Below are 56,437 nucleotides of genomic sequence, written 5' to 3' on the forward strand. Positions count from 1 at the left end.
CACACGCAGGTCGCGGACGGAGGCGATGGGTTCGTCGACGATGCTCATGCGGCACCTCCCGCACGGCGACGGCGGCGCAGCCGCGGGTCGCTCAGGTCGTTGAGACTCTCGCCGACGAGCGTGATGCCCAGGACGACGAGCACGATCGCGAGCCCGGGCGGGATCGCCGTCCACCAGATGCCGCTGGATGCATCGGCGATGGCGCGGTTGAGGTCGTAGCCCCACTCGGCTGCGGAGGTCGCCTCGATGCCGAACCCGAGGAAGCCGAGGCCCGCGAGGGTCAGGAGCGCCTCGGAGGCGTTCAGCGTCACGATGACGGGGATCGAGCGCGTCGAGTTGCGTAGGACGTGGCGCACCAGGATGCGGTGTGTCGGCACGCCGATGACCCGCGCCGACTCGACGAACGGCTCGGCCTTGACGCGCACGACCTCGGCGCGAATGACGCGGAAGTACTGCGGCACGAACACGACCGTGATCGCGAGCGCCGTCGACAGGATGCCGCTGCCGAGGGTCGAGCGCCCGCCCGAGATCGCGATCGACAGGACGATCGCGAGGAGGAGCGACGGCAGGGAGTAGATCGCGTCGGCGACCACGACGAGCAACCGGTCGAGCCAGCCGCCGAAGTAGCCGCTCACCAGCCCGAGGAAGATGCCGAGGAAGATCGAGAAGCCGATGGCGGCAAGGATCGCGAGCAGGGCGGTCTGGGCGCCCCAGATGACGCGCGAGTACACGTCGAAGCCGCTGACCGTCGTGCCCCAGATGTTGAGCGGGTTCGGCGGCTGCTGAGTTCCGAAGTCGACGCCGTCGACGCTCTGCTGCGCCCATCCGTACGGCGCGATCCAGGGCGCGAACACGGCCACGACGATGAAGACGATCGTGAGAGCGAGACCGAGGATGAGCATCACGCGCTGCAACCCGACGCTGCGACGCAGCTGGGAGATGACGGGGATCCGGTCGGCGAGGGGCTTCCTGCGCGTCGTCAGCACCGTGGGTGCGGATGCGGCATCCGTCGCCTGAGTCGTGGGCTCGGTCGACATTTCAGTACCTCACCCTCGGGTCGATGAGCGCCGCGATGATGTCGACGATGAAGTTCGTCAGGGCGACGACGATCGCGATCATGATGACGATGCCCTGCACAGCCACGAAGTCGCGGGCCTTGATGTACTCGGCGAGCTGGAAGCCGATGCCCTTCCATTCGAAGGACGTCTCGGTGAGGACGGCACCTGACAGGAGGACCGCGATCTGCAGGCCGATGACCGTCACGATCGGGATGAGCGCGGGACGATAGGCGTGCTTCGTGAGGAGCCGGTACTCGCCGACTCCGCGCGAGCGCGCGGAGGTGACGTATTGCGCGCCGTGCGTGCCGATGACGTTGGTGCGGACGAGTCGGAAGAAGATGCCGGCGGTCAGGAGGCCGAGCGCGAGGCCCGGGAGGATGGCGTGCCACAGGACGTCTCCCACGGCAGCGGGGCTGCCCAGCCGGATCGCGTCGATGAGATAGATGCCGGTCGCCGGCTCCACGGTCTGCAGCAGCAGCTCGGTGCGCGTCGACGCGCGACCGGCGACGGGGAGCCAGTCGAGCCACACGGCGAAGACGAGCTTGAGGAGGATCGCGACGAAGAAGATCGGCGTCGCGTAGGCGAGGATCGCCGCGATGCGCAGCACGGCATCGGAGGCGCGGTCGCGACGCGCCGCGGCGAGGATTCCGAATGGGATGCCGATCGCGAAGGCCACGAGGAGCGCATAGAACGCGAGCTCAAGGGTCGCCGAGCCGTACGTCAGAAGCACTTCGAGCACGGGCCGATTGTCGGAGATCGTCATGCCGAAGTCGCCGCGCACGACGTTGCCGACGTATTCGAGGTACTGCACGATGAGCGGCCGGTTGTAGCCCGCCTCCTCGATGCGCTCCTGGAGCTGGTCGGGAGGGAGCCGGTCGCCGAGGGCGGCCGTGATGGGGTCGCCCGTGATCCGGGTGAGGAGGAAGACGACCGTCACGACGATGAAGACCGTCGGGATGACGAGGAAGAACCTGATGAGGATGTAGCGCCACATCCCGCCGCCCTTGGGGGTGACGAGAGGTGTCGCGGCCATCGCTTCGTCGGCCACTGTGACCATGCGGGAACCTAACGAGGAAGCGGCGCGGGCCGCGAGACGGCGGCAGGTGACCCTGCCGCCGTCTCTGAGCCCGGCCGCGCCGGTGTGCTACTTGCTCAGCGGCGCGTAGCGGAACTTGAACGAGCCGTCGAGGACGGCGCCCTGGACGTCGGCGCCCACGACAGCGATCTGCGTGCCCTGGAGCAGCGGCAGGGTCGAGATGTCCGCGGCGACGAGGTTCTGGATCTGGCCGATCTGCTCCTCGCGGGCGGCCGGATCGGTCTCGGAGATCTGCGACGTGATGAGGTCCTGGACCTCGGCGTTGTCGTAGTGGTTGACGAGGAAGTTCTCCTTGGCGAAGAACGGCGTCAGGTAGTTGTCGGCGTCCGAGTAGTCCGGGAACCAGCCGAGCTGGTAGGCGGGGTAGACGTCGGCCGTGCGGTCCTTCGAGTACTGCACCCACTCGGTCTGCTGCAGGTTGACGGTGAACAGGCCGCCCTCCTCCAGCTGGGACTTCACGGCGGCGTACTCGTCACCCGACGAGGGGCCGTAGTGGTCGCCGTTGTACTGCAGGTTCAGTTCGACGGGCGTCGTGACTCCGGCGTCCTCGAGGGTCGCCGTGGCCTTCTCGAGGTCCGGTCCGCCGCTTCCGTCGCCGTACAGCTCCTTGAACGGCTCGAGCGCGCCGGTGAGACCCTGGGGGACGTACGAGTACAGGGGCGAGTAAGTGCCCTTGTAGACGTCCTCCGAGAGGGCCGCGCGGTCGACGAGGTCGGCCGCGGCCTGGCGGACGGCGAGCGCCTTGGCGGCGTCGGCGTCGTCGGTCGTCGCGCCGAAGGGCATCGTGTCGAAGTTGAAGACGATGTAGCGGATCTCGCCACCGGGGCCCTCGACGATCTTGACCGCGTCGTTGCCCGAGAGGTCCTCGATGTCGGTCGCCGAGAGACTGCGGAACGCCACGTCGATGTCGCCGTTGCCCACGTCGAGCTTGAGGTTCGAGGCATCCGCGTAGTACTTGACCGTGATGCCGTCGTTCTCGGCGGCAGGCAGCGACCCGGCGTAGTCGGCGTACGGCGAGTACGAGATGAGCTCGTTGACCTTGTACGAGTCGATGACGTACTGACCGGCGAACGCCTCGCCGGCGACGATGTCGTCGTCGGAGGTCACGCTGTCGGCCGAGAAGACCTCTTCGTCGACGATCGGCGCGGCCGGGCTCGACAGGATCTGCTCCCACGTCTGGTCGTTGCCGTTCTTCAGCGTGAACACGACGGTCGTGTCGTCGACGGCCTCGGTGCTCTCGAGGTTGCCGAGCAGGTACGAGGGGCCGTTCTCGTCGGCGATCGCGAGCTGACGGTCGAAGGTGAACTTCACGTCGGACGCGGTCAGGTCGTGGCCGTTGGCGAACTTCAGGCCCTCCTTGAGCGTGACCGTGTACTCGGTGTCGGAGGTGAATTCGCCGGACTCGGCGATGTCGGGCGTGACGTCGGCCGTGCCGTACTGGCTGTTGAAGAGGAACGGGTAGATCTGGTTCATGACCGCGAACGAGCCGTTGTCGTACGAGCCGGCCGGGTCGATCGAGGTGATCTTGTCGGTCGTGCCGACGATGAGCGGCTCGCCCGTGGCGTCGCCGCCGTCGTCGGTGTTGCCCCCGCCGCTGGCGCAGCCGGCGAGAAGGATTGCCGAAGCCCCGAAGGCCCCGATGGCGAGACCGAGTCGGCCGCGCGCGCTGTGGTGCAGTGACATAGTGCTACCTCTGCTGTGAACGGATTGGCCACGCCAGGCGACGCAGCCACTCGGGATATCCTCACCCCGCACCGTTCAAAGGGCAATCCGGTGAACGATTCGTAACGAGACCGAAATCCTGCGAAAGTGGCACCGCGTGCCGCATCCGCCGGGCGAGTTGCCCTGTCTCGACGCCGATCAGCGCAGCGGATTGCGCAGCGCGCCGTCCACAGCGGCCGTGAGCGATACGAAGCGCTCGTTCCCCGCGAGGTCCTCGATGAGCACGCACTTCCCATCGGGGCCGGCCAGCGGCACCTGCCAGTTCGGGTACTCCCGATGCGTGCCCGGCTGGTTCTGGACGCGCCGCTCCCCGACGGCGTCGACGAGCCCCACGCCGAGCAAGAGGGATGGGGATGCTGTCAGCAGCACGTGCAGCGCGGCGACGATGTCCTCCTCCGTGGCGTCGGCGCCGATGAGCCCGCGATCGCGGAGGATCGACAGCATCCCGTCCCGCTCGTGGGCCGCCTCGGCGCGGACCTCCTCGACGGGCTGGGTCAGCAGGCCCAGCCGTGCGCGCAGGTCGACGTGCTCGCCGGCGAGGTAGCCGGCCGTGGGCGGGAGGTCGTGCGTGTTGACGGTCGCGAGCACGGACTCGCGGTAATGCTCGGGCGGGCGGAGGCCGTCCCCCTCGTACTCGAACCACAGCACCGACGTACCCAGCACGCCGCGCGAGGACAGGTAGTCGCGCACCCACGGCTCGACGTTGCCGAGGTCCTCTCCGATGAGCACGGCGCCGGCCCGCTGCGCTTCGAGCACGAGGACGCCGATCATGGCCTCGTGGTCGTACCGGACGTAGGTCCCGGCCGTCGGGCCGAGCTCCTCGGGGATCCACCAGAGCCGGAACAGCCCGATGACGTGGTCGATGCGCAGCGCGCCGGCGTGCCGCAGGAGGTTGCGGATCATGTCGCGGACGGGCGCGTACCCCGCCGCAGCGAGCGCTGACGGCAGCCACGGCGGCTGGCTCCAGTCCTGCCCCTGCTGGTTGTACATGTCCGGCGGGGCGCCCACGCTGATGCCCTGCGCGTACAGCTCGCGGAGCGACCAGGCGTCCGATCCGTCCGGGTCCACCCCGACGGCGAGGTCGTGCATGACGCCGATGCTCATGCCCGCCGCGCGGGCCGCATCCTGCGCCGCCTGCGCCTGCTCGTCGGCGATCCACTGGAGCCAGATATGGAACCTCACGCGATCGGCGAGCTGCTCGCGCAGCTGTTCGACGAGGAGCGAGCGGATGTCCTCCGCCCCCTCGGGCCGATCCTCGCCCTCGGCCAGGTGCGCGTAGTGCTCCTCGAGCGCGCACCAGAGCCCGAAGTCCTGCAGCGCGGTCCCGCCCGCCTCCACGAAGGCTTCGAAGGCGGCCTGCCGCGCGGCACTCCGGGGAGCGCGGTGGACGACCTCGAGCGCCGCGATCTTCGCGGTCCAGGCGAGGTCGCGGTCGACGCGCTCGGCGTCGGTGTCGGTCGCGGCGGCGGGAACCTTCGCCGCGGCGATGAGCGCCCGCGCGTCGGGGTCTAGGTAAGCCGTCTCGCGGATGTCCTCGGGCCGCACGTAGAGGGGGGCGATGAATCGCCGCGTCGCGGGCAGGTAGGGCGAGGGCTCGATGGGTGTCGTGACCTCGGCGGCGTGGATGGGGTTGACGAGCAGGAAGTCGGCTCCGCGCTGCGCCGCGACCGTCGCGAGGTCGCCGAGGTCGGCGAAGTCGCCGACCCCCCAAGACTCGCGGGAGCGTGCGGAGTACAGCTGCGCCATGAGCCCCCAAGCCCGACTGCCGGCACCCGGTCGCGTGGCAGGCGGGGCGAGGCGATCCGGCGTCACGACGAGCACTGCGTCGCTCGAGCGCTCGGCAGTGCCGTGACGGTGCTCTCGCACGTGCAGGGTGTGCCAGCCGAGCGGGAGGTCGTCGGGCAGCGGCACGTGCACGCGCCACACGGGCACCCCGTCGATCCGGCGCGACTCGGGCTGCTGGCCCGGGATCGGGATGCCGCGCCACGATCCGTCCTCGAGGGTCGTGCCGATCTCGACGTCGCAGCCGTCGGCTACGTGCACGTGCAGCTCGCCGCCGCCGCGTCGCACGACGACCGTCGGCGGGACGAGAGCGCGCCACGGCGCCTCCTCGGCGGCCGTGAGGGCCGCGGCGGCCGCCGCCTCGTCGCTCGCGTCGACGCCCATCGCGTCGAGGATGAGCCGGAGCGTCGCGGCGGGGACCTCGACGCGCTCGCCGAAGAACGACCAGTACCCGGTCGCGACGCCGTGCGCCTCGGCGAGCGCCGCGAGGGTCGGTGTCGGGCTCTCCTGCGTCGTCATGCGCGACCCCTCTCGTCAGGACGATCCTGGCAGGGGGACGGATGCCGCGGCTAGGAGTGCGCGGGCAGTTGCGGTGCCGTCCTCGCGAGTTGCCGGAAGATGCGGCGTCTCGACGTCGAGACGCCAGAAGTTCTGGCAGCTCGACGGGTCAGCGCTTCGCGGCGCCGAGGCCGAAGTGGCCGAGCTCGGCGTCGGTGAGCATGCGGCTGCGGATGATGAAGCGATTGCCCGTCGGACCCTCGACGCTGAAGCCGGCACCGCGCCCCGGCACGACGTCGATCGTGAGGTGCGTGTACTTCCAGTACTCGAACTGCGCTTCGGAGATGAAGACCTGGATGCTGTCATCCAGCCCCACTTCGAGCGCGCCGAGATGCACGTCGCTGGGGCCCGTCAGGAACATGCCGACGGGGTAGCACATCGGCGCGCTGCCATCGCAGCATCCGCCCGACTGGTGGATCATGAGCGGCCCGTGCCGCGCCGTGAGCTGCCGCAGGAGTGCGGCTGCGGCATCCGTCACCGCGACCCGGCTGTAGGTCATTCGTCGTCCTTTCGGGGGGCGTTTCGTCTCGCTTCGCTCGCTCAACGACCGGGGTGCGAGTGCCCGGTCGTTGAGCGAGGAGCGAAGCGACGAGGCGAAACGCCCGAGCCTGCGGGAAGCCTGGGGCACCCGCATCCGCGGATCAGAAGAAGCCCATGGCCCCTTCGGCATACGACACCAGGAGGTTCTTCGTCTGCTGGTAATGGTCGAGCATCTTGAGGTGGTTCTCGCGGCCGATGCCGGACTGCTTGTAGCCGCCGAACGCCGCGTGCGCGGGGTACTGGTGGTACGTGTTCGTCCACACGCGGCCGGCCTCGATCGCGCGGCCCGCGCGGTAGGCGGTGTCGCCGGAGCGGCTCCACACGCCGGCGCCGAGGCCGTAGAGCGTGTCGTTGGCGATGGAGACAGCATCCTCGAAGTCGTCGAACGAGGTGACCGAGACGACCGGCCCGAAGATCTCCTCCTGGAAGATGCGCATGTCGTTCGTGCCCTCGAACACGGTCGGGGCGACGTAGTAGCCGTCCGACAAATCGCCGCCGAGGTCGACCCGCTCGCCGCCGGCGAGGAGCTTCGCGCCGCCCTGCCTGCCGATGTCGATGTAGCTCAGGATCTTCTCGAGCTGGTCGTTGGACGCCTGGGCGCCGATCATCGTGGCCGGGTCGAGCGGGTTGCCCTGCACGATCTTCGACACGCGGTCCAGGCCGTCGGAGAGGAACCCGTCGTAGATCGAGCGCTGGATGAGCGCGCGCGAGGGGCACGTGCACACCTCGCCCTGGTTGAGCGCGAAGAACGTGAAGCCCTCGAGCGCCTTGTCGTAGTAGTCGTCGCGCGATCGGGCGACGTCCTCGAAGAAGACGTTGGCACTCTTCCCGCCGAGCTCGAGCGTCACGGGGATGAGGTTCTGCGACGCGTACTGCATGATGAGCCGGCCCGTCGTCGTCTCACCCGTGAACGCGACCTTGCGGATGCGCTTGTGCTGCGCGAGCGGCGCGCCCGCTTCGATGCCGAAGCCGTTGACGATGTTGACGACGCCCGCGGGCAGCAGGTCGCCGATGATCTCGAAGAGGAACAGGATGCTGGCGGGCGTCTGCTCCGCGGGCTTCAGCACGACGCAGTTGCCGGCGGCGAGCGCGGGCGCGAGCTTCCACGTCGCCATGAGGATCGGGAAGTTCCAGGGGATGATCTGCCCGACGACGCCCAGCGGCTCGTGGAAGTGATACGCGACGGTGTCCTCGTCGATCTGGCTGAGCGACCCCTCCTGGGCGCGGAGCACACCGGCGAAGTAGCGGAAGTGGTCGATCGCGAGCGGGATGTCGGCGGCCAGGGTCTCGCGGACCGGCTTGCCGTTCTCCCACGTCTCGGCGACCGCGATCGCCTCGAGGTTCTGCTCGATGCGGTCGGCGATCTTGTTGAGGATGACGGCGCGCTCGGCGGGGGTCGTGCGCTTCCACGACTCGAACGCCTTCCACGCGACGTCGACCGCACGGTCGACGTCCTCGACCGTTCCGCGGCCGACCTCCGTGAAGGGCTTGCCGTTGACGGGCGAGATGTTCTCGAAGTACTGACCCTTCACGGGCTCGACGAACTCCCCGCCGATGTAGTGGCCGTAGCGGGGGCGGTAGTCGGCGACCGAGCCGCGCTGCCCGGGGGCCGCGTAGACGCTCGAGACGCCCTCTTCCACGATGGTCATGTGTGTCTCCTTCGACGCTCACGGCGGCTGCGGTGCCGCGTTGCGACGAACCTAGGCGGGGCCACGTTGCATCACGTTGCACGGGATGCTGTCACCGCCGGGCGACCTCGGCTACTCGGCCTGGAGCCGCTCGATCCGGGCGACGAGCCCGGCGCGCTTGGGCGAGCGGGCGGGGAGCATCGAGAGGCACAGCCGCAGCACCTCTTCGTCGTCGGCGCCGGTCGCCGTGTCGGCGTACGCGAGGAGGACGTCGACGGATGCCTCGGCCAGCAGCGCCTCGCGCAGCGCCGTGCGGACGCTCGAGCGGAACTCGTCGACGCCGGGTGCGGACGAGTCGGGAAGCACATCCCCGCGGTAGGCGGCGAGTGCGACGCGATGCGCACCGCGGTCGAGGAGCGACAGGACCTGGTGCGCGTCCGTCTCGACCGGCGCACCGAGGCGGTACGGCCGCGATTCGAGTGTGACCTGCGGCGCCGCCTTCTCGAGCGCCTTGCGCAGGCGGACGATCTCGGCGCGGAGCGTGACGGTGGCGTCGGGGTCGCCGTAGACGAGCTCGCCGAGCCGTTCGGCCGAGACGCCCTGCCGGTGCACCGCGAGCATGAGGAGCAGCTCGGCGTGACGTGCGCCGAGCTCGGACACGGTCTCGACCCCGTCCCCCGCGACCTCGATCAGCGCGCGGTCGCGGCCGAGGACCCGCAGCGTCGTGCGGCCCGCCTCGACACGTCGCGCGGGCCGGCGCGGCGCGGAGCTCTCGCGGGCGCGGAGCCGGGCGAGCAGCAGCTCGCCCTCGACCGCCCTGGCCGTGGCATCCACGAGCAGCTGTGCCTGCGGCGTCACGACCTGGTCCCCGCCCGTCACGTCGATGACTCCCAGGATGCGGCGCGTCTCCGGGTCGTGGACGGGCGCGGCCGTGCACGACCACGGCTGGACGAGCCGGTTGAAGTGCTCGGCGCCGCGGATCTGCACCGATCGGTCCAGCGCGATCGAGGTTCCGGGCGCGGCGGTGCCGACAGCATCCTCCGACCAGTTCGCGCCGGGGACGAATCCCATGTCGCCGGTCAGCGCCTGGATCCGGCGATCGCCTTCGACCCACAGCAGGCGCCCGGCAGCATCGCCCACGGCGATGACGACGCCCGAGTCGTCGAGGTCGCCTGGCACGAGGAGCCCGCGGATCATGTCGATGACCCCCGCGAGCGGGTGCGCCCGGCGGTACTCTTCGAGCTGAGCCGACGGCAGGTCGAGCGGCGGGAGCGCCTCGGCGCCGACGAGGCTCGCGAGCGAGCGGCGCCAGGACTCCCGCACGAGCGGCCGCACGTCGTCGAGGCGGACGTCCGCGACGTTGCCCGCCACGAGCTCTTCGTGGGCGCGCTCGATGATGAGCCGCGAGTTCTCAGGTGTCGTCTCGCGCCTGGTCGACCACGGTGAACTCAACGCGGGCTCCGTTCGCCGTCGGGGAGCGTGGGTCCAGTGTAGGCGGGTGCGACGCGCCGGATGTGCAGACCGCGCACTACTGTGCACTCCGTGGTACCGTGCCTCTCACAACAGTCGGACGAGGAGCGCTCATGGATACCACCCAGCTGCTGAAGGGGGTGCTGGATGCCGCGGTGCTCGCCGTCGTCCAGCACGACGACGGGTACGGCTACGACATCGTCCGCCGCCTCCGCGACGCGGGACTGGGCGAAGTCGGGGACGCGTCGGTCTACGGCACCCTCCGCCGGCTGTACAGCGCGGGCGTCCTCTCGAGCTACGTCGTCCCGTCCGACGGCGGCCCGCACCGCAAGTACTACGCGATCAACCCGCAGGGCCGCGAGATGCTCGCGGCGCAGCGCGCCGACTGGTCGGCCTTCGCGTCGGCCATGAGCGGCCTCCTGGACGACACCAGCCCCAAGCCGAAGACTCTTCGCACGATCGGAGACCCGCGATGACCCTCGCCACGACCGACGGACGCATCGCGGCGTTCGCGGCATCCGTCCGCTCCCACCTCGCCGACCTGCCGGCGGACGATGTCGAGGACCTCATCGAGGGACTCGAGGCCGACCTCGCGGAGCAGGCGGCCGACAGCGGGGAAGCCTTCGAGATCCCGGATGCCGCGGCCTACGCCGATGAGCTGCGCAGCGCCGCCGGGCTCCCTGAGCGCAGCGCCGTCGTCCGGAAGGCCACGCTCGGCGAGCGCTTCGCGGTGCGGCGGGCGGCGGCATCCCGCTCCATCCGGGCGAATCCGCTCGGCGCGTGGCTCCTCGACCTGGCTCTCGTGCTGCGGCCGGTCTGGTGGATCCTCCGCGGCTGGATGGTCTACTTCTTCTTCACGTTCTGGGCCGGCGCGGGGATTGTGCCGCCGACGATCCTGCACTGGGCGCTGCTGCTGGGGCTCGTGCTCGTGAGCATCCAGTGGGGTCGCGACCGCTGGATGCCGCTCTCGTGGCTCGGCGTCGTCCGCACGGTCGTCAGCGTCGGCGCCGTCATCCTCCTGCCGATCTCGCTCATCGCCCTCTCGAATCTGTACGGCCAGACCCAGCCGATGGTCGAGTACGTCGACACGAGCCAGCCCGGACTCTCGAACGACGGCCAGCGCGTGCGGAACATCTTCGCCTACGACGCCGATGGGCGGCCCATCAACGGAGTCCAGCTCTTCGACCAGGACGGCCGCCCGCTCACGACGGTCGGCGATGAGGGGATCAGCCAGCGCTGGGAGTTCGACTACTACTTCTTCGGCGGCGGGGGGCCCGTGCCGGTGCCGCTGTCCGAAGCCGGGCGCGCCCCCGTGTGGAATGTGTACCCGCTCTCCGAGCTGTCGTCCGACTCGCCCGAGGCCTTCGACCCCGCCGACGCGGTCGTGCCGCAGCATCCGTTCGTGCAGGTGCCGTCGGTCGCCGATGAGCCGGCCGATGAGGAGACGGATGCTGTAACCGGCGAGACTCCGTCGCCTTCAGCGTCGACCGAGCCGCTGGTCGACGAGGAGGCGACGCCGTGACGGACGCCCCGCGCATCGTGAGCGTCGACCTCACGCACCTCGTACGCGCCGCCCTGGCCGCCGAAGCCGCCGAGGGTCCCTCGGCCGTCGATCGATCGAAGCGAGACGACACGTCCCCAGCCGAAGTGGAACTCTGAGTCGGCTCAGCGGGCGCGGACGGCCAGGTTGTCGGAGGCCCAGCGGCCGAGATCGTCGAGGATCGGCAGCAGCCGGCTCCCGGCATCCGTCAGGGAGTAGGACACGGCGACGGGCGGTCCGGGGTCGACGTCGCGCACGACGAGCCCTGCGTCGCAGAGTTCGGCGAGGCGATCCGAGAGCACCGCGTCGCTGATTCCCGTGACGGCGCGGCGCAGACCGACGAAGCTCGTCGCACCCCCGCCGAGCGACGACACGATCATGCCGTTCCACCGCTTGCCGAGCACGGTGAACGCGAGCGTCACTGCGGCATCGCAGCTGCTGTGGTCCATCTCGCTCCCGGGCACTCCCTCATGGTACCCGTGCTACAGTCCTGCTAGCCGCTATGTTTTTCTTAGTAGCTATCATTCGATGATCGGAGTTGCATGTCTCTGTTCCGGCTGGATGCCAGCATCCTTCCCTCCTCGTCCGCCAGCCGCTCGCTCGCCGACCTCGTCGAGGCCGAGTGGGTCGCGGCTCACCCCGACTCGAGCGTCGTCCGGCGCGACCTCGCCGTCGAGCCCGTCCCCGCGACGGCATGGGCGGACGTCGTGACGTCGGGCTTCGTCGACGCCGAGCAGCGCACCGAGTCGCAGTTGCAGGCTCGCGCCCTCGCGAAGACCATCGCGGACGAGCTGATCGACGCCGAGGCGCTCCTGTTCGCCGTGCCCCTGTACAACTACGGGGTCTCGCAGCACTTCAAGACGTGGTTCGACCTCGCCTACACCGACCCCCGCATCGACCCGCAGGGCACGGCCCTGCGCGGCAAGCCCGCGACGCTCGTCACGGTGCTCGGCGGCAACTACGCCCCCGGCACGCCGAAGGAGGGCTGGGACCACTCGACCGCGTGGCTCCGCCGCGTGCTCGAGGACGTGTGGGGTCTCGACCTGCGCGTCGTGCAGCGCCCCTTCACGCTCGTCGGCGTCAACCCCGCGCTCGACGCCTTCGCCGACACCGCGGCCGCGCTGAAGGAAGAGGCCGAGACCGCCGCGACGACCTACGGTCAGGAGCTCGCCGCCCGCCGCGGCAAGGTCGCCTGACCTCGCCTCCGCTCAGACCCCGGTCGTTGAGCGAGCGAAGCGAGACGAAACGGGCCCACCCGACGAGTGGCCGCCCGTTGGCGAGGCGCGTTTCGTCTCGTCGCTTCGCTCCTCGCTCAACGACCGAGATCTGACTGGCCGCCCGTGGGAGTCGGACCCCGGCGGGTCAGGCCCGGGCGGCCCACCACTCGGTCAGGCGGCGCTCGGCCTCAGCCGGGCCGATCAGCCCTTCGTCGAGCCGGATGTCGAGCAGGAACCGGTACGCCTCGCCGACCTCACGGCCGGGGCCGATGCCCAGGAGCTCCTGGATGCGGTTGCCGTCGAGCTCGGGACGCATCGCGTCGAGCTCCTCCTGCGCCGCAAGCTCGCCGATGCGGCGCTCGATGTCGTCGTAGGCGCCTGCGAGACGCGCGGCCTTGCGCTTGTTGCGGGTCGTGACGTCGGCGCGGGTCAGGATGTGCAGGCGCTCGAGCTCGGCTCCGGCATCCCGTACATAGCGGCGGACGGCCGAGTCGGTCCACGCGCCCTCCGCGTACCCGAAGAACCGGAGGTGCAGCTCGATGAGCCGCGACACGACCCCGATCGTGTCGGAGTCGAAGCGCAGGGCTTGCAGGCGCTTCTTCGCCATGCGCGCGCCGCGGATGTCGTGGTGATGGAACGTCACGCCGCCACCCGGCTCGAGCTTGCGCGTCGACGGCTTCCCGATGTCGTGCAGGAGCGCCGCGAGCCGCAGCGGCACGTCGGGCGCAGCATCCGGATACCGCGCCTCTTCCAGCTCGATCGCCTGCCGGAGCACCGTGAGGGAATGCTCGTAGACGTCCTTGTGGTGGTGGTGCTCATCGACTTCGAGGCGGAGGGCGGGGATCTCGGGAAGGAAGACGTCCATGATCCCGGTCTCGACGAGCAGACTGATGCCTCGCACGGGGTCATCGGACTTCAGCAGCCGGCTCAGCTCGCCCTGGATGCGTTCGGGGCTCACGATCGACAGCGTCTCGCGCAGCTCCCCGATCGCCTCGGTCGTCGCGGGATCGACCTCGAACCCGAGCTGCGCGGAGAACCGCGCCGCTCGGAGCATGCGCAGCGGGTCGTCGCCGAAGCTCACCCGCGGGTCGGTCGGAGTGCGCAGGCGGTGCGCGAGGAGGTCCTCGACGCCGCCGGTCGGATCGACGAGCGTACGTCCGGGCACGCGGAGCGCCATCGCGTTGACGGTGAAGTCGCGCCTCACGAGGTCACCCTCGAGCGTGTCGCCGAACTCGACGGTCGGCTTGCGCGTCACGCCGTCGTAGCTGTCGGCGCGGTACGTCGTGATCTCGACCTGCTCGCCCGCGATGCGCGCGCCGATCGTGCCGAAGTCCCGTCCGACGTCCCACTGGGCCGAGCTGATGGGCGTGACGATCTCGAGGATGTCGTCGGGGCGAGCATCCGTCGTGAAGTCGAGGTCGTTGGTCGTGCGGCCGAGCAGCGCATCGCGCACGGGTCCGCCGACGATCGCGAGCTCGCGCCCCGCGTCGGCGAAGGCGCGGCCGAGTGTCGCGACGACGGGCGACTCGGCGAGCGCACCCAGGCGCTGCACGCCGTCGGCCATGTTGAGCATGCCCTCGAGCCTAGCGAGCGGCGCTGCATGAACCCGGTCCGGGCAGGGCCGCACCGCTGCGGCTTCGGAGCCGGCACGGCCCGTCGGCGATCGTCGGGACGTCGAAGCCGGGGTGGCAGCGATCAGACCGCCGGGTGCGAGATCGACGAGGGCACGATGAATCCCGCATAGGCGGGCGAGGGAACGCGCGATCGCCACCACCCCGGGGAGTGTCACGAGAGCAGCGACGTCTTGGCGAGCCGGTCGGCGCACCGACCTGATCCCCACGACCATCCCCGGCCCCCGCCGGATCCCCAGATGAACGAAATGCTGGCCCCAGGCGGCACGCCGTGTCAACAGCGGAGCGGCTACCCGGTGATGGAGAGGAACCCCGTGAAGACCAGTTCGCGCACGCCGGGCAGGACATCGGCGCGCAGTGCCGCCGCGTCGACCTCGAGCAGCTCCGCGATCGCGTCGATGAGAGCACCGACACTGAGGTCGCCGTCGGACGCGCCGACGAGTGCCGCGAGCGCGGGATCCGCCGTGATCGTCCGTCCGAGCCCGCCGCCCTGACGAAGCTCGATGACGCTCGGCGCGTCCTCTCCGGGAAGGTGGTGCCGAGCCTCCGTCACGTCGGGCGAGACCTGGAGGACGGATGCTGCCAGCCCGTCGTCGTCCAGGGCGGCCAGCGCGTCGTGCGCGGCGAGCGCGTCCGCGAGATGCCGTCCGAGCCCGGCGCCGGTGCGGGCCTCGCCGACCCGCTCGTAGCGCGCCAGTGCGGGCGCCCCCGCGAGGGGGCGCCGCAGCAGGATGTACCCGAATCCGACGGCCTCGACCTTCCGGTCCGCGAAGTCGTCCAGCCACGCCTGCGCGAGCCGCGCGAACTCGGGGTCGCCCGGCACCGTGCCCCCGTCGCGGATCCACAGCTCGGCATAGGCGAGCGGGTCCAGGAGCTCGCGCTGGATGACCCACGCGTCCAGCGGCACCGCCGACGCCTCGACCCAGCCCCGGACGCGATCGAGTCCGTCCACTCCGTCGCGCGTCTCCCAATTGCCCAGCAGCTGTGCGACGCCGCCGGGCTCGAGGTGGGCGCCGACCCCGCGCACGAACGCGGCGACGAGGTCGTCGCCCAGCATCCCGCCGTCCCGGTACTCGTATGCGGGGACTCCCGCGACACGCGGGGTGATGACGAACGGAGGGTTCGAAGCGATGCGGTCGAACAGCTCGCCCGCGACCGGCTCGAAGAGGCTGCCCGCGCGCAGCTCGATCCCGTCGACGCCGTTGAGCAGGGCGTTGAGCTCGGCGAAGCGCAGAGCGCGCACCGAGATGTCCGTCGCGACGACGTCGTCGATGTTCTGTCGCGCGCGCAGCGCCTGGATCCCGCATCCCGTCCCGACGTCGAGTCCGCGCCGTGCGGGCGTCGGCAGCTGGAGCGCCGCGAGAGTGAGCGAGGCTCCCCCGACGCCGAGGACGTGGTCCTCCGGAAGGGGTCCGCCGAGCGCGGCTTCGTCGAGGTCGCTCGCGACCCACCATTCGCCGTCGCCCGTCTCATCGGCGAACGCCTGCGGCCGGATGAGCGCGAGGGGACGGATGCTGTCGCCCTCCGCCTGCGCAAGCCCGACCTCGACGATTCCTGCGCCGCCCGTGCGGGGAAGCGCTGCCGCGACGAGGTCGGCGGGCTGCGGCATCCCGAGGGTGAAGAGCCGTGCGAGGACGGCGAGGGCGTCCGTCCGCCCCCCGAGCGCGCGTTCGGCGGGGAAGCGGAGTCCGCGCGCGATCGCGTCGTCGGCGATCTCGCCCCACGCGGCGCGGACCGTCGCCGAGCGGTAGCGGGCGTCGCGCAGGTCGTCGGCGAGGCCTCGGCAGATCCGCGGATCGGGAGCGGGGAGCGGAAGGGGAGTCACCGGTCCATTCAACCCCGGGGCCGCGACCCGCGCCTGCGGCTCGGGGCACACAGAGGCCGCCACCGTAGAATCGCAGTCGATCGTGCGGTCCTTCAATCGCACAGGAGCGAACGCCAGCATGATTGAGTCCCCCACGCGCCCCCTGCCGTCCGCGCGACGTCTCCGCGCGCGACTCGGGGTCGCTGTCGGGATCGCCGCGCTGCTCGTCGGCGTGGGCGTGGCACCCGCATCCGGCGAGACGACGCCGTCGCCGATCCCGACGCCGACGGCCGAGCCCGGCGAGGCGGTCTTCACGCTCTCGCCCATCTCGGGCGGCGTCATGCAGCCGGGCGAAGGGCTCACCGTCTCGGTCACGATGACGAACGACCGCTTCACGCCGACCTCGGCGGGCACGGTCTCGCTCGCCTTCGGCGGGACCGCTCTCGGCGACCGCTCGAAGCTCACGGCATGGCTCGCCGGCGACCTCACCGCGATCGTCTCCGACGTCGCCGCGGACGCGTTCCCGTCCGTCGAGGCGGGTGAGGACGAGACCCGCGGACTGCACGTCGATGCCGCCGAGGCGCCGCTGGCAGGTCTCGCACCCGGCGTGTATCCCGTCGTCGCAACACTCACCACTGCGGACGAGACGTTCACGTCGACGAGCGCCGTCGTCGTCCCCGATGAGACCCGCGACGAGGCCGGTGTCGGCGTCGTCGTTCCGGTGACTGCCCGAGCGACAGCGCAGGGCCTCCTCACGGCGGATGAGCTCGTCGAGCTCACAGGGCCGGAGGGCTCGCTCACGAACGTCCTCGACGCCGTCGACGGCACCGATGCGATCCTCGCCGTCGACCCCGCGATCGTCGCAGCGATCCGCGTGCTCGGCACGTCGGCGCCCGAGACGGCGGCGCAGTGGCTCGCCCGGCTCGACGCGCTGCCGAACACGCGCTTCGCACTGCAGTTCGGGGATGCGGATGTCGCGACCGAGGTGCAGGCCGGAATCGTGCCCCCCATGCGCGCGACCTCGCTCCAGGCGTACATGACGGCGGACGACTTCACGCCCGGCGAGGTCCAGACGCCCGCGCCGTCGGCGAGCCCGACGGTCGATCCGACCGCTCCCGTCTACCCCGGCACGGACGAGCTCCTCGATGTCAGCGCCGACCGTCCGGGTGTGTTCTGGCCCGCGACGGGGTCGGCCGGCTCCGACGTCGTGGCGGTCCTCGGCGGCCTGACCGTCGATGAGGAGCCGGGCCTCACGGTCATTCCCTCGTCGACGACCGTCGCGGGCGCGGGCGGTGCGACCGTCGCCGCCGCGGGCACCGCCGGCGATGCCGCCGTGCTCGTGTACGACTCGGCGATCTCGCAGGAGCTCGAGGAGGCATCCGTCCTGGATGCCGCACCCCTCCGCGGCGCGCATCTGGCCGCCGCCTCGGCCTACCTCGCGTTCGCGCTCGGCGAGACCGGCGGCGGCCCGCTCCTGGTGACGGTGGACCGCGCGGACGACCGCTCCCGCGTGGCCCTGCGCACCGCCATCACGACGGCGCTCGACACTCCCTCCGCCGACCCCGTCACGCTCGACGACCTCACCGACGCGGCGACGCGGAGCCTCGATGTCGTCGACATCGCGCCCGACGCAGAACGCGTCGCCGCGGCATCCGCCTTCGTCGACGGCGAGGACGAGATCACCCAGTTCGCGTCGATCCTGGACGACCCGGGACTGCTCACGCAGCCGGAGCGCGCCGAGATCCTCCAGCTGCTCGGCAACGCCTGGCGCCCGCAGCCCGTCGAGTGGAACGCCGCCGTCGTGCAGCATCGCGCCGAGACCGCCACGACGCTCGACTCGGTCGGGATCCTCCGCGCGAGCCCCATCCAGCTCATCACGTCCGGCGCCGTCATCCCCGTGTGGGTCCGCAACGACCTCCCGTACCCCGCCAACGTGACGCTCTTCGCGACGCCGGACGACCTCCGCCTGCGCGTCCAGCCGGCCACGAGCGTGGTCGCGCAGCCTCAGAGCAACACGCGGGTCGAGGTGCCGCTTCAGGCGCAGCTCGGCAGCGGCGACGTCCTCATCTCATTCGAGCTGCGCAGCCCCACCGGCGTCCCGATCGGCGACCCCCAGACGCGCGAGGTCCACGTCCGTGCCGAATGGGAGGCCATCGGCCTCGTCGTCATCGGCGTGTTCGGCGTCGGCTTCCTCCTCCTGGGCGTCGTGCGCACGGTGCTGCGCCGCCGGCGACGGGCAGCGGATGCCGAGGCGGTCGCGAAGGCGGAGCCTGGGGCGGATGCCGGGCCGGAGCTTCCGGATGCGGCCGCGACGGAGACTCCGGATGCTGGAGCCTCGGCCTCCGCGGGTCCCGACGCCCCGACCGCCGCCGACCGCGACGCGGTGCCCCCGTCCCGCGAGGACGACGAGCCCCGGGAGCCCGCCCGATGAGCGGCATCGCCCGCGCGAGCGCGCTGATCGGTGCGGGCACCCTCGTCTCGCGCCTCACTGGCCTGCTGCGCACGATCGTGCTCGTCGCCGCGATCGGATCGGTGCAGAGCCGGGCCGGCGACGCGTTCGCCGTCGCCAACCAGCTCCCGAACAACATCTACGCGATCATCTCGACGGGCCTGCTGACGGCCGTCATCGTGCCGCAGATCGTCAAGGCCGCCGGGCACGCCGACGGCGGTCGGGCCTTCATCTCGAAGCTCCTCACCCTCGGCACGGTCGTGCTTCTGGCGACGACCGCGGTCGCGATGGCCGTCGCCCCGTGGCTCGTCCACCTCTACGCGCGGGATTTCGCGGCCGATCAGCTCGCCCTCGCGACGGCGTTCGCCTACTGGTGCCTCCCGCAGATCTTCTTCTACGGCCTGTTCGCCCTCCTCGGCGAGATCCTCAACGCGCGGCGCGTGTTCGGGCCGTACACGTGGGCGCCGATCGTCAACAACCTCGTGTCGATCGCCGGCTTCGCGATCTTCATCCTGCTTTTCGGCCCCGAGCAGACGGTCGTGTCGGAGTGGACGGACGGAATGGTCGCGGTCCTGGCCGGCACGGCGACAGCCGGCATCGTCCTGCAGACGGTGCTGCTGCTCCTGTTCTGGCGGCGCGCAGGCCTGCACCTGCGCCCCGACTTCCGCTGGCGCGGCGTCGGACTCAACCACCTCGGCAGGCTCGCGGGCTGGACGTTCCTCATGGTCGTCGCCGGCCAGCTCGCGGGCATCGTCCAGTCGAACGTCCTGGCGAGCGCCTCCGGTGAGGGCGCGTCCGTCTTCGCGACGCAGAACGCGTGGCTCATCTTCATGCTCCCGTACTCGATCATCGTGCTGTCGATCGGGACCCCGTACTTCACCCAGCTGAGCGAGCACGCGCACGCGGGACGCGACGACGACGTCCGCGCCGACATCGGGACCAGCATCCGCACCCTCGGCCTGTTCACGGTTCTCGCGACCGCGGCGCTCGCGGTCGCGTCGGTGCCGGCATCCCGCATCTTCACGAACTCGCCGTCGCAGGCGCAGCAGGCAGCCCTCGTGCTCGTGTGCTTCCTCGTGTCGCTCGTGCCCCTGGCCGTCCTCTTCGTCGTGCAGCGCACGTTCTACGCCTACGACGACACGCGCACGCCCTTCTTCTTCACTCTCCTGCAGACGGCCCTCGTCGTCGCGACGGCACTCATCGCCCAGGCGACGGTGCCGGTCGAGTACCTCGCCGCAGGCGTCGCGCTCGGCCAGTCGATCTCGAGCACCATCCAGGTGGTCGTCGCGACGTGGCTCCTGCACCGCCGGCTCGGCGGAATCGGCGTCGGGCGATGGATGCTGTCACTCACCCGCTTCGCGATCGCCGCGGTCCCCGCCGGCGCGGCCGGCTGGGGCACATTCCTCCTCCTCGGCGGCGTCGAAGGCTGGACCGTCTCCGACCGTCTGCTCGGCGCCGTCGGCACCGCCATCATCGGCGCTGTCGCCGCCGTCGTGTACCTCGCCGTCCTCGCGCTGCTGCGTGCGCCCGAGCTCGAGGTCGTCAAACCGCTCCTGCAGCGGCTCCGCCGGCGCTGAATGGACTGCTGACCAGCGGGTCAGTGTGAGTCGCGGGCGAATCGCCGGGGCAGGTTCTGTGAACCGCGTCATACCGCCGGGCAGCGGAATACCCCGCGCTTACCATTGGTTGAGTCATCCGGAACTCACACAAGGGGGCTGACGTGCGTCACGTCATCATCATCGGATCTGGTCCTGCGGGCTACACGGCGGCCATCTACGCCGCGCGCGCCAACCTCGAGCCGCTCGTGATCGCGAGCTCGGTCGAGGCGGGCGGCGAGCTCATGAACACGACCGATGTCGAGAACTTCCCCGGATTCCCCGATGGCATCCAGGGTCCGGACCTCATGACGAAGATGCAGGAGCAGGCGGAGCGCTTCGGCGCCGAGGTCGTCTACGACGACGTCGTGGACCTCGACATCTCGGGACCGGTCAAGCGCGTGACGCTCGGCAGCGGCGCCGTCCACGAGGCGACGTCGCTCATCTATGCGACGGGCTCGGCGCACCGCAAGATCGGCATCGAGGGCGAAGAGCGCCTCTCCGGACGCGGCGTCTCGTACTGCGCGACGTGCGACGGCTTCTTCTTCCGCGAGCGCACGATCGCCGTCGTCGGCGGCGGCGACTCGGCGATGGAGGAGGCGACGTTCCTCACGAAGTTCGCCTCCAAGGTCTACGTCATCCACCGCCGCGACGAGCTGCGCGCCTCGAAGATCATGCAGGCGCGCGCTTTCGCGAACCCCAAGATCGAGTTCATCTGGAACAGCGAGGTCGTCGACATCCTCGGCGGCGAGACCGTCGAGGGCGTAGTGCTCGAGTCCACGGTCGACGGCTCGCGCAGCGACCTCGCACTCGACGGCGTGTTCGTCGCGATCGGAAACGACCCGCGCACGCACCTCGTGCACGACAAGCTCGAGCTCACGTCCGCCGGCACCATCTGGGTCGAGGGCCGCTCGTCGCGCACGTCGCAGGCCGGCGTCTTCGCAGCCGGTGACGTCATCGACCCCACGTACCGCCAGGCCGTGACCGCGGCCGGCACCGGCACCGTCGCCGCCCTCGACGTCGAGCACTTCCTCGCTTCGCTCGGCGAAGCGGGGGCACCGGACGTCGTCGGCGACCAGATCGAAGGCCTCGCCGAGGTCGACGCGGCCTGATCCAGCCGGGGAACATCCGAGCCCGCCCGGACGTTCGCCCTATATAGACGTGCCCATCGAAGGAGAAAACCCTATGACCGCCAAGGCCACCAGCTCTCACACGTGGAACGAGGACGTCCTCCAGGCCGACGGCCCCGTGCTCGTCGACTTCTGGGCGGAGTGGTGCGGCCCGTGCCGCATGGTCTCGCCCATCCTGGACCAGATCCAGGCCGAGAACCCCGACAAGCTCACGATCCTCAAGCTCAACGTGGACGAGAACCCCGACCTCGCGATGAAGTACCAGATCACGTCGATCCCGGCGATGAAGGTGTTCAACAAGGGCCAGATCGAGACGACGATCATCGGCGCCAAGCCGAAGTTCGCCCTCGAGCAGGACCTCGCGCCGTACCTCGCGTAATCGGCCGGCCGGCTTCGAAAGCCCCGGTGCCCAGCGGATTCCCCGCCGAGCACCGGGGCTTCTTCGTTGCTCCTCGGATTCATGCCTCTCGCGGCATCCTTGTCTTTCCGGAGAAACTTCACGGAGGATGTCGATATCGGCGTCTCCCGTTCGACGCACCTGGTGAGCGGCCGAATCGAGCCGCCTCCGGGCCGCAAGCGCCCGATGATGACAAGGAGCGAGAAATGCGCTGGATGCTGATCATGCAGGTCGACCCCCAGACCGCCCCGCCGATGGAGAGCCTCGATCTGTCCGAGGTCGTCGCCGTCATGGGCGCGTACAACGAAGAGCTTCAGAAGGCCGGTGTCTTCCTCACGGCGGAGGGCCTCTCCGACGCGAGCGACGGCTTCCGGCTCGACTTCTCGTCGCAGCCGCCCGTCGTCACGGACGGCCCGTACGCCGAGGCACGCGAGGTGTTCACGGGCTTCTGGATCCTCGAGGTCGCCAGCCGAGAGGAGGCCGAGCACTGGGCGCGCAAGTGCCCGCTCGGGCCGGGCATGGCCCTCGAGGTGCGGCGGGTCAACGAGTTCTCGGACTTCGAGCTCGACGATCCCACCGTCAACGAATGGGCCACGAAGGCGCAGGAGTGGCGGGCTGCGAACGCCTGAACCGGATGCTGCGACTACGACGCGTCGGCACGCACCACCGCATCCCAGCGGCGGTGCGTGTTGGCGTCTCCGAGAAGACGCCAGACGGCGCGCGTGAGAGGCGGATAGTCCAGCGCGATCTGGCGCAGCACGCGGTAGTGGCGCGCGGCATTGGGTCGCGATCCGCCGTCGGCCGTGATGTTCTCGGCCCGCAGCGTGAAGACCACGAGCTCGTCGACCGTCGGCAGGTCTTCCATGAACTCCCACGGATCCTCGCCCGCGCGAAGCCGCTCGTGCACAAGCACCGAGAGCTCGTCGGCGGCTTCGGCGCGCAGCAGTTCGAGGCTCGCCCTGCGGCGGGGGTTCTCGTCGTGCGTCGCCATTCCTCCAGCCTAAGGGCCTGTCCCGACTCCCCGTCCCGCAGCCGGCGGTGTGCGTGACGGTGGACGACCTGCACATCCGACGCGCCATCGAGGCAGTCTGGCGGTCCGAATCGGCGCGGATCGTCGCCGCGCTCACACGTCGTACCGGCGACTTCGCGTGGGCGGAGGACCTCGCACAGGACGCGCTGCTGGAAGCCCTCGCATCGTGGCCGGATGCCGGCATCCCCGACAATCCCGGCGCCTGGCTCCTGACGGTGGCCAAGCGACGCGCGATCGACGGCTGGCGGCGGCGGGAGCGGCTCGAGGAGCGGATCGGGATGATGGGCCACGGCGCTCTCCTCTCCGAAACCCCCGACGCCGTCGACGTGGCCGCGGACCCGGACCGCATCGACGACGACGTGCTGCGGCTCGTCTTCGTCGCGTGCCACCCCGTGCTCGCGCCCGCCGCGCGGCTCGCGCTCACTCTCCGCACGGTCGCAGGGCTCACGACGGAGCAGATCGCGCGCGTCATGCTCCTGCCGGTGTCGACCGTGCAGCAGCGTATCGTCCGGGCCAAGCGCGCCCTCGCGGACGCGGAGGTGCCGTTCGAGATCCCCGATCGCACGCAGCGGCCCGCGCGGCTCGCGAGCGTACTCCAGGTCGTGTACCTGCTCTTCACGGAGGGCTACGCGCCGGCGGTCGGCTCGCAGCCCTTCCGTCCTGACGTCGCACGCGAGGCCGTGCGGCTCGCGCGCCAGCTCGCCGCGCTCGCTCCGGACGAGCCCGAGGTCTATTCGCTGACGGCGCTCATGGAGTTCCAGTCCTCGCGCTTCGCCGCCCGGACGGATGCCGAGGGCCTGCCTCTCACGATCGCCCAGCAGGACCGGTCCCGCTGGGACCGCTCGGCCATCGCACGTGGACGAGCCGCGCTCGCGCGAGCCGAGTCCTTCGATCGCGGGCTGGGCTACTACGGTCTGCAGGCCGCGGTCGCGGAGCGCCACGCGATCGCGTCCTCGACGGACGAGACCGACTGGTCCCTCATCGTCGCGCTGTACGACGGTCTCCTCGAGCTCGCCCCGTCGCCCGTCGTGCGGCTCAATCGGGCCGTGGCCGTCTCGATGGTCGACGGTGCGGACGCCGCCCTCGCCGAGGTCGACCGCCTCGCGCCCGAGCTCGAATCGTTCCGGCCGTTCCACGGCGTCCGCGCCGAGCTCCTCGAGCGTACTGGGCGGACGGACGCTGCCGTCGCGGCCTTCCTCAGGGCCGCCGCGCTGCCCGGCAACGCGGCCGAGACCGAGGTGCTTCGCCGCCGGGCTGCGGCTCGGGCCGGCGACGGCTAGTTGCTGCCGTAGCCCGTCTCACCGAGCTCCTCGAGGATCCGGTTGAGATCCTGGATGCTGGCGAAATCGATGTTGATCTGGCCTTTTCGCGCCGTGAGCGAGATGCGGACCCGCGTGTTGAGCCGGTCGCCGAGGCGCTCCGCGACCTCGTCGAGGTGAGCTCGGCGGGAGCCTGCGGTCGGCTTGGGGACGCGCGTGCGCCCAGCATCCGGTGCCTTCGCCGCAGCCTCCGCCGCGCGGACCGAAAGGTCCTCGTTCACGATCTTGTCGGCGAGGCGCTGCATGGCGTCGTTGTCGTCGAGCGAGAGGATCGCGCGCGCGTGGCCTGCCGTCAGGACCCCGGCGGCGACGCGCTGCTGCACGGGCACGGGGAGTTTGAGCAGGCGGATCGTGTTGCTGATCTGCGGTCGCGAGCGCCCGATGCGGGAGGCCAGCTCCTCCTGCGTGATGCCGAAGTCCTCGAGCAGCTGCTGGTACGCCGACGCCTCTTCGAGCGGGTTCAGCTCGCTGCGGTGCAGGTTCTCGAGCAGGGCATCGCGGAGCAGGTGCTCGTCCGCCGTGTCGCGGATGACGGCGGGGATCGAGTCGAGGCCGGCCTCGCGCGCGGCGCGCGTGCGCCGCTCCCCCATGATGAGCTCGTACGTGCCCTCGCCTGTGTCGCGGACCACGACGGGCTGCAGGACGCCGAACTCGCGCACGCTGTGGACGAGCTCGGCGAGGTCCTCCGCGTCGAAATGGGTTCTCGGCTGGCGCGGGTTGGGGACGATCGAGTTCGGATCGATGTGGACGAGACGTGCGCCGGGGACGTCGACCAGGTCCGGCGCATCCTCGTCCTCGTCCGCCTCGACGACCGCTGTGGCAGTGGCAACCGTCGTGCCCCGCGGGAAGAGCACGTCGACGGGACGTGTGTCCGTCGCTTCGCTCGTCGGGATCAGGGCGCCGATACCTCGGCCCAGGCCGGTTCGCTTGGCCATCAGGAAACCTCTCCGTGCGGTTGTGCGCTGTCGCGCTTGATGAGCTCGACAGCAGCCTCGCGGTACGCGATCGCGCCGGCGGAGTGCCCGTCGTATGCGATCACGGTCTGGCCGAAGCTCGGCGCCTCCGAGACGCGGACAGACCGAGGGATGACTGTCCCGAGCACTTCCTTCGCGAAGTGCGTGCGCACCTCCTCGGCGACCTGCTGCGCGAGGCGGGTGCGCGAGTCGTACATGGTCAGGATGATCGTCGAGAGGAACAGCCCGGGATTCAGGTGCTTCTGGATCATCCGCACCGTGCCGAGCAGCTGGCTGAGTCCCTCCAGCGCGTAGTACTCGCACTGGATCGGGATGAGCAGCTCCTGCGCGGCGGTGAAGGCGTTGATGGTCAGAAGCCCGAGCGAGGGCGGGCAGTCGATGATGATGAAGTCGAGCTGCTCGTCCAGGCCTGCGATGTAGTCGTCGAGCGCCGTGCGGAGCCGGTGCTCGCGCGCGACCTGCGAGACGAGCTCGATCTCGGCCCCCGCGAGGTGGATCGTGCTCGGCGCGCACAGCAGGTTCGGCGACTCCGGGCTCGTCTGGATGATGTCGGCGAGCGGGAACTCGTCGATCAGGACGTCGTAGACGGACGGGATGTCAGCGGTGTGCGGCACGCCGAGGGCGGTCGAGGCATTGCCTTGGGGGTCCAAGTCGATCACCAGGACGCGCGCGCCCACGGACGCCAGCGCCGCAGCGAGGTTGACGGTCGTCGTGGTCTTTCCGACGCCGCCCTTCTGGTTCGAGACGGTCAGGACGCGCGTGCGCCCCGACAGCGTGACCGCCGCATCCTCGAGAGCGCGTCGCCGAGCTGTGAGGTCTGCGAGTTCTCGCGCGAGAGGGGTGTCGTCGAACGAGAAGGATGCCGCGGCCTCCGCGTTCTCGGGTTGTTTCACGTGAAACACTCGGCCTTTCTATCGCGTGCAGAGCTCCCTTCCACTCTAGCCGCGCCCACCCCCGCCCCCTTCCTCGCCCCTCCCCTTCCCGGTGGTTGAGTAGCCGACGAAGGAGGCGTATCGAAACCACCGACATCCTGATCTCGATACGCGCTGGGATCTCCGTCAGACGCCGACCTTCCGGTGGTTGAGTAGCCGACGAAGGAGGCGTATCGAAACCACTGACGTCGTGATCTCGATACGCTCGCTTCGTTCGCTACTCGATCACCGGCGCGCCGCCTGATGTTTCACGTGAAACACCGGGGTCAGCGTCCAGCCCCGGTGGTTGAGTAGCCGGCGAAGGAGGCGTATCGAAACCACCGACGTCGTGATCTCGATGCGGGACCTCGCCCACTACTCGAACACCGCGGCGTGAAGCCCGATGTTTCACGTGAAACACATGGCGATTCGCCCCAAGAGGCGCATCGAAACCACTCACTCGCGCTTCCGGCGTCGTGATCTCGATACGCTCGCTTCGCTCGCTACTCGATCACCGCCACGCGGTGATCTCCTCTCCGACGCCCACCCCCGGTGGTTGAGTAGCCGACGAAGGAGGCGTATCGAAACCCCCGACGTGGTGATCTCGATACCCTCGCTTACCGCCGCGATGGGATCTCCGTCAGACGCCGACCTTCCGGTGGTTGAGTAGCCGACGAAGGAGGCGTATCGAAACCACCGATCCCGAGCGGCCACCGCAGCGATCCCTGCCCGCAGGCTCCGCCCGCTACTCGATCATCCGTCTTCCCAGGGCGATTCACCCGAAACATCGCCCGTGCTGTCGCGTTTGGGCTTGCGACTAAGCGGTGGCAGCTTCTCGGTACGCCCTTTGACCAGAGCCAGTCGCTTGACGCGGCCCCACCCTTGAACCTGCTTCTCGCGTCGGAAGGCCTCATCGATTCGGTCGAACTGCTCGCAGTAGAGGAGTCGCACCGGAAGGCGGGACCGCGTGTAGACCGAACCGAGCCCTTCGCTGTGCTCCCAGAGGCGTCGCTCCAGGTCCTTCGTGCTGCCCACGTAGAGAGTTCGGTCTTGGCACTCGAGGATGTACATGAAAGGCATGGCGCCCAGCCTGGTGGCTGATCGAGCTTTCGATGTCGCCTACCGGTGGCCTGGTGCACGCGGCCCATGTGGTCGAGTCTGTGCAGGAGCCGATCCTCAAGGATGTTTCACGTGAAACGCCAGTTCCGACGCAGTGATCTCGATACGCGGGCTCCGCTCGCTACTCGATCACCGGGAAGAAGGCACTCCCGCCCGGTGGTTGAGTAGCCGACGAAGGAGGCGTATCGAAACCACCGAACCTCGAACCACCACACCGTGATCTTGACACGCGGGCTGCGCTCGCTACTCGATCACCGGGAAGAAGGCACTCCCGCCCCGGTGGTTGAGTAGCCGACGAAGGAGGCGTATCGAAACCACCGAACCTCGAACCCTCACACCGTGATCTCGATACACGGGCTCCGCTCGCCACTCGATCACCGCAGCTGGGTCAGCGGCGGCACCGGCGATGAACTCGGTCCTGACCGCCTCCGCCCGCGGTCGTGATCTCGATACGCGGGCTCCGCTCGCTACTCGATCACCGGGAAGAAGGCACTCCCGCCCCGGTGGTTGAGTAGCCGACGAAGGAGGCGTATCGAAACCACCGAACCTAGAACCCTCACACCGTGATCTCGATACGCGGGCTCCGCTCGTTACTCGATCACCGACGCTGCTTAGCCCTGGTCCCACGCCCGGTTGTTGAGTAGCCGACGAAGGAGGCGTATCGAAACCACTGAACCTCGAACCCTCACACCGTGATCTCGATACACGGGCTGCGCTCGCTACTCGATCACCAGCAAAGAGGCGGGTTCAGCGGCGGACGGTGCCTCGCACGACGCGGGTCGGCTCGGGAAGGAGGTCGGCGCCGACCACCTCGACCCGGGCATCCGCGATGCCGAAGCGGCGGAGGGGCTTGACCGCAGCATCGATCTCACCTGCGGCACTGGCGCCCTTCAGGAGGATGAGCTCTCCGCCATCGCGCACGAGCGGCGCTGTGATCGGCACGAGGGTGCGCAGCGCGCTGACGGCGCGTGCGGTGACAGCATCCAGAATCGGCCCGCGCTTCCAGTCCTCCGCGCGAGCGCGGAGCACCTCGACGTTCGACAGGCCCAACTCCGCCACCTGCTCGGTGAGCCATGCAACGCGGCGCTCCATCGGCTCGATCAGGATCCACTCGACGTCAGGTCGCGCGATCGCGAGCACGAGCCCGGGCAGGCCGGCTCCGGAACCGATGTCCGCGACGCGCCCGGAGAAGAGGGGAGCCACGACTGCGCTGTTCAGGATGTGCCGGGACCACAGGCGGGGCGGCTCGAGCGGCCCGATCAGGCCGCGTTCCTCTCCTTGCTCGCCCAGCGCGCGTGTGAAGCGGCGGGCCAGCTCGATGCGGTCACCGAAGACCTGCGCGGCGACCGCCGGCTCGGTCTCGATCTCGATCTCGCTCATCGACGTTTCACGTGAAACGTCAACTGCGGCGGATCACGGTGTGGCGGTCCGCGCCCTCGCCGTACGACTCCGAGATGTATCCGCGGTCGGCGACCATGTCGTGCACGAGCTTGCGCTCGTAGCTCGACATCGCCGGCAGCGATGCCTGAGACGCGCCGTCATCCAGACGTGCGATCGCCCGGTCCACGAGGGTCGAGAGCTGCCGCTCCCGGGTGTCACGGGATCCGCCGATATCGAGGATCAGGCGTGAGAAGCGACCGGTCCGACTCTGCACCGCGATGCGGGTGAGCTCCTGGAGCGCCTGCACGGTGTCGGGCGCCGAGAGCAGCGTGAGCGACTCCTCGTCCTCCGCCTCGATCGACACGTACGCGCGGCCCGCGCGCACGTCGAGCGCGAGGTCACCGTCGATGTCGGCGATGTCGAGGAGCTCCTCGATGTAGTCGGCGGCGATGTCGCCCTCCTGCTCGAGCTGCTCCACCGTGGCGGGTGCGCGCTCGGCGGAGGCGGAGTCGACGGGATCAGTCGTGGTCATGATGGCGTCCTCGGTCATCGATTCGGGATGTCAGGCGGTGGGGAGAGCGGCGCAGCCCGTCAGCGCCCGGCAGAGTCGGGCTTCGCTGAGCCGGAGTCCCCGGACTGAGCCGACCCCGGCTGGGCCGATCCAGGCTTGGTCGATCCCGGGTTGGGGGATCCGCCCTTCTGTGTCTGCTTCTTCGCCCGCTGCTTGCTCACAGGCTGCTGTCGCTTGGGAGCCGCAGCGCGGGCGCGCTCCGCCTCCTCGAGGAGGCGCTGCTGCTCGGCCTGGTACTTCTCCATCGACACGACCTTGCCGGACGAATCGATCGCTTTGCCCTTGCGAGCCAGTCGCTCCTCGCGCTCCTTCGCCGCCTCCGAGCCGGGAGTCGGCATCTCGCGGATGACGAGGAACTGCTGTGCCATCGTCCACAGGTTCGAGATGAACCAGTAGATGACGACACCGAGCGGGAAGAACACGCCCGAGAAGACGAAGCCGAGAGGCAGGATCCAGAGCATGATGCGCTGCATCTGGTACGCCTGGCCGGTCTTGGCCTCGGGCGACAGGTTCTTCGAGATGATCTGCAGCTGCGTGAAGAACTGCGAGGCGATCATGAGCGCCACGAGCGTGACGAGGATGACGATCGCCGTCGTGTTGTTCGAGTTGATGGCGTCGATGAGGGTCTCGTGCAGCGACGCGACGCCGAAGAGCTTGGCGTTGTAGAACTCGAGCGTCAGCTCCGGCGTGAGCGGCCCGACACCGCCGTGACCGCTCTCGGCGTTCACCTTGATCGAGCTCAGCACGGAGTAGAGCGAGAAGAAGACGGGCATCTGCACGAGGATCGGCAGACAGCTCGACACGGGTGTCGTGCCGTGCTTCTTGTAGAGCGCCATCGTCTCGCGGCTCATCGCCTCACGAGAGAGCTGGTCCTTCTTGCCCTTGTACTTCTCCTGAACTTTTCGCAGTTCAGGAGCGATTTCCATCATCTTGCGCTGGCTCTTGATCTGCCGCACGAAGAGCGGAATGAGGGCCGCGCGCACGACGATGACGAGGCCGACGATCGCGAGCACCCACGTGATGCCGGCGGCTGCAGGCAGGCCGATGAACGTGAAGAGAGCGTGCCAGCCGACGAGCACGAGCTCGACCAGCCACTTCAGGGGCCACAGGATGATCCCCAGCAGGTCGAAGCCTCCGGAGCCCGCGGCCGGCGCGGGCGTACTCGTGGCGAGGTACAGCAGATCCGTCACGGATCAGTCCTTTCTCAGGGGCACGACATAACCGTGTGCAGTCAGGTCGTAGCGGAACCGCCGATGCGGCGGGACGTCATCGATGCCGCCCTGCGCCCAGGGATGGCAACGCGCGAGGCGAGCGGCCGTCAGGCCCACCCCCTTCACGACACCGTGCTGCTGCACAGCGCCGACGGCGTACGCCGAGCACGAGGGGTAGTACTTGCACACGTCGCCATAGGTGTGCGAAATGGTCGCACGGTATCCGTGGAGCAGCGCGAGTGCGAGATTGCGGGGGATCAGCGGAACGGCGCGGAGCGAATCGGATGCCTCGAGCCGGCCATCCCCGATCGCGTACGCGGGAAGCACACTCACGCGGCGGCCCTCCGGGCCAGGCAGCGCTCGACTTCCTCGCGGAGATCCGAGAAGTCCGCCGTCGCTGCGGAGGGGAGCGCACGGATGACGATGTCCGACCCGCGGCTCACGCCGTCGAGGCTGCCGGAGCATACGGCTTTGAGCCGTCGGCGCACGGTGTTGCGCACGACGGCTGAGCCGACCTGCTTGCTGACGATGAAGCCGAAGCGGGCGGGACGCTCGTCATCCGAGGTCACGACATACGTGATGGTGTGGGCGGCCGCACAGCGACGGCCCCGACGGACGACGGCCTTGTACTCCGCTCCGCGGGTGAGTCGGTTCGGCCTCGCCAGCACCGCTCGATATCAGGCCGACAGCTCGGTGCGGCCCTTGCCGCGACGAGCCGAGAGGATGGCACGACCGGCGCGAGTGCGCATGCGCGCGCGGAAGCCGTGCTTCTTGGCGCGACGGCGGTTGTTGGGCTGGAAGGTGCGCTTGCTCATTGAGATCACTTCCGGATCAGGTGTCACCGGGACGCTCTGACCGGGGACGCTTGCTTACAGGGAACTGCCACGAGGGCATAAGTCAACCGATTAAGGCTACGTCGAGACGCCCCAGAACTCAAACCGAGCGCATGCCGGCGGCATTATGCACAACATGGGCGCTCGACCCTGGAACCGACACGCGCCCGGATCTACAGTGGAGTTTGCTCGTGAGACGAGCGCTGACTAGCGTGGCTCAGGCAGTTATCCACAGGCACGGGGTGTCATCTCCCCCGGCTCTGAGGCGCAGTTTCCACCCGGGGGGCCCATGTCGCAGCACGAAATTCCAGATGTTCCTGTCTGGACGGCGGTGCTCGACGAACTCACGGTCGACGACCGTGTGACGCCGCAGCTCCACGGCTTCCTCAATCTCGCGGTACCGCAGGGCGTCATGAGCGGCACTCTGTACCTCGACGTCCCCAACGATCTCACAGCGGCGCAGATCAACAAGCGGATGCGCTCGCCCATCATGGAGGCGCTCGCACGCGTCCGTCAGGACGAGCCGGTCGCGACGACGTTCCGCGTCGTCGTGAATCCGGATCTCGCTGACCAGCGACTCACCGCGCCGATCACCGTGCAGTCGGCCGCGCCGTCCGTCGCACCTGAGCCGGTCGCGGCGGCCATGCCCGCGCCGATGCGCGCGCGCCTCGACGACCCGACCGATACGGCATCCTCCCGCTCCGATTCGCGACTGAATCCGAAGTACACCTTCGACAACTTCGTCATCGGCCAGTCCAACCGGTTCGCGCACGCGGCGGCCGTCGCGGTCGCGGAGGCGCCGGCAAAGGCCTACAACCCGCTCTTCATCTACGGCGACTCGGGACTGGGCAAGACGCACCTCCTCCACGCGATCGGCGACTACGCGATCAGCCTGTACGCCGGCATACGCGTCCGCTACGTCTCGAGCGAAGAGTTCACGAACGACTTCATCAACTCGATCGCGAACAACCGCGGATCCGCATTCCAGGCGCGGTACCGGGATGTCGACATCCTGCTGATCGACGACATCCAGTTCCTTCAGGGCCGGGCTGAGACGCAGGAGGCGTTCTTCCACACCTTCAACACGCTGCATGACCACGACAAGCAGGTCGTGATCACCAGCGACGTCCCGCCGAAGCACCTCACGGGCTTCGAGGACCGCATGCGCAGCCGGTTCGAGTGGGGCCTGATCACCGACGTGCAGGCGCCCGACCTCGAGACGCGCATCGCGATCCTCCGCAAGAAGGCGCAATCCGAGCGGCTGCACATCCCCGACGAGGTCCTCGAGTACATCGCGACCGTCGTCTCGTCCAACATCCGCGAGCTCGAGGGCGCTCTCATCCGCGTCTCCGCGTTCGCGAGCCTCAACCGCTCGACGCTGGACATGTCGCTCGCGCAGACCGTGCTGCGCGACATCATCGACCAGGACGACGCGAACGTCATCTCGCCGACCGACATCATCACGGCGACAGCCGCCTACTTCAAACTCACGGTCGACGACCTGTACGGCTCGAGCCGCTCGCAAGCCGTCGCGACCGCACGCCAGATCGCGATGTATCTGTGCCGCGAACGCACGAGCCTGTCCCTCCCCAAGATCGGCCAGCTCTTCGGCAACCGCGATCACACGACCGTCATGTACGCGTACAAGAAGATCAGCGACCTCATGAAGGAGCGCCGCTCGATCTACAACCAGGTCTCGGAGATCACCGCCCAGCTCGGCCGCGGCGGCCGCTGACCGCTCTTTCCGCGAAGGGCCCGTCCAGCCGGACGGGCCCTTCGCAACCTCTCCCGGCCTCCCTGACGAGTCCGACACCGCCCGCATTCCCTTCGGGGGATCGGATGCTGCTCCCCCCGTCCCCGACGAACCCGCCACGGCACGTCATATGCCGTCGAAAGTGCTTGACACTCCCGAGGGCCAGGGCCAAAATGACCGTTTCCCACAGTGTGGAAAACCTGTGGATAACTCGAATCCGCTGCGGAGAAGTGTGAGCGGACGACGAGAACCTGTGGACGACGGGTCTCAGCGACACCTGCGCTGCGGCGGACAGCATCCCGCTCATCCGCAGGCACTCCACAACTCACAGACGTGTAGTTCCCATGTCACGAGAGCGATCGGCCGAGTTATCCACACTTTCCACAGCTGTTAACAAGATGACAGAAAACTCTCTCTTGAAACCCCGTCCGATCACCTTGGGGCTGACGACCGACCTCTTGGGGTCGAGGTCGAACTGGGCACTAGCATGGGTAACCCAAGCCCGAAGGACGACAAGGGAGCGCCAGTGAGGTTCCACGTCAATCGCGATGTCTTCAGCGAGGCGGTCTCGTTCGTCGTGAAACTGCTGCCGCAGCGCAACCCGCAGCCGATCCTCGCCGGCGTGCTCATCGAGGCGAGCGACGAGGGGCTCTCACTCGCGGCGTTCGACTACGAGGCATCCGCCCGCACCACGATCGAGGCGACGGTCGATGAGCCCGGCACGATCCTGGTCCACGGCCGGCTGCTCTCCGATATCGCGAGCCGCCTGCCCAACGCGCCGATCCAGATCGAGGTCGACGACGACGGCGGAATCCTGCTCACCTGCGGCTCGGCGCGGTTCACCCTCGCCTCGATGCCCGTGCAGGAGTATCCCGCGATCCCCGAGGTCACGGGCGAATCGGGCCTCGTGCCCGCGGAGGACTTCGCGACGGCCATCGCCCAGGTGGCGTTCGCCGCATCCCGCGACGATGTGACCCCCGTCCTCACCGGCGTGCAGCTCGAGGTGTCGGGCACCCAACTGAGCCTCGTCGCAACCGACCGCTACCGCGTCGCGCTGCGCGAGATCCCGTGGGACGGCGGCTCGGCCGCGTCCGACGAGCCGACGACCGCACTGGTCCCGGCTCGCACACTGACAGAGGTCGGCAAGACCTTCTCGCACGGCGGAGAGATCTCGATCGCCTTCTCCGGCTCGGGCGACCGCGAGATCATCGCGTTCACGGCCGGCAACAAGACCGTGACGTCGCTGCTCATCAAGGGCAACTTCCCGCCCGTCCGCCGACTCTTCCCCGAGCAGACCGAGCACCACGCCGTCGTGAACACGGCCGATCTGCAGGAGGCGGTCCGCCGCGTCTCGCTCGTGCTCGACCGCTCGGCGCCGCTGCGCTTCACCTTCACTCCCGAGGGCGTGTCGATGGATGCCTCGGGCACCGAACAGGCGCGCGCATCCGAGTCGGTCGACGCGACGCTGTCCGGCGAGGACGTCACCCTGGGCCTCAATCCCCAGTACCTGCTCGAGGCGCTGGCCGCGGTCCGCAGCGAGTTCGCGCGCATCACATTCACCTCGAGCGAGAACGCCAACAAGCTGAGCCCCGTCCTCATCACCCCGCAGACGTCGGTCGACAAGGGCGGCGAGCAGAGCTTCCGCTACCTGCTCCAGCCGAACCTCCTTCTCCGCTAGACACGTCGGACCAACGGGCGATCCCAAACCCCTTCATCCCCCACCCCCTCCGACGAGCGTCCACCTTCGACCCGTCGACAGGCTCGGGGACCTGCCCAGGTTGTCGCAATGTCCGCGGAGCACGCATCCTGCGGAGCGGTCGCCCCATCCTGGGCGGATGGTCACACCCCCGAACTAGGGTTGATCCCGTGATCGTGGAGCAGCTGAGTCTCGTCGACTTCCGCAATTACGCGGTCGCCGACGTCACGCTCGGCCCCGGTCCCAACGTGTTCATCGGCCGCAACGGCCAGGGCAAGACGAACCTCGCCGAGGCCATGGCGTTCTTCGCGACCCTCGGCTCGCACCGCGTCTCGAGCGACGGTCCCATGGTGCGCGACGGCGCCGACGCCGCGATCGTCCGCGCGCGACTCGCGCACGGAGAGCGACGGGTCCTCCTCGAGGTGCAGCTGAACAGGCAGGGGTCCAACAAGGCCCGGGTCAACGGAGCGCCGGTCAAGACCTCCGAGCTGCCCAGGTACGCGCAGGTCGTGCTCTTCGCTCCGGAGGATCTCCAGATCGTGCGCGGCGACCCCTCGGCGCGCCGGCGCTTCGCGGATCAGCTCCTCGTCCAGCGGGCTCCGCGCATGAGCGCGGTCCTGTCCGACTACGACCGCGTCCTCAAGCAGCGCACGGCTCTGCTCAAGTCCGCTCGCGCGCGCGGGATCCGCGGAGAAGCGCTCTCCACCCTCGATGTGTGGGACGACAAGCTGGTCGCCCTCGGCACGCAGGTCATACAGGCGCGGCTCACGCTCGCCGACGAGCTGTCGACTCCTCTCACGCAGGCGTACACGGCCATCGCCGGCGCAGACCACGAGCCCCGGCTCGAGTGGGCGCTCTCCGTGCGCGGCGGCGATCCCGAAGAAGGCGCCGCCGAGACGGATGCTGTCACCCCCGGCGCCCTCGAGGACCTCTTCCGCTCAGCTCTCGCCACCCGCCGCTCCGCCGAGCTCGACCGCGGGCTCACGCTCGTCGGCCCGCACCGCGACGATCTCCTCCTGCGCGTGCGGGGGCTTCCCGTCAAGGGGTACGCATCTCACGGGGAATCGTGGTCGGTCGCCCTCGGGCTGCGCCTGGCGGCGGCCGAGCTGCTCCGCGCCGATTCCCGCCTCGGCGATCCCGTGCTGATCCTCGACGACGTGTTCGCCGAGCTCGACAGCGACCGTCGAGCGCGCCTGGCCGACCTGGTCGCGGATTACGAGCAGGTCGTCGTGACGGCCGCCGTCGAGCAGGACGTCCCGGCCGGACTGCGCGCCCGCGTCGTGCGCGTGGAGGCAGGGCGCATCCTGGAGGCGGCGGATGCCTGACCCGGCCGACCCGAGGAACGCGGCATCCTCCATCCGCTCGAACTTCACCGGCGACACCGCGGATCTCCCGGAGACGCTTGCGACCTATCTGCGGCTGCGCGGGCTCGAGCCGTCGGCCCGATCTTTCCGGCGCAGGAAACGCCGCGTCGAAGACGACGAGCACGCTCCCTTCACTCCCGGCCGCGACCCGCACGGGCTGGGCGACGTCATCGCCGCACTCACGCACGACTCGGGCTGGAACGCGCAGCTCGCCCGCGAGGACGTCGTGCGCACGTGGAATGAAGTGGCCGGCGCCGACACCGCGCGGCACACCCGTCCGGTCGCCTTCGCAGACGGAACGCTCACGGTGCAGGCGGACTCCACGGCGTGGGCGAAGCAGCTCCAGCTCATGCGTGCGCAGATCCTCACGGAGATCGTCCGGCGCTTCCCCGACGCCGGGGTGGAGGTCATCCGCTTCATCGGCCCGGACGTCCCCTCCTGGAAATGGGGTCCCAGAGCCATTCCAGGGCGCGGTCCGCGCGATACCTACGGCTGATCCACCTCCGGCATCGTTCGAATCCATTTCAACGCGCCACAGGGCCGCAGAGTGGCCGTCGAAGGGTCGCTCCTTGGTAGACTGGAACCGATCCCCGACGGCCGATCTGGAGCGCTCGAGAACCTATGACGTCTGTGAATCCCGAAAACGCTGCCGGGGAACCCGCATCCACCTCGTCCGACAAGCCCCTCAGCGACTACGGAGCAGATGCGATCCAGGTCCTCGAAGGCCTCGAGGCGGTTCGCAAGCGTCCAGGCATGTACATCGGGTCGACGGGCCCGCGCGGGCTGCACCACCTCGTCTACGAGATCGTCGACAACTCCGTCGACGAGGCTCTTGCCGGTTTCTGCGACCGCATCGAGGTCACGATCCTGTCGGACGGAGCCGTGCGCGTCTTCGACAACGGGCGCGGCATCCCCGTCGACATGCACAAGACGGAGGGCAAGTCGACCGTCGAGGTCGTCCTGACCGTGCTGCACGCCGGCGGCAAGTTCGGCGGCGGCGGATATGCCGTGTCGGGTGGTCTCCACGGCGTCGGCTCGTCGGTCGTCAACGCCCTGTCGACGCGGCTCGAGGTCGAGGTCAAGCGCCAGGGCTACGTGTGGCGTCAGTCCTACCGCCACGGCGGCGTCCCGCTCGCGCCGCTCGAGCGCGGTGAGGAGAGCACCGACACCGGCACGATCATCACGTTCTGGCCGGACCCCGAGATCTTCGAAACCGTCGACTTCGATTACGAGACGCTGCGCACGCGGTTCCAGCAGATGGCGTTCCTCAACAAGGGCCTGCGGATCGACCTCGTCGACGAACGGCCGGATGCCGCCGTCGAGAAGGAGGAGGACGGCACGGTCATCCTCGAGCAGCCGAACGACACGTTCCTCTACGAGCGCGGTCTCGTCGACTACGTCGAGCACCTCAACCGGACACGCCACACGGATGTCGTCAACGACCAGATCATCGAGGTCGAGTCGGAGGACACCGAGCGCCACATCGCGCTCGAGCTCGCGATGCAGTGGACGACGAGCTACACCGAGAACGTCTTCACGTACGCCAACACGATCAACACGCACGAGGGCGGCACGCACGAGGAGGGCTTCCGTGCGGCGCTGACGACTCTCGTCAACAAGTACGCCCGCGCGCAGAACCTGCTCAAGGACCGCGACGACAACCTCTCGGGCGAAGACGTGCGCGAGGGTCTCACGGCGGTCATCTCCGTCAAGCTCTCCGAGCCGCAGTTCGAGGGTCAGACCAAGACGAAGCTCGGCAACACCGAGGCGAAGGCGTTCGTGCAGAAGGTCGTGGGCGATCAGCTCGGCGACTGGTTCGAGCGCAATCCGCAGCAGGCCAAGCTCGTCGTGCGCAAGGCGATCGACGCCGCGACCGCCCGACTGGCTGCTCGCAAGGCGCGCGAGACGGCTCGGCGCAAGAGCGTCTTCGAGTCGGCCTCGATGCCCGACAAGCTCAAGGACTGCACGTCGAAGGACCCGTCGATCAGCGAGATCTTCCTTGTCGAGGGAGACTCGGCCGGCGGCTCGGCAGTCCAGGGCCGCGACCCGCACACGCAGGCGATCCTGGCTCTGCGCGGCAAGATCCTCAACGTCGAGCGCGCGCGCCTCGACCGCGCCCTCGGCAACAACGAGATCCAGGCGATGATCGCGGCCTTCGGCACCGGCATCGGCGAGGACTTCGCCGTCGACAAGGCTCGGTACCACAAGATCGTCCTGATGGCGGATGCCGACGTCGACGGTCAGCACATCACGACGCTGCTGCTCACGCTCCTCTTCCGCTACATGCGCGGGCTCATCGAGGCGGGCTACGTCTACCTCGCGATGCCCCCGCTGTACCGGCTCAAGTGGTCGAACTCGCCGCACGAGTACGTCTACAGCGACGTCGAGCGCGACGCCCTGCTGGCCGACGGCCTGGCCAACGGCAAGCGCATCCCCAAGGAGAACGGGATCCAGCGCTACAAGGGTCTCGGCGAGATGAACGACAAGGAGCTGTGGGAGACGACGATGGATCCCACGACCCGGACGCTGCGCCAGGTCACGATCGACGACGCCGTCGCGGCCGACACGATCTTCACGACCCTCATGGGCGAGGACGTCGAGTCCCGCCGCCAGTTCATCCAGAAGAACGCGAAGGATGTCCGGTTCCTCGACATCTAGTGCTCCGTCGCCCCTGCTCGCGGCCGCATCCCGGCTGCTGAGCGGGCGAGCTGTGACGGAACACACCAACGGAAGAGAAGCGCATGGCTGACGACACCACCACGACCGAGGACTCCTCGCACAACCACGGCCACATCGAGCAGGTCGACCTGCAGGGCGAGATGCAGCGGAGCTATCTCGACTACGCGATGGCCGTCATCATCGGCCGGGCCCTGCCCGACGTCCGCGACGGACTCAAGCCAGTGCACCGCCGTGTGATCTACGCGATGTACGACGGCGGCTACCGACCGGACAAGTCGTTCTCGAAGTGCGCGCGCGTCGTCGGCGAGGTCATGGGTCAGTACCACCCGCACGGCGACTCCGCGATCTACGACACCCTCGTGCGCCTCGTGCAGCCGTGGGCGCTGCGCTACCCGCTCGCGCTCGGGCAGGGGAACTTCGGCTCGCCCGGCAACATGGGTGCCGCGGCCCCCCGGTACACCGAGACGAAGATGGCTCCCCTCGCGCTCGAGATGGTGCGCGACATCGAGGAAGAGACCGTCGACTTCCAGGACAACTACGACGGCCAGACACAGGAGCCCGCCGTCATGCCGGCGCGGTTCCCCAACCTCCTGGTCAACGGCTCCGTCGGCATCGCGGTCGGCATGGCGACCAACATCCCGCCGCACAACCTGCGCGAGGTGGCCGAGGGCGCGCTCTGGGCGCTCGAGCACCCCGACGCGACGCGCGAGGAGCTCCTCGACGCGCTCATGCAGCGCATCAAGGGTCCGGACTTCCCGACCGGTGCACAGATCCTGGGCACGCGCGGCATCCACGAGGCCTACCGGACGGGCCGCGGCTCCATCACGATGCGCGCCGTCGTCGAGATCGCCGAGATCCAGGGCCGCACGTGCCTGGTCATCACCGAGCTCCCGTACCAGGTCAACCCCGACAACCTCGCGCTGAAGATCGCCGACCTCGCGCGGGACGGCAAGATCTCGGGGATCGCCGACATCCGCGACGAGACGTCGGGACGCACGGGCCAGCGCCTGGTCATCGTGCTGAAGCGGGATGCTGTCGCCAAGGTCGTGCTCAACAACCTGTACAAGCACACCCAGCTCCAGGAGAACTTCGGCGCGAACATGCTCGCGATCGTCGACGGCGTGCCGCGCACGCTGTCGCTCGACGGCTTCATCACGCACTGGGTCGACCACCAGATCGACGTCATCGTCCGCCGCACCCGCTTCCGCCTGCGCAAGGCGGAGGAGCGCATGCACATCCTGCGCGGCTACCTCAAGGCGCTCGACGCGCTCGACGAGGTCATCGCGCTCATCCGCCGCTCGCCGACGGTCGAGGACGCGCGCGAGGGCCTCAAGTCCCTCCTGGACATCGACGACGTCCAGGCCGACGCGATCCTGTCGATGCAGCTGCGTCGCCTGGCCGCACTCGAGCGCCAGAAGATCATCGACGAGGCGACCGAGCTCGAGGCGCAGATCGCCGACTACCGCGACATCCTCGAGTCGCCGGCGCGCCAGCGCACGATCATCCGCGAAGAGCTCACCGGCATCGTCGACAAGTTCGGCGACGAGCGTCGCACCGACATCGTCTTCGGCTTCGACGGCGACATGACCGACGAGGATCTCATCCCCGAGGAGGAGATGGTCGTCACCGTCACGCGCGAGGGCTACATCAAGCGCACGCGCAGCGACAACTACCGCTCGCAGCACCGCGGCGGCAAGGGCGTCAAGGGTGCGCAGCTGCGCGCCGACGACGTCGTCGAGCACTTCTTCGTCACGACCACGCACCACTGGCTGCTCTTCTTCACGACGAAGGGGCGCGTCTACCGTGAGAAGACGTACCGCGTGCCCGAAGCCGGACGCGACGCCAAGGGGCAGCACGTCGCGAACCTCCTGGCCCTGCAGCCGGGCGAGGAGATCGCCCAGGTCCTCGACATCCGGGATTACCAGGTCGCGACGTACCTCGTCCTCGCGACGCGCAGCGGCCTCGTCAAGAAGACGCGCCTGACCGAGTACGACACGAACCGCCAGGGCGGCGTCATCGCGATCCGCCTCCGCGAGGACGACGAGGTCGTCAGCGCCCTCCTCGTCGACGAGGGAGACGACATCCTCCTCATCAGCCGGCACGGCATGTCGCTCAAGTTCACCGCGACGGATGAGGCGCTGCGGCCTATGGGCCGGTCGACCGAAGGCGTCAAGGGAATGGCGTTCCGCGGTCACGACAGCCTCCTCTCGGCATCCGTCGTGACCGACGACGGATTCGTCTTCGTCGTGACCGAGGGCGGGTACGCCAAGCGCACCGCCGTGGACCAGTACCGGGGCCAGAGCAGAGGGGGCCTGGGCATCAAGGTGGCCAAGCTGAACGAGGATCGCGGCGATCTCGCAGGCGGCCTGATCGCCTCCGAGGACGACGAGGTCTTGGTGGTTCTTGCCAGCGGCAAGGTGGTACGCTCTGCCGTGGCCGAGGTCCCCGCCAAGGGCCGCAACACCATGGGTGTCGTCTTCGCCCGCCCCGATGAGGACGATCGCATCATCGCGATCGCACGCAACGGCGAACGCGGCCTGGCCGAAGAAGAGGCCGCCGCCGACCCTGAGAGCGCGGCCCCCGAGTCCGTCGAAGGACCCGAGGCCTCCCCCGAGACCCCTGAAGAGAGTGTTGACGCATGAGCACGGTAGCCGACAAGCTCGCCAAGAAATCCAGCCACCGCACGACGGCCAAGCAGGTCCGCCTGCGTCTGGTCTACATCGACTTCTGGTCGGCGGTGAAGCTGTCGTTCCTCGCCGCGGTGGCGATCGCGATCGTCACGGTCGTCTCGTTCTTCCTCACCTACATGGTCGTGCAGGCGACGGGACTGATCGGCCGCGTCGACGAGTTCTTCCAGAGCTTCTCTGACGGTGGCGTGACCCTCAGCCAGTTCGTCGGACTGCCCCAGGTGATGGCCGTCGGCGCGATCGTCGCGATCCTGAATCTCGTGGTCGTGACGGTGCTCGGCGCCGTCATCGCCGGGATCTACAACCTCGCGGTGAAGATCACGGGCGGACTGCTCGTGGGGTTCACCAGCAACTGACCGGGAAGGATGCCTCGGCTCAGACGACCGTCGTGCCGAGGAGCGTTCCGATCGCCCAGGTCGCGACGAGCGCGATCGCTCCGCCGATGACGAGCCGCACGGCTGCGCGGCCTTTCGAGGCGCCGCCCAGCTGAGCCGAGACGGAGCCCGTCAGCGCGAGCGCGACCAGCACGGCGATGAACGTGACCGGGACCCGCCACTCGGGCGGCGGAAGCAGGATCGCCAGGAGCGGCAGCAGCGCTCCGAGCGTGAATGAGATCGCCGATGAGACGGCCGCGTGCCACGGGTTGACGAGGTCGTCGGCGTCCAGGTGGAGCTCCACCTCGAGATGAGCCGACAGCGCATCGTGGTCGGTGAGCTCTCGCGCCACCTGACGCGCCGTGTCGTCGGACAGACCTCTCGCACGGTACAGCTCGGTGAGCTCCTCGAACTCGGCCTCGGGCATCTCGGCGAGCTCGCGCCGCTCCTTCGCGATGAGCGCGCGCTCGCTGTCGCGCTGACTGCTCACCGACACGTACTCGCCGAGCGCCATCGAGATGGCGCCGCCGACGAGTCCCGCGACACCGGCGAGCAGCAGCGCGGGAGTGTCGGTCGTCGCTCCCGCGACACCCACGACGAGCGACGCGACCGAGACGATGCCGTCGTTCGCACCGAGCACGCCTGCACGAAGCCAGTTGAGGCGCTGTCCGAGGCTCGCACCGTGAGGCTCTCCTGGATGGGTCGCGTCCGCCATGGGCTCAGTCAATCACCGGACCCACCGCCCGGCTCGGCGCCGATTCGTGAAATCGTCGCGCGTCAGGTAAAGTCTTGGAGGTTGACGGCGCACAGCGCCGAAGACGATCGGGGCTATAGCTCAGGCGGTTAGAGCGCTTCACTGATAATGAAGAGGTCCCAGGTTCAAGTCCTGGTAGCCCCACACATACAGCCCCGGGGCCTTAGCTCAGTTGGTAGAGCGCCTGCTTTGCAAGCAGGATGTCAGGAGTTCGAATCTCCTAGGCTCCACCATGTGGAAGAGGCCGGCCCGAAGGGTCGGCCTCTTCCCGCATCTCCCACCCCGCAGCCCGTCGGTAGGGTGAAGCATGGACTTGCGAGTCGCCGCCTACGCCGTCGTGGTGGACGACGACGGCCGGGTCCTCCTCGCGCACTGGAACGAAGGCCGCCGCGCCGCGTGGACGATGCCCGGGGGCGGGATCGAGGCCGGAGAGGATCCCGCGCACACGGCACGCCGCGAAGTGTTCGAGGAGACGGGCTACCACGTCGAGATCCAGGACCTGCTCGGCATCCATTCCCGCGTGATCCCGGAGGCGCACCGCATCCCCGAACCCGCCGGCGGGCCGCTGCACACCATCCGGATCGTCTACCGCGCGCGCGTCACGGGCGGTCGACTGCGCCACGAGGTCGACGGATCGACCGATCGCGCCGAGTGGTTCCCGCTCGAGGCCGTCGACGGCCTCCGGCACGTCAAGCTCGTCGACATCGCCCTCGCGATGGCGGGCCTGCGGAACCCGGAGACGCCCGGCTAGTCGATCGCCTGCGAGATGTCGGCGACGGTCGCGTCGTAGGCCGTGATGAGGTCATCGGCGTCGACGAAGAGGCTGTAGCCGTGCGCTCCCGCTCCCATCGCGATCCGCTCGCCGACGATCCGCTCGTCCGCATAGACGGGCCACTCGGTCGAGCTGCCGATCGGCACGATCGTTCCGCGCTCGTAGCCCGTCGCGGCGAGCGCGCGCTCGGGGTCCGGAAGCTGGAGCTTGTTCACCCCGACGACGGCGCGCAGCTTCGGCCATGAGATCGCCCGATCCCCCGGAACGAGTGCGAAGAGGTACGTGTCATCGCTGCGCTTGACCACGAGTGTCTTGACGATGCCGGCGGGCGGGATGCCGAGCAGCTCGGCGGCCTCGGGCAGGCTCTTCGCCGCGGGTCGCACGCGGATCTCGATGTCGAGTCCGCGTGCGGCAGCGGCGTCCCTGACCCGATCGGTCGGTTCTGTCACCCTCAGGCGTCGGGAGCGCGCAGCGGGTCGTCGGCGACCCACAGCTCGTCATCGGCGCGGAGCGTCTGCCACGCGGCGTACGCGACGCCGAGGGCGGCGGCGACACCGAAGATGATCGCGATGATGCCGCCGGCTCCGATGCCGCGCTTCGGCGGCACCAGGACGGGCGCCGGCGCGGGGATGCGTCCACCCGAGAGCTTCGCGCGAGTCTCGTTCGCAGCATCCCAGACCGACATGGCCGATCCGACGACGGCACCCGCCGCGGGGACGATCGTGTCGTTCATGACCTGCTTCGAGACGCTGATGCCGCGGTCGACATAGGGAGCCGCGTACTTGCCGTAGGTCGCCTTCGCCTGGGGCACGACCTGCTCACGGCTGTAGTTGCCCAGCTGGCGGCTCGCCTCGCGGGCGACGGTCGCGGCTTCGCCGACGATCACCTGCTGCGATTCCCACAGCCTGGTCGCCTGATCCTGGAGCTTGCGGAGTTCCTTCTTGCGCTTGCGGCTGAGGCTCACGGGGCCCTCCCTGTCGATGGGGGATGTGGTTCTCCCCATCTTGCCAGAGAGGGCCCGGACCGGGAGGGGTTGCACGGAACTCTGCGACAATGTACGCATGCCCACCCCCACTGCGGTCGCGACCCTGCACACCAACCACGGCGACATCGTCGTCAACCTCTTCGGAGACCACGCCCCGCGCACGGTCCAGAACTTCATCGGTCTCTCGGACGGCACCGGCGAGTGGAAGGACCCGTCGACGGGCAAGCCCGGCGAGGGCGCGCTGTACCAGGGCGTCGTGTTCCACCGCATCATCCCCGGCTTCATGATCCAGGGCGGCGACCCGCTCGGCCTCGGCACCGGCGGCCCGGGCTACACGTTCAACGACGAGATCCACCCCGAGCTGACGTTCCAGAAGCCGTACCTCCTCGCGATGGCAAACGCGGGCCTCCGCCGCAACGCCATCACCGGCCAGGCCGAAGGGACGAACGGCTCGCAGTTCTTCATCACGACCGACCCGACGCCGTGGCTTCAGGGCAAGCACACGATCTTCGGCGAGGTCGCCGATGACTCCTCCCGCAAGGTGGTCGACGCGATCAGCGCGGTCCCGACCGCCGCCGGCGATCGTCCGCTCGAGCCCGTCGTCATCGAGTCGATCGACATCGCCGCGGCCTGACCCGCTCCCGGGACGCCGCCCTCGCCGTGACCACCGACGCGTTCCGTCGCAACAGCGACAACTTCTGCTACCGGCATCCCGACCGCGTGAGCTTCGTGCTCTGCCAGCGGTGCCTGCGGACGATCTGCCCCGAGTGCCAGACGCAGGGTGCCGTCGGGGTGATCTGCCCCGAGTGCATGCGCGAGCAGCAGAAGACCGTGTCGGAGTCTCAGCGCAAGGCGGAGCGACGGTGGTCGAGGTCGCGACCGGTGGCGCTGTCGACGGACTCGCGCCCGCTCGTCACGTATTCGCTCATCCTCGTCACGGCCGTCGTCTACGTCCTGCAGCTGATCCCCGGTTTCGGGACGATCGTCGAGAACTGGCTGTCCTTCAACAGCTACTTCGTATGGCCCGGCGGGCCCGTGCCCATGCAGCCGTGGCGGCTCATCACCGTGCTGTTCGTCCACGGCAGCTTCCTGCATGCGGGCCTGAACATGCTCGCGCTGTTCTACATCGGCCGCAGTCTCGAGCCTCTCGTCGGGCACTGGCGATTCCTCGTGCTGTACCTGCTCAGCGGGCTGGGCGGATCGGTGGCGGTCGCGCTGCTCGCCCCAGGAGTCTGGGTCGTCGGGGCCTCGGGCGCGATCTTCGGCCTGTTCGGGGCGCTGCTGATCATCGGCCGCCACATCGGGGCGAACATCCGCGTCATCGCGATCGTCATCGGGATCAACTTCCTCTGGCCGTTCGCCGTCGCGCTCATCTCGAGCATCGGCCGAGGATCCTTCGCCGACGCGCTGGATGCCATCGCGGTCTCGTGGCAGGCACACCTCGGCGGCCTCGTCGTCGGCGGCCTCGTCGGGCTCATCTACGCGCGCACGCGGCAGCGATCGCAGCGCACGCTGCAGATATGGCTCCTCGTCGCCGTCGGCGTCGGCTGCCTCGCCCTCCTCGCCATCCCGCCCCTCCTCTACACCTGACAACGCACGCGAAGCGCGTCGAGGCGGAGCGGACTTATCCACAGGTTCATCCCCAGGTGGGGATGAATCACACCCGTGTAATTCCTGTTGTCCACCTGCATGACATGAAGAAGGCCGAGACGCGCCATGCGCGTCCCGGCCTGAGTCGGATAGAGGGATGCTGTCGGTCAGCGCCACCTCGTTGTCATGAGGAAGCCGATGAACGCGATGCCGAAGCCGATCACGAGGTTCCAGCCCCCGATGCCGGGGATCGGGTACGCCATGCCGCTGAGGTAGAACACGAGAACCCAGACGAGCCCGATCAGCATGAGCCCGATCATGACGGGCTTGAACCAGACGGGGTTGGGGGCCGCTTCGCCCTCACTGCGCTCGACGAGATCCTCGTCTTTGCCAGAACGTGCCATGATGCCCAGTCTACCGTCAGGGTCGCGCACACCCCGCTGACCTAGAATTCCTCTGTGGATGACGCGTCGAGCCCGGCTGGGGCGGATTCGGGCGCGGGCCGCTCGCGAGCCCGCGCTCGGCAGCGCGCCACGCGCGTTCGCCGACCGTCCGTCATCGGCATCCTCGGCGAGATCCTCATCACGCTCGGAGTCGTGACGCTCCTGTTCGTCGCGTGGCAGCTGTGGATCGGTGACGTCATCTACGGCGCCGAGCGCAGCGCACAGGCGGACGAGCAGAGCCAGATCTGGCAGGAGGAGTACGAGCACCAGATCCGGTCGACGCCGCAGGCCACCGAGCCTCCCGAGCCCGCCGACGTCGAGCCCGTCGTGCGACCGGAGCCGGCGGACGCCGAGATCTTCGCGACGATGTACATCCCGCGCTTCGGAGCCGACTACCACGTCAACATGGCGGGCGGTGTGACGCGTGCCAACACGCTCGACCCCATCGGCATCGGGCACTATCCCGGGACGCAGATGCCCGGCGAAGAGGGCAACTTCGCCGTCGCCGCCCACCGCACGACATGGGGAAAGCCGTTCAACCGCATCGCGGAGCTGCACGTCGGCGACGCCATCGTGATCGAGACCCCGGACGGCTGGTACACCTACCGCTTCCGCACCCTGGCGTACGTGCGGCCGGATGCTGTCGAGGTGCTCCTGCCGGTGCCCCAGGCGACCGAGGTCGCGGCGAATGACCGATACCTCACGATGACCAGCTGCAGCCCCATGTACTCGCTGGCCGAGCGCATCGTGGCGTTCAGCGTCTTCGACTCGTTCACACCCCGATCGGCCGGGGCCCCGGTGTCGCTGACGGGCGGTGTCGCCTGATGTACGCCGCGCTGTGGAGGGTGCTGCCGGGTCCCGCGTGGCTGCGGATCCTCATCCTCCTGATCCTCGCGGCCGCAGTGGTCTACGGCCTCTTCTTCTACGTGTTCCCGTGGGTCAGCAGCCTCGTCGTGCCGCAGGAAGTCACCGTCGAGTGACCCGCGGCGGCATCCTCGTCGTCGACAACCACGACAGCTTCGTCCACACCCTCATCGGATATCTCCACGAGTTGGGGGCACGCACGGAGCTCGTCGAGGCCGACGACGTCGCGCCCGACGATCTGCCTGCGCTCCTCGACAGCGGATTCGACGGCGTCCTGGTCTCACCCGGGCCGGGCACGCCCGTGCGCGCGGGCGCATCGATCGCCGTCGTGCACGCGGCGGCAGAGCGCGGCATCCCGCTTCTCGGCGTATGCCTCGGGCATCAGGCGATCGCGACGGCGTTCGGCGCTGCAGTGGACCACGCGCCCGAGCTGATGCACGGCCTGACGTCGCTCGTCCACCACGACGGCGGCGCCCTCTACGCGGGACTGCCCGACCCGTTCGTCGCGACGCGCTACCACTCGCTCGCGGTCGTGCCCGAGACGGTGCCGGCGTCGCTCGTCGTGACGAGCCGCACCGAGGGCGGGGTCATCATGGGGCTGCGGCACCGCGAGCTGCCGATCGAGGGTGTGCAGTTCCACCCCGAGGCGGTGCTCACCGAGGGCGGTCACCGGCTGCTGGGCAACTGGCTGCAGAGGACAGGGCTGACGGATGCTGTCGCCCGAGCGGCCTCGCTGACTCCGCGCCGCTGAGCTCGGGGCGCCGGGGCCGACCAGGTTCGACCCCTCGACGAGCTCGGGGATCGTGCGGAACGTGGGCGGGCGCGCCGTCAGGCGCCCGAGCAGACCGTCAGGGTGATGGTCGAGTGCACAGGCACGTCGCCCGGGGCGAGCGACTGCTGCCGGACGGTCGCGGGATCCGTCGCAGGGCAGGTCGCATCCTCCGCGATCTCGACGACGAGGGCGATCTCGGGCGACTCCAAGGCCGCCCGCGCCGCGTCGACGGTGTAGCCCGTGTAGTCCACGATCGTGACGCGGCCCGACGCCACGACGAGATTGACCACTGTGCCGATCGCCACCTCCGTGCCCGACGCCGGGTCTGACGACATGACCGTTCCGGCGGCGAGATCCGGATCGTTGCGCGGGGTGACGGCGCCGGCCGCCAGGTCGGCGGAATCCAGGGCCGAGCGCGCAGCATCCTCTCCCAGCCCCTCGAGCGTCGGCACGACGACGGTCTCCTGGCCCCGGGAGACGTACACGCGGATCTGCTGACCCGGAGACACCGACGTCCCCGCCTCAGGATCGGTGCGGATGACGTTGCCCTCGACGGTGTCGAGGCTGGCCTCGTCGAGGCGGTACGCGAGGAGGTCCTCCTGCTCGAGCACCTCGTTGGCGCGGTCGTACGACATGTCGGTGACATCCGGGACGATCCGCGAGTTCGCGGGGACCTGCGGGTCGGGACGGATCGTGGTCACCCAGAACAGCACCGAGATGAGGAGCACCGCGAGCACGGCGACACCCGCCCAGATCCAGGCGACGGGCGGCCCCGCCTGCGTGCGCTTCATGGTCGTGTCGGTGCTGAGCTGCCGGAGTGACCGCGCCGTCTCGGCGGCCTGCCGAGGATTGGGGCCGTAGAGCTCGCTCGTGAGCGCACCCACCTGCCGCTTCGACGGGGGCTTTCCGTCCACCGTCGCGTCGAGCGCCTCCCGGAAGGACGCGGCATCCTGATAGCGCTGGAAGGGGTCCTTCGCGAGGGCGCGCAGGGCGATCGCGTCAAGCGAGCGAGGCACGGCCTCGTTGATCTCGGACGGGGCGATCGGCGTCTCGCTCACGTGCTGATACGCGACGGCGACGGGCGACTCGCCGCGGAACGGCTGACGGCCCGAGAGCAGCTCGTAGAGGACGACACCGGCCGAGTAGAGGTCGGCGCGGGCGTCGACGGGCTCGCCCTTGGCCTGCTCGGGCGAGAAGTATGCGGCCGTTCCGAGGATCTGCGTCGTCTCGGCGACCGTGGACGACGAGTCCGACACCGCGCGCGCGATGCCGAAGTCCATGACCTTGACCTGGCCGGTCTCGGTCAGCATGACGTTGCCCGGCTTGATGTCGCGATGGACGACGCCCGCGCGGTGCGAGTATTCGAGAGCCTCCAGGATGCCGTCGACGTAGCGGACGGCATCCTCCACCGGGACCGGACCTCGCGCGATGACGTCCTTCAGCAGGTCGCCCTTGACGAGCTCCATCACGATGAACGGGACGGGACGGACCGAGCCGTCCGGCGCCATCTCGCTGTCCTCGCCCGCGTCGTACACGCGCACGATGGCGGGGTGCGACATCCGCGACGCGGCCTGCGCCTCGAGCCGGAAGCGCGTGCGGAACGCGTTGTCGTCGGCGAGCTCGCGCTGGAGGACCTTGATCGCGACGACGCGGCCCAGCGTGAGGTCGTAGCCGCGGTAGACACTGGCCATGCCCCCGCGCCCGATGGGCTCGTCGACGCGATAGCGCCCCGAAAGAACGCGCGGCTCAGCTGTCACGAACACTCCCTGGGTGGAACAGAGTCAGCCTATCCGACCGACTCAGCCGCCCTATTCCTCGTCGCCGGCTGTCGTCTGCTCGGGGTTCGGCTCCTCCGCGGGCGTGATCTGCGCGTTGGCCTCACCAGAGGCCGGAGAGGTGCGCTGCTCGTTGCCCGTGCACGTCACGGTGTAGGTGACGATGACGGTCTGGCCCTCCGCCCCCGTGATGAGGAGCTCGGCGGAGCGCGCATCCGCGGGGAACGACGCCGTCGACTGCCCGGTCACGGGGAACGTGCCCTGGGTCGCGGTGAAGTTGTAGGCGCTCGGAGAACCGGCGCCGGAGGGGCACGAGTAACCCGTCCACGTGACGGTGACCGTCGAGCCAGGCGTCACAGGAGTCGACAGGCTCGGCGCCGACGGTGACGGCAGCGGCGTCTGGTCGGTGTAGCGCGTCAGCGTCAGCAGCTGCGACGGGGCGATCCGGCCGCTCGGCGACACCTGGTAGACGTTGCCCACCTCGCCCGCCGACGGAGCGGCGTTCCCGTCGACGCAGTCGACAGCATCCACGCCCGCTTCCTTGGCCTTGGCGGCCGCCTCGTCGCAGTTCATCCCCTCGAGCGCGAGCGCATCGATGTCGATGAGCGTCTCGGTCTGGGTCGGCGTCGCCGACTGCGTCGTGCGCGACTGCGTCGGCGTGGAGGAGGTGGGGGGCGGAGTCTCGGGGTCGTCGTTGTTGTTCGCGAGGATCGCCCAGACAGTGCCACCCAGCACGAGCAGCAGCAGGGCGATGAGCGCGATGAGCGGCCACGTCCAGGGGCTGCGCTTCCGCTTCTCGGGCTCGCCCTCGATGACTTCGCCGTCCCCTGCCGGCAGGAGCCGCGTCGCGGCGGATGTGTCGGCCGCGCCCAGCAGCTGGGTCACGTCGTCGACAGCCCCAACGCCCGCCGCGATCGCCGGGACGGCCGCGGCGGCGGCTGCGACGTCCCCCCTGCGCAGGGCGGTCGCTGCGCGTGCGACGGCCGACGCCGTTCCGGGGCGGTCCTCGGGCTTCTTGGCGATCATCGCCATGACGAGGTTCTGCACCGGCGCCGCGACGGTCGGGGGCAGCGGCGGAGGCTGCTCGTTGATCTGGGCCATCGCGATGGCGACCTGCGACTCACCCGTGAACGGACGCTTGCCGGCGAGGCACTCGTACGCGACGATGCCGAGCGAGTAGGTGTCCGTCGCGGGAGAAGCCGGGTGGCCCGACGCCTGCTCGGGCGACAGGTACTGCACAGTGCCCATGACCTGGCCCGTCGCCGTCAGCGGGACCTGGTCGGCGATCCGGGCGATGCCGAAGTCCGTGATCTTGACGCGGCCGTCGGGGGTGATCAGCAGGTTGCCGGGCTTGATGTCACGGTGCACGAGGCCGGCCGAGTGAGCGGCCTGGAGCGCCGCCGACGTCTGGGCGACGACGTCGAGCGTCTTGTCGGTGGAGAGCTCGCCGTCGCGCTCGAGGATCGTGGAGAGCGCCTCACCGGGGACGAGTTCCATCACGAGGAACGCCGAGCCGTTCTCCTCGCCGTAGTCGAAGACGCTCGCGATGCCCTCGTGGTTGACGAGCGCGGCGTGACGGGCCTCGGCGCGGAAGCGCTCGAGGAACCCGGGATCACCCATGTACTCGTCTTTGAGGATCTTGATGGCGACCGTGCGGCCGATGACGTGGTCGGTGGCCTCCCAGACCTCGCCCATGCCGCCGATCGCGATCCGCGAATCGAGCTCGTAGCGCCCGCCGAACGTCGCTCCCTGCGTCGGTCTCATCGTCCCAGCACCGCCTCCATGACCTTCTTCGCGATGGGCGCCGCAATAGTGTTGCCGCTGCCCGACTGCCCTTGCCCGCCGCCGTCTTCGACGACCACCGCGACAGCTACCTGCGGGTCGTCCGCGGGCGCAAAACCCGTGAACCACAAGGTGAAGGGATCATCGTCCCCGTTCTCCGCGGTTCCGGTCTTTCCGGCCACATCGACGCCGTCTATTCTTGCATTCGATGCGGCGCCGTCACTGACATTCGCGACCATCATCGCCACCATCTCGGCAGCCAGATCCTCGTCCAGCGCGCGGCCGAATTCGGAGCTCTCGAACGTCTGCTGCACCGAGAGGTCAGGTGCCAGGACGCTGTCGACCATCCGCGGATTCATGACCATTCCTCCGTTCGCGATCCCGGCCGAGACCATCGCCATCTGCAGGGGCGTGGCGGTGACCTGCCCCTGGCCGAACCCCGTCAGAGCGGTCTGCGGGTCGTCGAGGGCGCGGGGGTAGCTGGACGGCGTCGAGACGAGCGGCAGCTCGAACGCCTGGTTGAACCCGTACTTCTCCGCCTCTTCGCGGATGGCCTGGTCGCCCAGTTCCACCGCGAGCTCGGCGAACGGGATGTTGCAGCTGAGGCGCAGAGCATCGGCGATCGTCACACGCTCACCCGGGCCGCACGTGCCGCCGGTCGAGTTGAAGACCTTGCTGCTGGACTGCGGGAGCGTGTACGACGCGGGGTTGGGCAGCGTCGACTCCGGCGTGTAATCGCCCGAAGCGAGGGCGGCCGATGCCACCACGAGCTTGAAGGTCGAGCCGGGCGGATTGAGGTCGCCGCCGATCGACCGGTTGAAGAGGGGATTCAGCGGGTCTGCTTCCAGCCCGTCGTAGTACTCGTTGACGGCCTTGGGGTCGTGCGCCGCCAGCAGGTTCGTGTCGAACGTCGGGCTCGACACCATCGCCAGCACGCGTCCGGTGGAGGGCTCGATCGCGATGACGGCACCCTGAAGGCCGCCCAGCGCCTCGAAGGCCGCACGCTGCACGGCGGTGTCGAGCGAGAGGACGACGTTCGAGCCGCGCTGCGGCTGACCCGTCACGATCTGCTCGATGCGCGCGAGGAACTGCGAGCCCGCGGTTCCGCTGAGCTCCTGGTTCATCTCGAGCTCGATGCCCGTCGCCGACCCGAGCGCGGGGTTGATCCACCCCGTCACCTGACTCCACATCGGCGCGTCGGTGTAGACGCGCTGCCACGCGTAGACGTCGTCGGAGGGGACGGATGACGCGATCGCGGCGCCGCTGGCGATGATCGAGCCGCGCTGCACCTCGTAGGAGTCGTAGAGCGCGCGCGTGTTGCGCGGGTTCTCCGCAAGCGTCTCAGCCTGCACGACCTGGATCCAGCTCGTCGAGGCGAACAGTGCGAGGAACATGACGAGCATCACGATGCTCAGGCGACGTAGCTCCTTGGTCATCGCCCGTCACCTCCTCCTGACCGCGAGACAGCATCGGAGCGCCGAGACAGCGCCCAGAACGTGCAGTCTCGGCGCTCCGATGCAGTCTCGCGGGAAGCGGTCGGGGTCCTGGCGGGGGTGAGGGCGGGACGCATCAGCCGATCACCACCCGGGGGCGGCTGCGGACAGCATCCGAGATCCGCAGCAGCAGCGCGACGATGAGCCAGTTGGCCACGAGCGACGAGCCGCCCGCCGCGAGGAACGGCGTCGTGAGACCCGTGAGCGGGATGACGCGCGTGACGCCGCCGACCATGATGAACACCTGCAGCGCGATCGTGAAGGACAGTCCCGTCGCCAGGAGCTTGCCGAAGTCGTCCTGTCCGGCCAGGCCGATGCGGATGCCCCGGCTCGCGAAGACCATGTAGAGGCACAGGATCGCGAAGACGCCGATGAGCCCGAGCTCCTCGCCGAGGCTCGGCAGGATGTAGTCGCTCTGCGAGAGGGGCGTGATGTACGGGCGGCCCTGGCCGAGACCCGTGCCGACGAGCCCGCCCTGCGCGAGCCCGAAGATCCCCTGCACGAGCTGGTAGCTTCCCCCGTCGGCGTCGATCACCTCCGGATTGAACGCGTCGAGCCAGTTCTCGAAGCGTCCCTGCACGTACGGCAGGATGCGCGACGCGAGGAATGCGCCGGCGACGGCGAGGGCGACACCGATGAGGACCCAGCTCGTCTTCCCCGTCGCGACGTAGAGCATCGCGACGAACATGCCGAAGATGAGCAGGCCCGTGCCGAGGTCGCGCTGCAGCACGATGATCGCGAGCGACACGAGCCACACCACGAGCAGCGGTCCGAGCTCGCGGGCCCGCGGCCACGTGATGCCGAGGAAGCGCGTGCCCACCGACGTGAGCGACTCGCGTGTGCGCACGAGGTAGCCGGCGAAGAAGATGCCGAGGGCGATCTTCGCGAGCTCGCCGGGCTGGAAGGTGAAGATGCCCAGGTCGACCCAAACGTCGGCGTTCGCGTCGGCGCCGAGACCCGGGATGATCGGCAGGAGCAGCAGCAGGATGCCGACGAAGCCGGCGATGTACGTGTACCTGAACAGCACTCGGTAGTTGCGCAGCAGGATGACGATGGCGACGGCGCCGATGAGCGCGATCGCGGTCCAGGCGAGCTGGCGCGTGGAGGCGGCATCCCACCCGTGGAGCTCCACGGCGATGTCGATGCGGTAGATCATCGCGAGGCCGAGGCCGGTCAGCAGCGTCGCGATCGGCACGACGAAGGGGTCGGCATCCCTCGCCCGCAGGCGCAGCACGATGTGCAGTGCCAGCACGAGCGCCGTGAGGCCGCCGCAGTAGACGAGGAACAGCCAGTCGATGGCGCCCGTCTCACCGAGCTGCACGAGCGCGACGGCCGAGGCGTTGATCGCGAAGGCGAAGATCAGGAGCCCAAGTTCCCGGTTGCGCTGCGTCTGGGGGACGCGGATGCGCTTGAGCGCCCGCACGACGCTCGTGTCGGTGCCGACGGGACCCGTCGCCGTCGAATCGGCCGCGCTCATTCCGCACCTCCCGCTGAGTCGGCCAGACTCGCCACGATCCGCTGCGCGTGCTGGAGGGACGAGGCGGGAATGGTCTGCTCGACGGTCGCCCGCGCGAACTCCGACAGGTCGTCCAGCGGAATCCCGGTGTCCTGGTAGGGCGTCGAGAGCGAGATGGGGCCGATGTCCTGCTGGATGCCCTGATAGATCACGACGGTGTCCTCATCGGATCCGACGAAGAACCGCGTCTGCGTCCACTGGTACCCCAGCCCGATCGCGGCTGCCAGAAGCAGCAGGGCGAGCGCGACGCCGACGATCCAGCCGAGCCGCCGCCTGCGCGCGCGCCGCCGGTCCTCTTCGATGAGCTCCTCGAGGAACTCCGCGGCCGGCTCGAAGTGCGATGGCTCATTGGCCGCCTGGCGCACAGGATGCAGCCAGCCGGAGCGGCCGGAGCGTGCCGCCGGCACTTCGATCCCCATGGGATTGGAGGCGGACCCGACGATCGTCGCGGTGCCGGAGAAGACGGGATGCTGTCCTCCGACGTCGACGAGGACGATCGTGACGTTGTCGGGGGCGCCGCCGTCGAGCGCCTGCTTGAGGAGGTTGTCGGCGGTGCGTCCGGGGGGCAGTCCGTGGCTCAGGGCCTTGCCCATGTGCGCCTCGTCGACGACGCCGGACAGTCCGTCGGAGCACAGGAGCCAGCGGTCACCGGGCTGCGTCGGCATGATGAACGTGTCGACCTCGGGGTCGGAGTCCATGTCGCCGAGCACGCGCATCAGGACCGAGCGCCGTGGGTGGTAGCGCGCCTCCTCGGGCGTGATGCGGCCCGAGTCGACCAGTCGCTGCACGAACGTGTGGTCGGTGGTGATCTGCGTCAGGGTCTCGTCGCGGTAGAGGTAGATCCGCGAATCGCCGATGTGCGCGATCACCGCGTACTGATCCACCATCACGAGCGCGCTCACCGTGGTGCCCATACCGGCCAGCTCGGGGCGGATCCGGACGGTGTCCGAGAGCTCGCCCGCGGCATCCGCTATCGAGTCGCGCAGGGCCCGCTCCGCCTGCGACGTCGACTCGAAGGGCTGGTCCAGGGTCTGCAGGCGCGCGATCGCCAGGCTCGAGGCGACATCTCCGCCGGCGTGGCCGCCCATGCCGTCGGCGACGACGAACAGGTTCGAGCCGGCGTAGCCGGAGTCCTGATTGTTGGAGCGCACCTTGCCGGTGTGCGAGATCGCAGCGCTCGAGCCCTGGAAGACCATATGCCGGTGGCCGCTCGCTACTTCCGCAGCTCGAACGTCGTCGCGCCGACCTTGATCGGCGCGCCCACGATGATCGGGACGGGAGTCGTGACGCGGACGCCGTCATGCCACGTGCCGTTGGTCGAGTCGAGATCCTGGATCATCCACTGCTCGCCCCACAGCAGCAGACGCGCGTGGTGGCTCGAGGTGTAGTCGTCGCGGATGACCAGACCCGACTCGCTCGAGCGGCCGATCGTGAGCGGCTCGGTGCCCAGGGGCAGCTCGAGTCCGGTCTTCGGTCCGCTCGTGATGACGATGCGCGCGGCGGTCGTGGTGGTGGCCTTGCCGCCCTTGACTGGCGCGGGCGCGGCGGCGGCCGGCGCGGGAGCGGGAGCGGATGCCGCGGGCACGGCTGCGGGTGCCGGCGTCGCGGCGGCCTGGGGCTCCGGCATGCGCCTGACCTTCACGCCGAAGAGGTCGGCCCGCAGCGAATAGACGACGGCGAACACGAACGCCCACAGCAGCACGAGGAAGCCGATGCGCAGGAGGAGGAGCGTCAGCTCGCTCACGGCAGAGGCCCTCCTTCGCGCACGTCGTAGGCACGGGTCACGTCGGCCGGAAGCGGCGGCTTGGGCGGCGTCGCGGGCGCGGCCTGCGCGATGACGTGGAAGACGATGTCGGTGCGGCCGATCGTGACGGTCGAGTCGGGGCTCAGCGCCGCCTCGACGACCTTCTGCCCGTTCAGGAGCGTCCCGTTGGTCGAGTTCATGTCCCGCACCATCGCGCGCTCGCCGTCCCACAGGATCTCGACGTGCTTGCGGCTCGTCCCGGCGTCGGCGACCGTGATGTCGGCGTCGCTTCCGCGACCGATGACGGTGCGGCCCTTGACGAGCGGATGCCGCGTCCCGGCGATGTCGAGCACTCCTCGCCACGAGACGCGGCCCTCGGCGCTCGAGGAGTCGACGCGCAGCGTTCCGGTGGAGAGCTGCTCGTCCCGC

At 69.2% G+C, this 56,437-nt stretch carries 55 protein-coding genes and 2 tRNA genes (2 of these 57 only partly in view); 25 read left to right on the forward strand and 32 right to left on the reverse strand.

Features of this window, described 5'->3' with window-relative positions:
• The 8 genes from ABZ477_RS16160 to ABZ477_RS16195 form a co-directional block, all read right to left on the reverse strand.
• Positions 1–48 carry the 5' portion of an ABC transporter ATP-binding protein gene (locus ABZ477_RS16160; RefSeq protein ID WP_360135271.1) on the reverse strand. The gene continues 1,644 nt to the left of window position 1, outside the view, so 48 of the gene's 1,692 nt are visible here — the first part of the coding sequence; its start codon is at positions 46–48; its stop codon lies off the left edge, out of view.
• Positions 45–1,037 carry an ABC transporter permease gene (locus tag ABZ477_RS16165; RefSeq protein WP_360135273.1) on the reverse strand — a complete coding sequence of 331 codons (993 nt, stop codon included), beginning with the start codon at positions 1,035–1,037 and terminating at the stop codon, positions 45–47. The genes ABZ477_RS16160 and ABZ477_RS16165 overlap by 4 nt, the downstream gene beginning before the upstream one ends.
• Before the next feature lies 1 nt (position 1,038).
• The gene (locus tag ABZ477_RS16170; protein ID WP_360135275.1) at positions 1,039–2,115 is read right to left on the reverse strand and encodes an ABC transporter permease; all 1,077 of its coding nucleotides are present in this window, start codon (positions 2,113–2,115) and stop codon (positions 1,039–1,041) included.
• Positions 2,116–2,202: 87 nt separating this feature from the next.
• The gene (locus tag ABZ477_RS16175) at positions 2,203–3,837 is read right to left on the reverse strand and encodes an ABC transporter substrate-binding protein (protein ID WP_360135278.1); all 1,635 of its coding nucleotides are present in this window, start codon (positions 3,835–3,837) and stop codon (positions 2,203–2,205) included.
• Between the two features lie 177 nt (positions 3,838–4,014).
• On the reverse strand, positions 4,015–6,177 hold the full coding sequence (malQ, locus tag ABZ477_RS16180; protein ID WP_360135280.1) for a 4-alpha-glucanotransferase: 2,163 nt from the start codon (positions 6,175–6,177) through the stop codon (positions 4,015–4,017).
• Positions 6,178–6,325: 148 nt separating this feature from the next.
• Positions 6,326–6,715: a DUF779 domain-containing protein gene (locus ABZ477_RS16185; RefSeq protein WP_360135282.1), complete on the reverse strand. Its 390-nt coding sequence runs from the start codon at positions 6,713–6,715 to the stop codon at positions 6,326–6,328.
• Positions 6,716–6,857: 142 nt separating this feature from the next.
• Positions 6,858–8,405: an aldehyde dehydrogenase family protein gene (locus ABZ477_RS16190; RefSeq protein WP_360135284.1), complete on the reverse strand. Its 1,548-nt coding sequence runs from the start codon at positions 8,403–8,405 to the stop codon at positions 6,858–6,860.
• Positions 8,406–8,516: 111 nt separating this feature from the next.
• On the reverse strand, positions 8,517–9,836 hold the full coding sequence (locus ABZ477_RS16195) for a GAF domain-containing protein (RefSeq protein ID WP_360135286.1): 1,320 nt from the start codon (positions 9,834–9,836) through the stop codon (positions 8,517–8,519).
• A 131-nt stretch (positions 9,837–9,967) separates the two neighbouring features.
• Between ABZ477_RS16195 and ABZ477_RS16200 the strand changes: the two genes are divergently transcribed.
• From ABZ477_RS16200 to ABZ477_RS16210, 3 genes are read left to right on the forward strand one after another with little or no spacing between them, the layout of a single operon-like run.
• On the forward strand, positions 9,968–10,330 hold the full coding sequence (locus ABZ477_RS16200; RefSeq protein WP_360135288.1) for a PadR family transcriptional regulator: 363 nt from the start codon (positions 9,968–9,970) through the stop codon (positions 10,328–10,330).
• Entirely contained in the window at positions 10,327–11,376 is a 1,050-nt protein-coding gene (locus ABZ477_RS16205) for a hypothetical protein (RefSeq protein ID WP_360135290.1), read from the forward strand. Before ABZ477_RS16200 ends, ABZ477_RS16205 begins: the two co-directional genes overlap by 4 nt.
• Positions 11,373–11,513, forward strand: coding sequence for a hypothetical protein (locus ABZ477_RS16210; protein ID WP_360135292.1), 141 nt, complete (start codon positions 11,373–11,375; stop codon positions 11,511–11,513). Before ABZ477_RS16205 ends, ABZ477_RS16210 begins: the two co-directional genes overlap by 4 nt.
• Before the next feature lie 6 nt (positions 11,514–11,519).
• Here the strand turns inward: ABZ477_RS16210 and ABZ477_RS16215 are convergent, their stop codons facing one another.
• Positions 11,520–11,858: a helix-turn-helix domain-containing protein gene (locus ABZ477_RS16215; protein WP_360135294.1), complete on the reverse strand. Its 339-nt coding sequence runs from the start codon at positions 11,856–11,858 to the stop codon at positions 11,520–11,522.
• Positions 11,859–11,936: 78 nt separating this feature from the next.
• Between ABZ477_RS16215 and ABZ477_RS16220 the strand changes: the two genes are divergently transcribed.
• Entirely contained in the window at positions 11,937–12,590 is a 654-nt protein-coding gene (locus ABZ477_RS16220; RefSeq protein ID WP_360135296.1) for an NAD(P)H-dependent oxidoreductase, read from the forward strand.
• A 166-nt stretch (positions 12,591–12,756) separates the two neighbouring features.
• On the opposite strand, the gene ABZ477_RS16225 is transcribed toward ABZ477_RS16220, so the two are convergent.
• Together ABZ477_RS16225 and ABZ477_RS16230 are read right to left on the reverse strand one after the other, a co-directional pair.
• A complete protein-coding gene (locus ABZ477_RS16225) occupies positions 12,757–14,184 on the reverse strand; it encodes a CCA tRNA nucleotidyltransferase (protein ID WP_360135298.1) in 1,428 nt (475 codons plus the stop codon).
• Positions 14,185–14,531: 347 nt separating this feature from the next.
• Complete coding sequence (locus tag ABZ477_RS16230; protein WP_360135300.1) at positions 14,532–16,067, reverse strand: methyltransferase; 1,536 nt, start codon at positions 16,065–16,067, stop codon at positions 14,532–14,534.
• 118 nt (positions 16,068–16,185) lie between these two features.
• On the opposite strand from ABZ477_RS16230, the gene ABZ477_RS16235 reads away from it, so the two are divergent.
• The 5 genes from ABZ477_RS16235 to ABZ477_RS16255 all read left to right on the forward strand — a co-directional run bounded on the left by ABZ477_RS16235 (position 16,186) and on the right by ABZ477_RS16255 (position 22,246).
• Entirely contained in the window at positions 16,186–18,477 is a 2,292-nt protein-coding gene (locus ABZ477_RS16235; RefSeq protein WP_360135302.1) for a DUF6049 family protein, read from the forward strand.
• Positions 18,474–20,072: a murein biosynthesis integral membrane protein MurJ gene (gene murJ, locus ABZ477_RS16240; protein WP_360135304.1), complete on the forward strand. Its 1,599-nt coding sequence runs from the start codon at positions 18,474–18,476 to the stop codon at positions 20,070–20,072. Before ABZ477_RS16235 ends, murJ begins: the two co-directional genes overlap by 4 nt.
• A gap of 143 nt (positions 20,073–20,215) precedes the next feature.
• Positions 20,216–21,202, forward strand: coding sequence for a thioredoxin-disulfide reductase (gene trxB / locus ABZ477_RS16245; protein ID WP_360135306.1), 987 nt, complete (start codon positions 20,216–20,218; stop codon positions 21,200–21,202).
• 73 nt (positions 21,203–21,275) lie between these two features.
• Positions 21,276–21,599 (forward strand): thioredoxin, encoded by a 324-nt coding sequence (gene trxA, locus ABZ477_RS16250; protein ID WP_360135308.1) that lies wholly within the window; start codon positions 21,276–21,278, stop codon positions 21,597–21,599.
• Positions 21,600–21,823: 224 nt separating this feature from the next.
• On the forward strand, positions 21,824–22,246 hold the full coding sequence (locus ABZ477_RS16255) for a YciI family protein (protein WP_360135310.1): 423 nt from the start codon (positions 21,824–21,826) through the stop codon (positions 22,244–22,246).
• A gap of 14 nt (positions 22,247–22,260) precedes the next feature.
• On the opposite strand, the gene ABZ477_RS16260 is transcribed toward ABZ477_RS16255, so the two are convergent.
• Complete coding sequence (locus ABZ477_RS16260) at positions 22,261–22,608, reverse strand: tryptophan synthase subunit alpha (RefSeq protein ID WP_360135312.1); 348 nt, start codon at positions 22,606–22,608, stop codon at positions 22,261–22,263.
• Positions 22,609–22,667: 59 nt separating this feature from the next.
• On the opposite strand from ABZ477_RS16260, the gene ABZ477_RS16265 reads away from it, so the two are divergent.
• Positions 22,668–23,927 carry a sigma-70 family RNA polymerase sigma factor gene (locus ABZ477_RS16265; RefSeq protein WP_360135385.1) on the forward strand — a complete coding sequence of 420 codons (1,260 nt, stop codon included), beginning with the start codon at positions 22,668–22,670 and terminating at the stop codon, positions 23,925–23,927.
• Here ABZ477_RS16265 and ABZ477_RS16270 read toward each other — a convergent pair.
• The 9 genes from ABZ477_RS16270 to rpmH form a co-directional block, all read right to left on the reverse strand.
• Positions 23,924–24,901, reverse strand: coding sequence for a ParB/RepB/Spo0J family partition protein (locus ABZ477_RS16270; protein ID WP_360135314.1), 978 nt, complete (start codon positions 24,899–24,901; stop codon positions 23,924–23,926). The two genes, ABZ477_RS16265 and ABZ477_RS16270, sit on opposite strands and share 4 nt — an antisense overlap.
• Complete coding sequence (locus ABZ477_RS16275) at positions 24,901–25,833, reverse strand: ParA family protein (protein ID WP_360135316.1); 933 nt, start codon at positions 25,831–25,833, stop codon at positions 24,901–24,903. Before ABZ477_RS16275 ends, ABZ477_RS16270 begins: the two co-directional genes overlap by 1 nt.
• Before the next feature lie 771 nt (positions 25,834–26,604).
• A complete protein-coding gene (locus tag ABZ477_RS16280) occupies positions 26,605–26,931 on the reverse strand; it encodes a GIY-YIG nuclease family protein (RefSeq protein WP_360135318.1) in 327 nt (108 codons plus the stop codon).
• 786 nt (positions 26,932–27,717) lie between these two features.
• Complete coding sequence (gene rsmG, locus ABZ477_RS16285; RefSeq protein WP_360135320.1) at positions 27,718–28,350, reverse strand: 16S rRNA (guanine(527)-N(7))-methyltransferase RsmG; 633 nt, start codon at positions 28,348–28,350, stop codon at positions 27,718–27,720.
• A 19-nt stretch (positions 28,351–28,369) separates the two neighbouring features.
• Positions 28,370–28,882 (reverse strand): R3H domain-containing nucleic acid-binding protein, encoded by a 513-nt coding sequence (locus ABZ477_RS16290; RefSeq protein ID WP_360135322.1) that lies wholly within the window; start codon positions 28,880–28,882, stop codon positions 28,370–28,372.
• 59 nt (positions 28,883–28,941) lie between these two features.
• Positions 28,942–30,045 (reverse strand): membrane protein insertase YidC, encoded by a 1,104-nt coding sequence (gene yidC, locus ABZ477_RS16295; protein ID WP_360135387.1) that lies wholly within the window; start codon positions 30,043–30,045, stop codon positions 28,942–28,944.
• A gap of 69 nt (positions 30,046–30,114) precedes the next feature.
• Complete coding sequence (yidD, locus tag ABZ477_RS16300) at positions 30,115–30,465, reverse strand: membrane protein insertion efficiency factor YidD (RefSeq protein WP_360135324.1); 351 nt, start codon at positions 30,463–30,465, stop codon at positions 30,115–30,117.
• The gene (gene rnpA / locus ABZ477_RS16305; RefSeq protein ID WP_360135326.1) at positions 30,462–30,800 is read right to left on the reverse strand and encodes a ribonuclease P protein component; all 339 of its coding nucleotides are present in this window, start codon (positions 30,798–30,800) and stop codon (positions 30,462–30,464) included. The genes yidD and rnpA overlap by 4 nt, the downstream gene beginning before the upstream one ends.
• 9 nt (positions 30,801–30,809) lie before the next feature.
• Positions 30,810–30,947 carry a 50S ribosomal protein L34 gene (gene rpmH, locus ABZ477_RS16310; RefSeq protein ID WP_036304730.1) on the reverse strand — a complete coding sequence of 46 codons (138 nt, stop codon included), beginning with the start codon at positions 30,945–30,947 and terminating at the stop codon, positions 30,810–30,812.
• Between the two features lie 307 nt (positions 30,948–31,254).
• Between rpmH and dnaA the strand changes: the two genes are divergently transcribed.
• The 7 genes from dnaA to ABZ477_RS16345 all read left to right on the forward strand — a co-directional run bounded on the left by dnaA (position 31,255) and on the right by ABZ477_RS16345 (position 41,500).
• On the forward strand, positions 31,255–32,700 hold the full coding sequence (gene dnaA / locus ABZ477_RS16315) for a chromosomal replication initiator protein DnaA (protein ID WP_360135329.1): 1,446 nt from the start codon (positions 31,255–31,257) through the stop codon (positions 32,698–32,700).
• A 544-nt stretch (positions 32,701–33,244) separates the two neighbouring features.
• The gene (dnaN, locus tag ABZ477_RS16320; RefSeq protein WP_360135331.1) at positions 33,245–34,396 is read left to right on the forward strand and encodes a DNA polymerase III subunit beta; all 1,152 of its coding nucleotides are present in this window, start codon (positions 33,245–33,247) and stop codon (positions 34,394–34,396) included.
• Positions 34,397–34,584: 188 nt separating this feature from the next.
• Entirely contained in the window at positions 34,585–35,739 is a 1,155-nt protein-coding gene (gene recF / locus ABZ477_RS16325) for a DNA replication/repair protein RecF (protein ID WP_360135333.1), read from the forward strand.
• Positions 35,732–36,274 carry a DciA family protein gene (locus tag ABZ477_RS16330; protein WP_360135335.1) on the forward strand — a complete coding sequence of 181 codons (543 nt, stop codon included), beginning with the start codon at positions 35,732–35,734 and terminating at the stop codon, positions 36,272–36,274. The genes recF and ABZ477_RS16330 overlap by 8 nt, the downstream gene beginning before the upstream one ends.
• Before the next feature lie 125 nt (positions 36,275–36,399).
• A complete protein-coding gene (gene gyrB / locus ABZ477_RS16335; RefSeq protein WP_360135337.1) occupies positions 36,400–38,436 on the forward strand; it encodes a DNA topoisomerase (ATP-hydrolyzing) subunit B in 2,037 nt (678 codons plus the stop codon).
• An 83-nt stretch (positions 38,437–38,519) separates the two neighbouring features.
• Positions 38,520–41,099: a DNA gyrase subunit A gene (gene gyrA / locus ABZ477_RS16340; protein WP_360135339.1), complete on the forward strand. Its 2,580-nt coding sequence runs from the start codon at positions 38,520–38,522 to the stop codon at positions 41,097–41,099.
• A complete protein-coding gene (locus tag ABZ477_RS16345) occupies positions 41,096–41,500 on the forward strand; it encodes a DUF3566 domain-containing protein (protein WP_360135341.1) in 405 nt (134 codons plus the stop codon). The genes gyrA and ABZ477_RS16345 overlap by 4 nt, the downstream gene beginning before the upstream one ends.
• A 19-nt stretch (positions 41,501–41,519) precedes the next feature.
• Here ABZ477_RS16345 and ABZ477_RS16350 read toward each other — a convergent pair whose 3' ends face one another.
• A complete protein-coding gene (locus ABZ477_RS16350) occupies positions 41,520–42,233 on the reverse strand; it encodes a VIT family protein (RefSeq protein WP_360135343.1) in 714 nt (237 codons plus the stop codon).
• Between the two features lie 109 nt (positions 42,234–42,342).
• Here ABZ477_RS16350 and ABZ477_RS16355 point away from each other — a divergent pair.
• From ABZ477_RS16355 to ABZ477_RS16365, 3 genes are all read left to right on the forward strand, one after another.
• Positions 42,343–42,416, forward strand: a tRNA-Ile gene (locus ABZ477_RS16355).
• A 13-nt stretch (positions 42,417–42,429) separates the two neighbouring features.
• Positions 42,430–42,505 (forward strand) — tRNA-Ala (locus ABZ477_RS16360).
• Positions 42,506–42,579: 74 nt separating this feature from the next.
• The gene (locus ABZ477_RS16365; RefSeq protein WP_360135345.1) at positions 42,580–43,023 is read left to right on the forward strand and encodes an NUDIX domain-containing protein; all 444 of its coding nucleotides are present in this window, start codon (positions 42,580–42,582) and stop codon (positions 43,021–43,023) included.
• Here ABZ477_RS16365 and ABZ477_RS16370 read toward each other — a convergent pair.
• Both ABZ477_RS16370 and ABZ477_RS16375 read right to left on the reverse strand, forming a co-directional pair.
• A complete protein-coding gene (locus tag ABZ477_RS16370; protein ID WP_360135347.1) occupies positions 43,020–43,493 on the reverse strand; it encodes a YbaK/EbsC family protein in 474 nt (157 codons plus the stop codon). The two genes, ABZ477_RS16365 and ABZ477_RS16370, sit on opposite strands and share 4 nt — an antisense overlap.
• A 2-nt stretch (positions 43,494–43,495) precedes the next feature.
• Positions 43,496–44,008, reverse strand: a complete 513-nt coding sequence (locus ABZ477_RS16375; RefSeq protein ID WP_360135350.1) for a DNA helicase — start codon at positions 44,006–44,008, stop codon at positions 43,496–43,498.
• Positions 44,009–44,105: 97 nt separating this feature from the next.
• On the opposite strand from ABZ477_RS16375, the gene ABZ477_RS16380 reads away from it, so the two are divergent.
• Together ABZ477_RS16380 and ABZ477_RS16385 are read left to right on the forward strand one after the other, a co-directional pair.
• Positions 44,106–44,663 carry a peptidylprolyl isomerase gene (locus tag ABZ477_RS16380; protein ID WP_360135352.1) on the forward strand — a complete coding sequence of 186 codons (558 nt, stop codon included), beginning with the start codon at positions 44,106–44,108 and terminating at the stop codon, positions 44,661–44,663.
• A gap of 26 nt (positions 44,664–44,689) precedes the next feature.
• Positions 44,690–45,619, forward strand: a complete 930-nt coding sequence (locus ABZ477_RS16385) for a rhomboid family intramembrane serine protease (protein ID WP_360135354.1) — start codon at positions 44,690–44,692, stop codon at positions 45,617–45,619.
• A 167-nt stretch (positions 45,620–45,786) separates the two neighbouring features.
• On the opposite strand, the gene ABZ477_RS16390 is transcribed toward ABZ477_RS16385, so the two are convergent.
• Positions 45,787–46,023: a cell division protein CrgA gene (locus ABZ477_RS16390; RefSeq protein ID WP_360135356.1), complete on the reverse strand. Its 237-nt coding sequence runs from the start codon at positions 46,021–46,023 to the stop codon at positions 45,787–45,789.
• A gap of 54 nt (positions 46,024–46,077) precedes the next feature.
• Here ABZ477_RS16390 and ABZ477_RS16395 point away from each other — a divergent pair, with 54 nt between their 5' ends.
• The 3 genes from ABZ477_RS16395 to ABZ477_RS16405 are packed head-to-tail and all read left to right on the forward strand — an operon-like array spanning position 46,078 to position 47,677.
• Complete coding sequence (locus ABZ477_RS16395; protein WP_360135359.1) at positions 46,078–46,887, forward strand: class E sortase; 810 nt, start codon at positions 46,078–46,080, stop codon at positions 46,885–46,887.
• Entirely contained in the window at positions 46,887–47,042 is a 156-nt protein-coding gene (locus ABZ477_RS16400; RefSeq protein ID WP_360135361.1) for a hypothetical protein, read from the forward strand. Before ABZ477_RS16395 ends, ABZ477_RS16400 begins: the two co-directional genes overlap by 1 nt.
• Positions 47,039–47,677 (forward strand): gamma-glutamyl-gamma-aminobutyrate hydrolase family protein, encoded by a 639-nt coding sequence (locus tag ABZ477_RS16405; RefSeq protein WP_360135363.1) that lies wholly within the window; start codon positions 47,039–47,041, stop codon positions 47,675–47,677. Before ABZ477_RS16400 ends, ABZ477_RS16405 begins: the two co-directional genes overlap by 4 nt.
• A gap of 77 nt (positions 47,678–47,754) precedes the next feature.
• Here ABZ477_RS16405 and pknB read toward each other — a convergent pair whose 3' ends face one another.
• From pknB to ABZ477_RS16440, 7 genes are all read right to left on the reverse strand, one after another.
• Positions 47,755–49,455: a Stk1 family PASTA domain-containing Ser/Thr kinase gene (gene pknB / locus ABZ477_RS16410; protein WP_360135365.1), complete on the reverse strand. Its 1,701-nt coding sequence runs from the start codon at positions 49,453–49,455 to the stop codon at positions 47,755–47,757.
• 51 nt (positions 49,456–49,506) lie between these two features.
• A complete protein-coding gene (locus ABZ477_RS16415; protein ID WP_360135367.1) occupies positions 49,507–51,237 on the reverse strand; it encodes a protein kinase in 1,731 nt (576 codons plus the stop codon).
• Complete coding sequence (locus tag ABZ477_RS16420; RefSeq protein ID WP_360135369.1) at positions 51,234–52,691, reverse strand: penicillin-binding transpeptidase domain-containing protein; 1,458 nt, start codon at positions 52,689–52,691, stop codon at positions 51,234–51,236. The genes ABZ477_RS16415 and ABZ477_RS16420 overlap by 4 nt, the downstream gene beginning before the upstream one ends.
• Before the next feature lie 133 nt (positions 52,692–52,824).
• Positions 52,825–54,225, reverse strand: a complete 1,401-nt coding sequence (locus ABZ477_RS16425) for an FtsW/RodA/SpoVE family cell cycle protein (RefSeq protein ID WP_360135371.1) — start codon at positions 54,223–54,225, stop codon at positions 52,825–52,827.
• A complete protein-coding gene (locus ABZ477_RS16430) occupies positions 54,222–55,460 on the reverse strand; it encodes a PP2C family serine/threonine-protein phosphatase (protein WP_360135373.1) in 1,239 nt (412 codons plus the stop codon). Before ABZ477_RS16430 ends, ABZ477_RS16425 begins: the two co-directional genes overlap by 4 nt.
• 17 nt (positions 55,461–55,477) lie before the next feature.
• Positions 55,478–56,008: an FHA domain-containing protein gene (locus ABZ477_RS16435; protein WP_360135375.1), complete on the reverse strand. Its 531-nt coding sequence runs from the start codon at positions 56,006–56,008 to the stop codon at positions 55,478–55,480.
• A protein-coding gene (locus tag ABZ477_RS16440) for a DUF3662 and FHA domain-containing protein (RefSeq protein WP_360135377.1) crosses the window boundary here: on the reverse strand, positions 56,005–56,437 show its 3' portion. It continues 314 nt past the right edge of the window; only the last 433 of its 747 coding nucleotides appear in the window; its start codon lies beyond the right edge, outside the window; its stop codon occupies positions 56,005–56,007. Before ABZ477_RS16440 ends, ABZ477_RS16435 begins: the two co-directional genes overlap by 4 nt.

It is taken from the genome of Microbacterium sp. NPDC019599 (assembly GCF_040632175.1).
GTDB lineage: Bacteria > Actinomycetota > Actinomycetes > Actinomycetales > Microbacteriaceae > Microbacterium.

What these genes read in the sequence shown, in the direction of transcription:
- ABZ477_RS16185 (WP_360135282.1), bottom strand. Translation starts at nt 6,715, where the DNA reads ATGACCTACAGCCGGGTCGCGGTGACGGATGCCGCAGCCGCACTCCTG.
- ABZ477_RS16280 (WP_360135318.1), bottom strand. Translation starts at nt 26,931, where the DNA reads ATGCCTTTCATGTACATCCTCGAGTGCCAAGACCGAACTCTCTACGTG.
- gyrA (WP_360135339.1), top strand. Translation starts at nt 38,520, where the DNA reads ATGGCTGACGACACCACCACGACCGAGGACTCCTCGCACAACCACGGC.
- ABZ477_RS16290 (WP_360135322.1), bottom strand. Translation starts at nt 28,882, where the DNA reads ATGACCACGACTGATCCCGTCGACTCCGCCTCCGCCGAGCGCGCACCC.
- dnaA (WP_360135329.1), top strand. Translation starts at nt 31,255, where the DNA reads ATGTCGCAGCACGAAATTCCAGATGTTCCTGTCTGGACGGCGGTGCTC.
- ABZ477_RS16190 (WP_360135284.1), bottom strand. Translation starts at nt 8,405, where the DNA reads ATGACCATCGTGGAAGAGGGCGTCTCGAGCGTCTACGCGGCCCCCGGG.
- ABZ477_RS16430 (WP_360135373.1), bottom strand. Translation starts at nt 55,460, where the DNA reads ATGGTCTTCCAGGGCTCGAGCGCTGCGATCTCGCACACCGGCAAGGTG.
- ABZ477_RS16415 (WP_360135367.1), bottom strand. Translation starts at nt 51,237, where the DNA reads ATGAGACCGACGCAGGGAGCGACGTTCGGCGGGCGCTACGAGCTCGAT.
- ABZ477_RS16225 (WP_360135298.1), bottom strand. Translation starts at nt 14,184, where the DNA reads ATGCTCAACATGGCCGACGGCGTGCAGCGCCTGGGTGCGCTCGCCGAG.
- rsmG (WP_360135320.1), bottom strand. Translation starts at nt 28,350, where the DNA reads ATGAGCGAGATCGAGATCGAGACCGAGCCGGCGGTCGCCGCGCAGGTC.
- ABZ477_RS16200 (WP_360135288.1), top strand. Translation starts at nt 9,968, where the DNA reads ATGGATACCACCCAGCTGCTGAAGGGGGTGCTGGATGCCGCGGTGCTC.
- ABZ477_RS16170 (WP_360135275.1), bottom strand. Translation starts at nt 2,115, where the DNA reads ATGGTCACAGTGGCCGACGAAGCGATGGCCGCGACACCTCTCGTCACC.
- ABZ477_RS16165 (WP_360135273.1), bottom strand. Translation starts at nt 1,037, where the DNA reads ATGTCGACCGAGCCCACGACTCAGGCGACGGATGCCGCATCCGCACCC.
- ABZ477_RS16345 (WP_360135341.1), top strand. Translation starts at nt 41,096, where the DNA reads ATGAGCACGGTAGCCGACAAGCTCGCCAAGAAATCCAGCCACCGCACG.
- ABZ477_RS16400 (WP_360135361.1), top strand. Translation starts at nt 46,887, where the DNA reads ATGTACGCCGCGCTGTGGAGGGTGCTGCCGGGTCCCGCGTGGCTGCGG.
- ABZ477_RS16235 (WP_360135302.1), top strand. Translation starts at nt 16,186, where the DNA reads ATGATTGAGTCCCCCACGCGCCCCCTGCCGTCCGCGCGACGTCTCCGC.
- ABZ477_RS16255 (WP_360135310.1), top strand. Translation starts at nt 21,824, where the DNA reads ATGCGCTGGATGCTGATCATGCAGGTCGACCCCCAGACCGCCCCGCCG.
- ABZ477_RS16380 (WP_360135352.1), top strand. Translation starts at nt 44,106, where the DNA reads ATGCCCACCCCCACTGCGGTCGCGACCCTGCACACCAACCACGGCGAC.
- ABZ477_RS16260 (WP_360135312.1), bottom strand. Translation starts at nt 22,608, where the DNA reads ATGGCGACGCACGACGAGAACCCCCGCCGCAGGGCGAGCCTCGAACTG.
- ABZ477_RS16220 (WP_360135296.1), top strand. Translation starts at nt 11,937, where the DNA reads ATGTCTCTGTTCCGGCTGGATGCCAGCATCCTTCCCTCCTCGTCCGCC.
- murJ (WP_360135304.1), top strand. Translation starts at nt 18,474, where the DNA reads ATGAGCGGCATCGCCCGCGCGAGCGCGCTGATCGGTGCGGGCACCCTC.
- gyrB (WP_360135337.1), top strand. Translation starts at nt 36,400, where the DNA reads ATGACGTCTGTGAATCCCGAAAACGCTGCCGGGGAACCCGCATCCACC.
- trxA (WP_360135308.1), top strand. Translation starts at nt 21,276, where the DNA reads ATGACCGCCAAGGCCACCAGCTCTCACACGTGGAACGAGGACGTCCTC.
- ABZ477_RS16350 (WP_360135343.1), bottom strand. Translation starts at nt 42,233, where the DNA reads ATGGCGGACGCGACCCATCCAGGAGAGCCTCACGGTGCGAGCCTCGGA.
- rpmH (WP_036304730.1), bottom strand. Translation starts at nt 30,947, where the DNA reads ATGAGCAAGCGCACCTTCCAGCCCAACAACCGCCGTCGCGCCAAGAAG.
- ABZ477_RS16390 (WP_360135356.1), bottom strand. Translation starts at nt 46,023, where the DNA reads ATGGCACGTTCTGGCAAAGACGAGGATCTCGTCGAGCGCAGTGAGGGC.
- ABZ477_RS16175 (WP_360135278.1), bottom strand. Translation starts at nt 3,837, where the DNA reads ATGTCACTGCACCACAGCGCGCGCGGCCGACTCGGTCTCGCCATCGGG.
- ABZ477_RS16330 (WP_360135335.1), top strand. Translation starts at nt 35,732, where the DNA reads ATGCCTGACCCGGCCGACCCGAGGAACGCGGCATCCTCCATCCGCTCG.
- ABZ477_RS16205 (WP_360135290.1), top strand. Translation starts at nt 10,327, where the DNA reads ATGACCCTCGCCACGACCGACGGACGCATCGCGGCGTTCGCGGCATCC.
- ABZ477_RS16425 (WP_360135371.1), bottom strand. Translation starts at nt 54,225, where the DNA reads ATGAGCGCGGCCGATTCGACGGCGACGGGTCCCGTCGGCACCGACACG.
- ABZ477_RS16365 (WP_360135345.1), top strand. Translation starts at nt 42,580, where the DNA reads ATGGACTTGCGAGTCGCCGCCTACGCCGTCGTGGTGGACGACGACGGC.
- ABZ477_RS16270 (WP_360135314.1), bottom strand. Translation starts at nt 24,901, where the DNA reads ATGGCCAAGCGAACCGGCCTGGGCCGAGGTATCGGCGCCCTGATCCCG.
- ABZ477_RS16420 (WP_360135369.1), bottom strand. Translation starts at nt 52,691, where the DNA reads ATGACCAAGGAGCTACGTCGCCTGAGCATCGTGATGCTCGTCATGTTC.
- malQ (WP_360135280.1), bottom strand. Translation starts at nt 6,177, where the DNA reads ATGACGACGCAGGAGAGCCCGACACCGACCCTCGCGGCGCTCGCCGAG.